The sequence below is a fragment of the Massilia violaceinigra genome, assembly GCF_002752675.1.
GTDB classification, from domain to species: Bacteria; Pseudomonadota; Gammaproteobacteria; order Burkholderiales; family Burkholderiaceae_D; genus Telluria_A; species Telluria_A violaceinigra.
The window spans coordinates 5,919,255-5,976,925 of sequence record NZ_CP024608.1; the positions used below are offsets into that span (position 1 = coordinate 5,919,255).

The following is a 57,671-nucleotide window of genomic DNA, read 5'->3' on the forward strand; positions in this document are numbered from 1 at the left end:
ACGGCGTGATCGCCGACGACGAATCCGAGACCATCTTCAAGCGCAATAACGATCTCGACGAATTCCACGCGCACGAAACCAAACACATGGCCATTCCCCACCAGCCGGGGCCCCTGGCCGAGATGTTTCGCAAGCTGTCGCTGATGCAGCGGCTCGAAGAACGCGCACAGCGGCGCGACCCGGCCTACAAGAAGGTGCTGCGCATCGCCATCATCACCGCGCGCAACGCGCCATCGCACGAGCGCGTGGTGACCACGCTCAAAAGCTGGGGCGTATCGGCCAGCGAAACCTTCTTCCTGGGCGGGATGAACAAGACGCGCGTGCTGTCGATCTTCAAGCCGCATATTTTCTTCGACGACCAGCTGACGCACCTGACGTCCTCGCCCGGAGGGACGATCCCGATGGTGCATGTGCCGTTCGGGATTGCCAACCGCCGCCCGGCCTAGCCCGGATATTTCGTGAGTAGAGGTCGGCGATCCCGTGCCGCAGCGCGTTGTTACTGGTATCTGACGCCAATCACAACCGGGGACCGCCGATGCCAAATTGTACCAATGAACCGATCAAGTTGGGGAGGGTTGGACGGCGCGTCGTTGAGGCGTCATTCGACGGCGGCGACATCGTCAGCGACGGCGGGGTTCTGCTGCTGCGCCAAGTGGATCAGCGCATCGGCTTAAGCAAAGCGATTGCGCGCGTATTCGAGGATCGACGCCGTCGTGCCAGCGTTTCGCACAGCATGCGCGACTTGCTCGCGCAGCGCGTGTACGGCCTGTGCTGTGGCTGGGAGGACGTCTGTGACCACAATGTGCTGCGCCGCGACTTGGCCATGCAAACGGCAGTGGGCCGGGCCGATGACTTGGCCTCGGCGCCGACGCTGAGCCGGCTTGAAACGTCCTCCACGCGCGCGTAGGCGGCCGCCCTGCATGGCGTTCTGCTCGATCAGTTCATCGCCAGCAAAGCTAAGCGGCCCAAGGAACTGGTGCTCGACATCGATGCCACCCACATGCCGCTGCATGGAGAGCAAGAGAAGTCCCACTTCCACCGCTACTACGACAATTACTGTTACTTGCCGCTGTACGTCTTTTGTGGCCAGGATATCCTCGCCTGCGTCTTGCGGCCCAGCAGCCGCGATCCGGCCGGTATCCTCAGCGCATTAATCAAATTGATCTCCCGGCGCTTGCGCCAGGCTTGGCCACGCATCCGCATCATCGTGCGCGGCGATTCCGGGTTCTGCCGTCATCAAGCTCTGCGCCGCTTCGAGAAATGGGGGCTGCACTATATCGTCGGCTTGCAAAAGAACTCAGCGTTGCTGCAACGAGTAGAGTTGGCCGAACTGGCACTGGCCGAGATGTATCAGAAGGCCGGTTCCAAGCAGCGCATGATTGGAGAATTCACTTATGCGGCGGGGACGTGGGATCGGCAACGGCGCGTCATCGCGCGGCTGGAACACGATGCGCGCGGCGCCAACCCGCGTTTCATCGTCACCAACCTGACTGGGGGTCCCAAGGCACTGTACGAACGCGTGTATTGCGCCCGTGGCGAAGCAGAGAACCGTATCAAGGAGGCGCAGCTCGATTTGTTCGGACGCCGTGCGAGCTGCCATAAATTCCAGGCCAACCAACTGCGGCTGCTACTGGCAGCGTTCGCCTATACCCTGATGATCAATTTGCGCCGCCTGGCTTTGGTTGGCACGGAACTGGCACGCGCCTGCACGGCGACGATCCGCATCAAACTGCTCAAGATCGGCGCGGCCGTCGTGCGCAACACGCGGCGCGTGCGCGTCATGCTCGCATCCCAACATCCACTCAAGCACGTCTTCCTCACTGCCGCCCGCGCGCTGGCACCATAAGCCCGCCAAGTGCTGTCCCCGGCACGCTATAAAGCAACGGGGGTAGGGGGAGTTACGTCTGCAATCAGGCCGCGCGGCAGAACCGACACCAGGAAGCGAGCAATCAACATGCCGCAGCCATGTTCGGCGCACCCCGGCCCTCAGATTGGCAGACTCATGAAATATCCGGGCTAGGGCTCCCGCAGGTCGCCGGCAGGGCGCAGTCACCGTTACCCATATCCAGCTATAATTAGCCGTCCCGCTCACAGCCCGCAGCCCGCATGCCTTTCGATTTAAAGAAATCACTCCCGAAATCCGGTAACCGCTTCGCCCTTCCGACCCTGTACGGATCCTCGGACGCGTATGCGCTGGCGGTGGCGGCGCTCGAACTCAAATCGGCAAAGCAGATGCTGACCGTGATCGTGGCCAACGCCAGCGACGGCCAGCGCCTGCTCGATGAAATCCCCTGGTTCGCCGACGGCAAGCTGGCCTGCCACCTGCTGCCCGACTGGGAAACGCTGCCTTACGACGCCTTTTCGCCGCACCAGGACCTGGTCTCCGAACGCCTGGCGACCCTGCACGAAATCCAGAACGGCCAGTGCGATGTCCTGATCGTGCCGGCCACCACGGCCCTGGTGCGCCTGGCGCCGCCATCGTTCCTGGCCGCCTACACCTTCTTCTTCAAGCAGGGCGAAAAGCTCGACGAAACGCGCCTCAAGGCACAACTGACCCTGGCTGGCTACACCCACAATTCGCAGGTGATGTCGCCCGGCGAATACTCGGTGCGCGGGGGCCTGATCGACCTGTTCCCGATGGGTTCCGCCCTGCCCTACCGGCTCGACCTGTTCGGCGACGAAATCGAAACCATCCGCACCTTCGACGCCGACACCCAGCGTTCGCTCTACCCGGTGCGCGAAGTGCGCCTGCTGCCCGGGCGCGAATTCCCGATGGACGAAGCGGCCCGCACCACCTTCCGCAGCCGCTGGCGCGAACGCTTCGAGGGCGATCCATCGCGCTCGGTGGTGTACAAGGACGTCAGCAGCGGCATCGCCTCGGCCGGTATCGAATACTACCTGCCGCTGTTCTTCGAGCAGACCGCGACCCTGTTCGACTATTTGCCCGAAAAAGCCAGCCTGGCGCTGGTGGGCGACATCGACGGCGCCATCAAGCGCTTCTGGCTCGACACCGAATCGCGCTACCGCTTCCTCAAGGCCGACCGCGACCGCCCGATCCTGGCCCCCGATGAACTGTTCCTGAGCGACGAGAACTTCTTCACCCTGGCCAAATCGTACGGGCGCTGGGTCCTCACCAAGGACGCCGACCTGCAGGCATCCGAACTGTCGGCGCCGATTCCCAACATTGCGGTGAACCGCCGCATCGACGATCCGCTGACGAACCTGCGTTCCTACCTGCTGGAGAACGACAAGCGCGACAAGCGCGTGATGATCTGCGCCGAATCGAACGGCCGCCGCGAAACGCTGCAGCAGTACTTCAACGAATACAACCTGGCGCTGGTGCCGGTCGAGGGCTTCGCCGGCTTCGTGCAGTCCGACGCCAAGCTGGCGCTGGGCGTGGCGCCCCTGCAGGCCGGCTTCGAATTGTCGGAGCTTGGCACCGGCAACCTGATTTTCATCACCGAGACCGAGCTGTATGCGGGTTCGGGCCGGCGCGCCGGCAAGAAGAAGCAGGAAGGCGTGACCCAAGTCGAGTCGATGGTGCGCGACCTGTCGGAACTCAAGATCGGTGACCCGGTCGTGCACATCAACCACGGCATCGGGCGCTACATGGGCCTGACCAGCATGGACCTGGGCGAAGGCGAAACCGAATTTCTGCACCTCGAATACGCCAAGGACACCAAGCTGTATGTGCCGGTCTCGCAGCTGCATGTAATCTCGCGCTACTCGGGCGCCTCGCCCGAAGACGCGCCGCTGCACGCGTTGGGGTCGGGCCAGTGGGAAAAAGCCAAGCGCAAGGCTGCCGAACAGGTGCGCGACACCGCCGCCGAACTGCTTAACCTGTACGCGAGGCGCGCGCTGCGCCACGGCCACTCCTTCGAATACTCGGCGCACGACTACCAGAACTTCGCCGACAGCTTCGGTTTCGAGGAAACGCCCGACCAGGCCGAGGCCATCAACAACGTCATCAAGGATATGACCGCCGGCAAACCGATGGACCGCCTGGTGTGCGGCGACGTCGGCTTCGGCAAGACCGAGGTGGCGCTGCGCGCCGCCTTCATCGCCGTCATGGGCGGCAAGCAGGTTGCGATCCTGGCGCCGACCACCCTGCTGGCCGAACAGCATGCGCAAACCTTCGCCGACCGCTTCGCCGACTGGCCGGTGCGCATCGCCGAACTGTCGCGCTTCCGGACCGGCAAGGAAATCAACAACGCGATCAAGGGCATGGCCGACGGCACGCTCGATATCGTGATCGGTACCCACAAGCTGCTCTCGCCGGACGTGCAGTTCACCCGCCTTGGCCTGGTCATCATCGACGAAGAACACCGCTTCGGCGTGCGCCAGAAGGAAGCGCTCAAGGCCCTGCGCGCCGAAGTCGATGTGCTGACCCTCACCGCCACGCCGATTCCGCGCACGCTGGGCATGGCGCTGGAAGGCTTGCGCGACTTTTCGATCATCGCCACCGCGCCGCAAAAGCGCCTGGCGATCAAGACTTTTGTCCGCAGCGAAGACGGCTCGATCATCCGCGAAGCGTGTTTGCGCGAACTCAAACGCGGCGGCCAGATCTACTTCCTGCACAACGAAGTCGAGACCATCCAGAACCGCATGGCCATGCTCACCGAGCTGCTGCCGGAGGCGCGCATCGGCGTGGCCCACGGCCAGATGCACGAACGCGACCTGGAAAAGGTGATGCGGGACTTCGTGGCGCAGCGCTATAACATCTTGCTGTGCACGACCATTATCGAAACTGGCATCGACGTGCCGACCGCGAACACCATCATCATGCACCGCGCCGATAAATTCGGCCTCGCGCAGCTGCACCAGCTGCGCGGGCGGGTGGGCCGGTCGCACCACCAGGCCTATGCCTACCTGCTGGTCACCGATGTGAGCAGCCTGACCAAGCAGGCGCAGCGCAGGCTCGACGCCATCCAGCAGATGGAAGAACTGGGGTCCGGCTTTTTCCTGGCGATGCACGACCTGGAAATCCGCGGCGCCGGCGAGGTGCTGGGCGAGAACCAGTCCGGCGAAATGCTCGAAATCGGCTTCCAGCTGTATTCCGACATGCTTAACGAAGCGGTTCGTTCGCTCAAGGCCGGCAAGGAACCCGACCTGGCCGCGCCACTGGCCACCACCACCGAAATCAACCTGCACGTACCGGCGCTGCTGCCGGCCGACTTCTGCGGCGATGTGCACGAACGCCTGTCGATCTACAAGCGCCTGGCCAACTGCAGCGCGCAGGAAAAGATCGACGACATGCAGGAAGAGCTGATCGACCGCTTCGGCAAGCTGCCCGACCCGGTCAAGGCCCTGATCGAAACGCACCGCCTGCGCATCGCGGCCAAAACGGTCGGCATCATCAAGATCGATGCCCACGGCGAAGCGGCCAGCCTGCAGTTCATGGTCAACCCGCCGATCGACTCGATGCGCATCATCACGCTGATCCAGAAGAACCGCCACATCAAGCTGGCCGGCCAGGACAAGCTGAAAATCACCGCGAGCATGCCGGATCTCGCGGCGCGGGTCACGCAGGTCAAGCAAACGATTAAACAACTGTTAGCGTAAAACGAACATGACGACCATGAACCTGGTGCTGCAAGGCCCTGACACGACCATCGACACCCTGCGCCGCATCGCCGCACTGGCCAATCCGGCGCGCGTGAGGGAGCTGGGCCCGCGCGCCATCCGCTGCGAACGGATCGATTTTTCCGAGGTCCTCAAGCAGACCATCGAGGTGGCCGCCGGCGCGGCGCGCATCGACGCCACCTTCATCGCTCCCGGGCGCATGCTGGCCGACTTCCGGCTGGTGGCGATGGACATGGACTCGACCCTGATCACCATCGAATGCATCGACGAAATCGCCGACATGCAGGGGCTCAAACCCCAGGTGGCCGCCATTACGGAGGCGGCCATGCGCGGTGAACTGGAGTTTTCCGAAAGCTTGACGCGGCGCGTGGCGCTGCTCGCGGGCCTGGATGCCTCGGCGCTCGAACGCGTGTATGAGGAACGCCTCGCCATTTCCATGGGCGGCGAAGCGATGCTGGCGGCAGTGCGCGCGGCCGGCCTGCGCACGCTCCTGGTGTCGGGCGGCTTCACCTTCTTCACCGAACGCCTGAAAACGCGCCTGGGGCTCGATTACACGCATGCCAACGTGCTGGAAATCGTCGACGGCAAGCTGACCGGGCGCGTGCTGGGCGGGATCGTCGACGCCGAGGAAAAAAAACGCACGGTCGAACGCGTATGCGCCGACATCGGCATCGACACGTCGCAGGCAATCGTCATGGGCGACGGCGCCAACGACCTGCGCATGATGAGCATCGCCGGCCTGTCGGTGGCGTTCCGCGCAAAGCCCGTGGTGCGCGCCCAGGCCGACGTGGCGCTGACCTATACGGGCCTGGACGGCCTGCTCTCCATCCTCACGTAAAACCCTACAGGCTGCGCCCCATGCGGGTCAGCCGGATCACCTCCCCACCGGGCAGCGGCAACGCAATCGGCTCGATCGCCGCGAAGCCGTGCGCCCGGTACAGCGGCTCGCCCGGCATGGTCGATACCAGTTCGAGCGAGCGGAAACCCGCCTGCGCGGCTGCGTCGACGCAGTGCCGCAGCAGCATGCTGCCTAGCCCTTTGCGCGCCATCGCCGGGTCGACGAAGAACGCGCGGATGCGCGCCGGCTCGGTGGCCGGATCGAGCAGGCGGTCATTGCCATGCTTGGCGCCGTCGCCGCCGAAATCGGTGGCGCGCCGGCTCCAGCCGCCGCAGGCGACCACGGTGTTTCCATCTTCAATCGCGAAATACGTCCCGTCTTCCACCAGCGCGCTATCGACGCCGAACACCTCGCGCGTAACGGCCGCAGCTTCCTGCGGCGTGTAGAACCCTGCGGCCAGGCCAATTCCGGAACGCTCGATGAGCGCGTCGAGCTGCGGTTTTTCGGACAGGCGCGCCAGGCGGATGGTGAACATGCGATCTCCAGCTATGAGTGGTCAAGCAATTATAGGCGACCCGGCCGGCCAAAAAAAACGCGCACTCGGGGTGCGCGTTAAAGGAGACGACGGGGTGCAGCGGCAGGCGCGGTGGAACGCCGTCCGCCTATCGTCTGGCTGTAATCCTCGTTCGATCGAGGTTATGCGGGTTCTTCGCCTGCTCCACTGGCACGGCGTTGATTGTCAGGATGCCCCAGATGAAATCGTTGGCGACGATCTCGGCCGGCAGTTTCACCGTGCCCATGGGGTGCGATGTGAGCTGTTTGAGGTACGGACTGCCGTCGCGGCTGAAGCCCGCGCTGGCGTGGCAGGAGATGCACGAGGAACGCTTGATCGGAATCCCGGCCGCGACCCGCTCGGTGAACGAATTGCCGTGCATGAGCGGCTCTCCGCCGGGCGCCACGAAGGCGATTTCGGACGCCTTGAGGCAGTAGTTGTGCCATGCCGGCGCCACGCGCTTGACCTCGAGCAGTTTTTTCAAGGCCGGCGTCTTGGCGCAGTCGCCGTACTGGCCGTTTTGCGCGCCGGCCAGCGGGACAATCCTGCGCCGCGCCGCGCCATAGCTGTCGTTGCAGCCCATGGTGTCGCAGCGGCCCGGATTGAGGCGGTGCTCGAAGCTGGCCCAGACCCAGTTGGGCGCATCCTTGGAGCTGATGTGCATGGCCACCATCGCAAAGCTGGTGTCCTGCGCGGTCGTGGTGTGGAACTGGGCGCGCACCTGCGCCGCGTTCAGGCGCACGCCGTTGCGTCCCAGCCAGGCGACCAGGGTATCGACCGGCACCCAGTCGGCCTTGACCTGGACCGCGTCTTCCGGCAGCGATACGCGCCAGCCGCCCTGCGCCTTCTGGTAGGCGGCGGCCAGCCCGGCCTGGGTATGCAACTGGTTCTGCACGATGTAGCGGTAGGTGGCGAGGTTGCGTCTGACTTCTTCGGCAAAGCACGGCGCCTGGCCGGGCTGCGCGGCCTCGACAGGAAAATTGCCCGAGGTGGCATTGGCCACCGCGCCGCAGTCGCCGCTGGGGGCACCGAGGCTGCCGTGGGCGGCCAGCACGCGCTGCAGCACGCTGCTGCGCAGGCGCCGCGGGCCGGCGTCCTCGCCCGGCCAGGCCGGGGTCTCGGTGTAAATGTCTTCGTCGGCGGCCCAGGTTTCGAACTGGACCCGGCCGCGCCCGGCCGGCGCCACGATGCCCGCGAAGTGCTGCCATGCCAGCCGGTCGGAGTGGATGCCGCTCGCCAGCAGGCCGCCGCTGGCGCCGACCGCGCCGGCGGCGCGCGCCGGCAGGTCCACCGCCATCGCCAGCAGCGCCATGCCGATCAGGATCCAGTCACGCAGCTTCAAGCATGACTCCATAGGCGGTAATGCCGCTCGGCGGGGCTGATTTGTGCACCTTGCGGGCGGCGAACCACCCGGTCAGGCGGCCGTCCTGGCTGCTGATGATGGGACACGAGGCGCTCAGCATCGTGCCGCGCCCGTTTTCGCCCACCAGCGCGCCGCCGCCGGCCACCACGGCATTGCCGTGGGGCGCCGCCACCAGCGCGCTCGGGTAGCCGGTCAGGAGGCTCGTGTTCGATACGATGTGGGCTTCCAGCGCCACGTCCGGCCCGGTGCGGATGCCGATCACGAACGCGGTCACGCGCGCCTGGTCGGCCGCGTCGTGGTCGCGCCCGGACGCGCTCCAGCCGCAGATCTTGCCGTCGGCGCCGATCAGCGGGTAGCTGGCGGTGAGCATGTTGCCGTTGACGGGGGTGGCGTAGTTGTCCTGGGCGCCGCCACCGGTGCCGATCCAGCCGGCGCCGAGCTTGACGCTCACGCCGGGCTCCGACACCAGCGCGCTGGTGGCCGAAAACACTTGCTGCTCGACCTTGACCGGCACGCCGTCGCGGGTGATGCGGATGCCGACCGCGTACACCGCCAGCGGCACCGGGTCGGCCAGGCCGAAATCGCGGCCGGCCGCGGTCCAGCCGTTGAAGACGCCGGCGTGATTGCGGGTCGGGTAGCAGGCGGTCAGCGTGTTCGAGGTGCCGCGGCCCATGTCGTAGGCGCCGCCGCCGGTCAGCGTAAAGCCGGGCGGCAGCCATACCTGGGCCGTCGGCCCGGTTGCCCGGGTGGCCACGCCAACAAATGCATAACTCTCGATCACGATACCCATGTTCCCAACTCTCTCCGGCGGATTAGCCACTTGCAGCCCGACAAGGCCACGCTTAGGTACATAGCAACTCCCGTGCCACACTGATAAGTGCGCAAATGGCATGTCAATTCCTTAATTTACAAGGCAAAACATGTCAACGGGCATGTAAAGGCGCCCCTATTTACATGTTCAGAGGCAAGATGACGCGGATGGGTCCGGAGGGGATAGGACGCGAAACGTGTAAAACACGTGTAAAGCGCAGTCCCTTTACATGTCAACAATTGCCGGGCTTGCTCTATAATTGGCAATTACTAAACGCTGTGCCATGGAGCCGAACGGTGAATGATGTTGATAACACGCTGACGACACAGCTTTTCTCGCAGAAAAATGGCATCACCAGTGCCTTGCTCGGCCTGACGATCCTGTGGCACCCGGAAACCGAGCGCATCGGCGAGCAGTTCATCGGACCGGCCGAGGAAGGCGCGATCGAGGTGTGCCGCTACGCTCCGCTGTTTTTCCGTCCCGGCCAGGATGGCATCGCGCTCGGCCACCGGGCGATCGCGCGCGCGCCGCTGATGGTGCGCCGTACCGCCGACGACGGCGTCGAACTGGCCGCGCCCGACAGCCGCATGGCGCTCGAAGTCAATGGCACGCTGCTGAGCGGCACGCGCAGTTTTACCCGCGACGAGGTGGCCGCCGGCGTGGTGCTGGGCCTGGGCGGCCATGTGCTGCTGTGCCTGCACTGGATGACGAGTTTCCCCCGCCCTAACCTGTTTCCCGGCCTGCTGGGCGTGAGCAGCGGCGCCATCGCCACGCGCGAACTGATCCGCCAGGTGGCGGGTACCGACCTGGCCGTGCTGCTGCTGGGCGAAACCGGTACCGGCAAGGATGTGGCCGCGCGCGCGATCCATCAGGCCAGCAAGCGCAGCGCCAATCCGCTGGTGGCGGTGAACATGGCGACCCTGAGCGAGTCGCTGGCCGCGGCCGACCTGTTCGGCGCGGCCAAGGGCGCCTACACGGGCGCGCAGGCGCCGCGCCAGGGACTGTTTGCCGAAGCCGATGGCGGCACCCTGTTCCTCGACGAGCTGGGCGACACGCCGGCCTCGGTGCAGCCGATGCTGCTGCGGGTGCTGGAAACGGGCTGCTACCGCCCGCTCGGCGCGAGCCAGGATGCGCGCACCACGGCGCGCCTGATTGCCGCCACCGACCAGGATCTCGACGCGCGCGGATTCAACCAGCCTTTGCTGCGCCGCATGGAAGCGTTCGTGATCCGCGTGCCGACCTTGCGCGAGCGGCGCGAGGATATTGGCGTGCTGCTGCTGCACATGCTCAAGGGCTGCGGCTTGAAAGCCGAGGAGCTGGCGGCCTTTCCCCCGGCGCTGGTGAGCGAGATGTGCAATTACGACTGGCCGGGCAATATCCGCCAGCTGGCCAATGTGGCGCGGCGCATGGTGATGGCGCTGCAGGCGGGCGAGCGCCCGCTGCTGTCGCAGTACGTGCAGGCGCCGGCGCCGCTGCGTTCGGCCAGCGCCAGCCTGGCCGCCCCGAACGGGCAGCCGCACGGGCAGGCACACGAACAGCCGCGCAGCGCCAGCCTGAAAGCGCCGCTCGATACGGCGCCGCGGCGCAAGCTGGCCGAGGTCAGCAACGATGACCTGCTCGGCGCGCTGGAAGAACACGGCTGGCAGATCAGCGGCGCGGCCCAGCAGCTGGGCCTGTCGCGGCCTTCGCTGTACAAGCTGATCGAAGCGCATCCGGCAATCCGCCCGGCGGCCCTGATTCCGCGCGACGAACTCGATGCCGCCCTGCGCGCCCATGGCGGCGACCTGGCCCTGTGCGCCTCGCTCCTCAAAACCCCGAGCGAGGCGCTGCGCCGCCATTTGCGGGTGCTGGGCCTGGACGCCGGCACCAGCTAGCTTATCCGGATCAGGCCGGCAAGCCGCCGATGACTTCGCCTTCCGGCATGCAAGCGACGCCGTCGTCGGTGTCGCCCATGTCCGGCGGAGTAACGCCGGCGCCGACCACGCCTTCCGGATCGAAGACGAACACGCGCGTGTCCTGCTTGCCGGAGCGGCGCGTGATCTCGACGGTCAGCACGAATGACACTTCCCAGCGGCCGGTATCTTCGCCGACGGTGAGGAAGTTGTCCCATTTGCGCGAGATCGTGTGGTATCTGCGTCCGTCATCCTCGCTCTCCCTGGCACGGGGCGGGCCGAATTCGTCCGGAGCGATCGCCACGCAGGCGCCGGCCACGCCGTCGAAGGGCGACGGGCTGGCATAGGTGGCCAGCTGGCCGGGGGCGATACAGACGATTTGCGGGCGGGTAATGAGGGAGCAATCGAGCACCTTGAACGACTCGAACTTCTCGTAGCCGCCCGCGCGTACCTTGATGTGCACCAGTTCGCCCATGGTGAAGTAGATGGCGCCGGCGTACCGGCCCGTGAGCGGGTTGCCATCCCCATCCTTGCGGCTGAACTTCCATTCCAGCGTTTCGCCGATCTGGTTGATGTCGAAGTTTGCTTCAAGAAGCATCGATGTCGGTTTCTTCATTTATCACTTTCTGTGGTGGAATCAAAGTACCGCGGGTCGCGCCGCAGCGCGATCAGATCGGGCTCGGCGTTGATGAGATGGATGGGATAACCTCGCTGGCGCGCCGCCGCCAGCTCCGCCAGGGCGCGCTCGCGCTCGCCCAGCAGTTCGTAGGCCATGAGCGCGCGAAAGCGCAGGTTGGGGTCTTCCGGCCGCATTTCCACGGCGCGCCGGGTATGCTCGAGCGCGGCGGCACGCTCGCCCAGGCGCGCTCCGTACAGCCCCATGCGCGATTGGAAGGTGGCGTCGCCCGGGGCATCGCTCAGCATCGGCTTGAGTATCCCGATCGCTTGCCGGTAAGCCTTGCGCGAATCTTCCTCGCGCCCCGGAATCCAGCGCAGGGTGTCGCCCAGGTTAGCCCAGCGCAGGTAATCGGACGTGGTCGCGAACGGGGGCGCGACGGCGCGCTCGAACGCCTCGGCCGCGCCGACGTAATCGCCGCGGTTGAACAAGGCATTGCCCAGGTTGGTGTAGAGCGTGCCCGTCGGACGTACCTGCAAGCCTTGCTGCAACACTTGCAGACTTTCATCCATGCGATTCTGGCGCTGCAAGGCAAGGCTGAGGTTGCCGTAGGAGGTGACCGTATCCGGTTGCAGCTTGATGCTGCGCCGGAATGCCTCTTCGGCAGCCTTGAGCTGCCCCTGCTCGAAATACAAGGTACCCAGCAAATCCTGCAGCACGTGGTCGGCCGGATAGATCTTGATCGCATCGCGCAAAGTGCGTTCGGCCTCGCCATAGCGGCGCGAACGCGTCAGGGCGTTGCTCTTGGTAATCAGGCCGAACCAGTTGAGCGGGTCGAGCCGCAAGGCATGGTCGGCCAGCGACAGTGCCTCCGGCAGCCTGCGCTGGCCGGCGCGCACGGTCGCCTGGGCCGCGTAGCCCAGCGCCAGCTGGCTGTTGAGCTTAATGGCGAGCTGGGCACTGGCATCGGCGCGCTTGAGCCAGGCAGCGTCGCGCTGATCGCTGGTTTGCTTGAAGCTATAGGCAAACGACAAGCCGGCGGCGGCGGCGGCATGATTCGGATCGCGCTCGAGAATGGCGCTGAAGCTGCGCACCGCCAGGTCGAGGCTCTCGGGACGCTCGAAGGTCCGCAGCGCCGTCAGTCCGGTCTGCATCGCCGTCGCTTCCGAAAAGAAGGGATCGTTGCGCTGGTACCAGTCGTTGAGCACACCGCTGCGCAGCACGCCGCCCACCCCGATCGCCAGCGCGGCCAGGACCATGGCAATCTGCACTTTCTTCTTGCCGAACAGCGTCGCCGCGCGTTCGCGCCCGCCCTTGCCAGCCTCGGCGGGGATGGAGGCGGGGTTCAGCTGGCGCAGCACCGCATCCTGCACCGCCTGCATCGAGGCCAGCCGGTCCTCGACCTTGCGCGCCGTCATGGCGCGCACCAGTGCGATCACGCCCGGCGCGGTTTGCGCCGGGAACGGCCACAAGTCCGAGGAAGATTGAATGTGGGCGGCGGCCAGCGCCAGCCCGCTCAGGTGCGAAAACGGCCGGGTACCGGTCAGCAATTCATACATCACCACGCCGAGCGCATACACATCGCTTTGCGGGCTCAGCGTGGAGCCCATCATCAGTTCCGGCGCCAGGTAGGCGATGGTGCCCTCAGTCTGGTCGAACGCGATCGATTCGGTCGCTTGCGGATCGATCTTGCGCGCCAGGCCGAAGTCCATGATGCGCACCTTGCCGGACGCGTCGAGCATCAGGTTGGCCGGCTTGATATCGCCGTGGATCAGTTGGGCCGCGTGGGCTTCGCGCATGGCGTCGGCCACCTGGGCCACGATGTCGAGAACTTTGTCTTGGGACATCGGACCGCGCTTGCCCGCTTCGCGCAAGGTGCAGCCATCGACAAATTCCATTATGATCGACTGGTGGGCCGCGTCGCCCTCGATCGAGAAGATGCGCACAAAGCCCGGATGGCGCAACGACGCGGCAAGGCGCGCCTCGTCGAGCAGGTTTTCCGGCCGCGACGACAGCAATTGCGGTTTGAGTCGCTTGATGGCGATGGTACGCTGCAGCTTAGAATCCCAGGCCTCGTATACCTGCCCGAAGCCACCCTCACCCAACAGACGCTTCAGCCGATAATGACCCAGTTCTTGCTCATCCACCTGCAAATCGCGCTCCACGTCGTCTGGTTATGTAAACATTTCCATAGTGTACATGTAGGAAGGTGTCAATGACAAAAAAGTTTCGTATGATGTCATCGTTGTAACAAGCTGTAAGTAGCCGCGCCGCCAGCGGCCGTTTGCCTATAGTGATCGCATCGGAATGAGGAGTTTCCCGTCATGAAAAAACTGTTATTGATCGGTGTCCTGGGCGCGCTCGGCGGCTGCGCCACCCACCCTGCGTCAACCCGCTACGCGCAGCCGTCCGATCCGACCCAGTGGCGCGTGGTGTCCGTCACGCCGGTGGCGCCCGGCACCGGCGACCGCGTGGCCGCCGCCTCGCCCACCGGTTCGCGCGTCGAGTATTCCTCGCGCCCGGTGACCGTGGTCGAACGGGTGTATGTGCCGCAACCCGTGTATGTGCCGGCACCGGTGTACATCGACGAACCGGCCTATTACTATCCGCCCGTCTCGATCAGTCTCGGCTTCGGCTTCGGGCGTTACTGGGGCCACGGCGGCCACGGCCGCGCGCACATCGGGCGCGGCTGACGCCACCGCTGAGGCGTGGGCAAGCGTTGCAGCTTACAAATAGCCCGTTTCGGCGGGCGGCTTGTCCCACTCGTCGTTGCGTCCGTCCACGTAGCGCACCGGCACCCAGGACAGTTCGTCGTCGGTGACGCCGTCCAGGCAGGCGATATTGACGCCGTAAAATTTGCCCAGGCGGGGCGACTGGCCGATGCAGAACGGCGGCACCCCGCAGTGGCGGCAGAACAGGTGATGCTCGACCCGGCGCTGGAACTGATAATCGCTCAGCTCCGACGCGCCGCACAGCAGGCGGAACGATTCCGGCTTCACGATCGCCGCCCACCAGCGGATCTTTTTGCAAAACGAACAGTTGCAGCGCAACGTTTCCAGGCTCAGGTCGATATCGGCCTCGAAGCGCACGGCGCCGCAATGGCAACTTCCAAGATACGTTTTCATCGTCGGTTCACCGCCGCGCGGTGTCGTCTGGTTGGATGGTTAGTTTCAGTCAAGCATTGGACGTGAGTGTACCAGCAAGCCTGCCCGCCGGGCGTGGACATTCGCCATGCCAGCGGGTATGCTGTACCGCATGAACATCAACCAGCAAATCGCCCTGACCCTGAGCACCGCCGCCAACGCGCGCGCGGCCAACTGGCGCGCCTGGGCGGCGCTGGCCGGCATGATGGTGACCATCGGCGGCATGGTGGCGATGATGTGGTTCCTGTCCACCCAGCCCACGCTCGACCTGCGCGGCTGGCTGTGCGGCGGCGCCAGCATGGCCGGACTGGCACTGTGGCGCGCGATGCTGCCACTGGCCGTGGAGCACGAGCGGCGCGGACGCTGAAGCGATTTTCCTGACGCACCGGCCAGTGCGGTAAAATCGCGCCCATTGTTCCCGTCACGCCGGATTGTCCATTCATTCGTCCATTCATTCGTACATCCATGCCAGCACAGTCCCTCTTGCGCCGCAGCGGCGCCTCCCGTTGATGCGCCTGCGTTCCCACTACATCGTCCTGGCCATCTCGATTGTCGTTCCGGTTGCCGTGTTCGGCGGCATTGCGCTGCACATTCTGCAGGACACCCAGCACAGCTCGGCCATCGGCCGCATCGAGCAAAGCGCCACGCTGACCGCGCGCGCCATCGATGCCGATATCTACCGGGCCCAGTCGGTGCTCAAGGTGCTGGGCCACTCGCACGCGCTGGCGCGCGGCGAGCTGGCGCGCTTCTACGTGGAAGCGCGCGAGGCAAGCGCCGCGCCCGGCGGCTGGATCATCCTGTACGACACCAACGGCCAGCAACTGATCAATACGCGCCTCCCGTATGGCACCGCCCTGCCCAGGCGTGCCGATCCGGAACAGGTGACGGCGATGCTCGCCTCGGGCAAGGGCCAGGTCAGCGGCATCAAGTGGGGCGCAGCGCTGAAAAACCATTTTGTCATAGTCGAACAGCCGATCCAGACTGCAACCGGCCAGGGCTACGCGATCGGACAGGCGTTTTCGCCGGCCTTCTTTGCGCATTCGTTCGCCGGGGGCACCCTGCCGCCGGGCTGGCGCGTGGCGATCCTCGACCGGGCCGGCGTCATCATCGCGCGCAGCGAGAATGCCGACAAATTCGTCGGTGTCACGGTCCGTCCCGCCACCCTTGCCGTCATCAACAAAAAGCGCAGCGGCGTGTTCACGCATCCGTCGGGCGACGGCAACGACGTGGTCGACGCCTTCACCCGCTCCGAGCGTTCGGGCTGGTCGATCATCATCGGTGCGCCTCTGGCCGAGATCGATGCGGCCGTGTGGCGCGGGGTGCCGGTGATGGGCGCCGGCCTGGTGATCGCCCTGATCGCGGCGCTGACCCTGGCCATGGTGGCCGGACGCCACCTGGTGCGCTTCGTGGCGCGCGCCTCGCAGGCCGCCGCCCTGCTCGGCCAGGGTGGCGAAGTGAACGCGCTGGCGCGCTCCGGCATCCACGAACTGGAAAGCCTGAACGAAGCGATCCGCGAAGCGAGCAAGCGCCTGCAGGCCGAAATGCGCTCGCGGTCCGACGCCGAGAACGAACGCAATGCGCTGCTGGTGTCGGAAAAGACCGCGCGCGCCCGCGCCGAAGAACAGAATGCCGCCAAGGACGAGTTCCTGGCGATGCTCGGCCACGAGCTGCGCAACCCGCTCAGCGCGGTCGCCAGCGCCGTCTCGATCCTCGACAACGGGCGCAACATCGACGACGCCATGGCCCAGCGCGCGCGCGACGTGCTGCGGCGCCAGACCGACCACCTGCGCAAGCTGGTCGACGACCTGCTCGAAGTGAACCGCGCCCTGATGGGCAAGCTGGAACTGGACAAGGCGCCGGTCGACCTGGCCGAGGTGCTGCAGCGCTGCGTCGACACGCTCAAGGCGAGCGGGCGCACGGCCGCCTTCACCGTGCGCCTCGATACCGTGCCGGCCACCGTCAACGCCGATCCGACCCGCCTGCTGCAAGTGATCGACAACCTGCTCGACAACGCCATCAAATACAGTCCGGGCGGCGGCGAGATCGTGCTGTCGGTGCGCCACGTGGGCGACGCGGCCGAACTGAGCGTGCGCGATGCGGGCCTCGGCATCCCGGCCGACCTGCTGCCGCACGTGTTCGACATTTTCGTGCAGGGCAAGCAGAGCCTGCAGCGCGCCCATGGCGGGCTGGGGATCGGCCTGTCGCTGGTGCGCCGGCTGGTCGAGCTGCATGGCGGCTTCGTGCGCATCGACAGCGAAGGCAGCGGCAAGGGCAGCACCGCCACCGTCACCCTGCCGCGCCTGGCCGGGCACGCCGCCGTGGCGCCGGACGCGCCAGCGGCCCCGTCGGCGCGCCTGCGCCGCGTGCTGCTGGTGGAAGACAATGCGGATGCGCGCGAGATGATGTCGATGCTGCTGCAGTTGCGCTCGTGCGAGGTGGTCAGCGCCGCCAGCGGGCCGGAGGCGATCGCCACGGCGCTGGCCGTGCAGCCGGAGCTGGCCTTTATCGATATCGGCCTGCCGGACATGGATGGCTATGCGGTGGCGCGCGCGCTCAAGGCCGACGAGCGTACCGCCGGCATCGAACTCATTGCCCTGACCGGCTACGGCAGCGAAAAAGACCGCACCTTGGCGCTCGACGCCGGGTTCGCCCGCCACTTCACCAAGCCGATCAGGCTGGACGACCTGGATCTGGCGCTGTCCTAGGCGGCACCTGGCCGGGCCGCGCAAGGCCGAGCGCTGCGCGCAGGTCGAGCGCATTGGGCAGTGCCGCGCCGGACGCCGTGTTATCGAAGATGCACCAGACATCGCGCCCATGCGCCGCGTGGGTCGCCATGTCGCGCGCCAGCTGGGCCAGATAGTCCGCGGAATACGGCGAGTAGTAGATGCGCGGCGAGCCATGCAGGCGCACGTAGATGCTTTCCGTGGTTGGCACGTGCGCGCCCTCCTGGCCCTTGGCCGGATCGGCGATCACGCGCGTGATCGATTCGCGCCGCAGCAGCGCGCTGGCGTCTTCGCCGAACCAGGTCGGATGGCGCGCTTCGCAGGCGATCATGCAGCCGAAGGTGTCTTTCAGGCGCGCGAAAAAGTCGCTGGCGACGGCGGCGTCGAAAGCGAGCTTGGGCGGCAGTTGCACCAGCAGGCAGCCGAGCTTGTCGCCGAGGGCGCCGGCTTCGGCCGCGAACTGGCTCAGCGGCGCATCGATGCCCACAAGGCGCGCATCGTGCGTGATGGTGCGCGGCAGCTTGACCGCGAAGCGGAAATCCGGCGGCACGCTATCGGCCCAGCGCGCATAGGTCTTGGCCTGGTGCGGACGATAAAACGAGGAATTGATTTCGACCGTGCCGAGCACGCGCGCATAGCGTTCCAGGTGGCTGCCGGCGGTCTCGAACGCGCCCGCCGCCTCGCGTGAAATGGTCCAGCCGGCGCAACCGATGCGCAGCGTCCCGGCGTCTTGATGTGTACGATTTGTCATGGTGAGAAAGTGTAGCAGCGAGCGGCGCGCGAGCCGAACACGGTTGGCGACGCGCGAGGCGACGCGCGGTCTACAATGGCGTTTTACCAATCAGTATGCAGGAGGATTTCATGACCGACCCCGTCCACATCGTCTGCCCGCATTGCGAAGCGGTCAACCGGCTGGCGCACGAGCGCCTGAACGACACACCCGTGTGCGGCAAATGCGCGCGTGAGCTCTTCGTCGGCATGCCGATCGACGTCAACACGGAACGCTTCAACAAGCATGTCGAGCGCAACGATATTCCCGTGCTGGTCGATTTCTGGGCCGAATGGTGCGGACCGTGCAAGATGATGGCGCCGGCCTACCAGCAGGCGGCCAAGCGGCTCGAGCCGCGCATCCGGCTGCTCAAGGTCGATACCGAGCACCTGCAGGATCTCGCGGCTCGCTACAACATCCGCAGCATTCCGACGCTGGCGCTGTTCCGGAATGGCCGCGAAATGGCGCGCCAGCCGGGCGCGATGGACGTGAATGGAATTGTTTCCTGGGTGGATGCACTCATGCGCCACGCATGATATGCATGCGAAACAAGCGGAGGGGGCGCGGCGGGACTGCTACAATCGGGTCATATTGCTAAAGGAGCATGAATTATGACGCAAGACCTGGTACTCGATTCCAATTTGGAAGAACAAAAAAACGTCGCGCGGATTCTGTACATCGTGCATGCCCTGGCCCTGGTTTTCTCGCTGGGACTGCTATCGGTCGTGCCCTTGATCGCCAACTATATCAAGCGGCCCGAGACGGAAGGGTCGTTTTTGTACAGCCATCACAGCTGGATGATCCGCTCGTTCTGGTGGTTTTTCGTGTGGGCCGTGGTTGCCGCATTTTTCTTCATCACCTTGTGGTGGGTGCTCGGCCTTGGCATCGTCATCGCGTATGTGGTGGGTGGACTGGCGTGGATCTGGAAGGCTTACCGCTTGCTGAAAGGGTATTTCGATCTGGAGAAGAATCGGGCGATGCCGGGTTAAGCGGCATTCCCGTTTCGCCACTATCCCGTCGTTCCCGCGCCAAGGCGGCACTCGGCGGGAACCCAAGTTCATTGATCAGCCAGTAACTACGGCACTAACTTGGGTTCCCGCCTTCGCGGGAACGACGAAGGTGGTGGCGGGAACGACGGCAGCCAGCGCCTCAAAGCCTCCCCAGCCCCTGCTCCAGATCGGCAATCAGATCATCGGCATCTTCCAGCCCGATATTGAAGCGCACCAGCACCCCCGCATCCTTCCAGTCCTTGCGCATCGCCTGCATCCGGTACGGCATGACCAGGCTGTTCGCACCGCCCCAGCTGTAGCCAATCCCGAACAATGCCAGACTATCGACGAAGCGGTCGGTCTGTTCCTCGCTGTAACGCGCATCGAACACCACCGAAAACAAGCCGCCCGCGCCGGTAAAGTCGCGCTTCCAGTGCTCATGCCCCGGGCAATCGGCAAAGGCCGGATGCAGCACCCGCGCAATCTCCGGGCGCGCCTTGAGCCAAGCCGCCACTTTCCTGGCCGCCGCATCGTGCGCCTCGAAGCGCAGCTTCATGCTGCTCAGCCCGCGCAGTACCAGATACGCGTCGTCAGCGCTCACGCCCATGCCGAGACGCATATGCGCCATCGCAATGCGGTCGTTGAGCGCACGCTCGCGCGTGATCACGGCGCCCATCAGCACGTCCGAGCCGCCCGACTGGTACTTGGTCAGCGCCTGCATGATGATGTCGACGCCATGCTCGAAGCCGCGCAGCGCCAGCCCGGCGGACCAGGTGTTGTCCAGCGCCACCAGCGCGCCCGCGGCATGCGCCGCCTTGCAAATCGCCGGCAAATCGGGCACTTCCATCGACACCGAACCGGGCGCCTCGGTCCAGACCAGTTTCGTATTCGGCTGCATCAATTCCGCAATGCCGGCCCCGATCATCGGATCGTAATAGCGCGCGGTGATGCCGAAATCCTGGCTGAGCCAGCGGCCCAGTTCGCGGTTCGGGTTGTACACATTATCGGGCAGCAGCACGTCATCGCCGCTTTTGAGCAGCGCAAAGTCGACCATGGCGATCGCCGCCAGCCCGCTCGGCGCCAGCAGGCAGAACAGGCCGTCTTCGATCGCGGCCAAGCGCGCTTCCAGGGTAAACGTGGTCGGCGTGCCGTGCAAGCCGTAGGTGTAGGCGTTCTTGTCTTTCCAGTCGCCCGAGCGCATCGCCGCGACATCCTTGAACAGGACCGTCGAGGCGTGATGGATCGGGGTGGGAAATGCCGCGAAGCCGGCGGGCGGCTCGTAGGCGTTATGAATCAGTTGGGTCTGGGGGGAAGTTTTCATCGGCTGGCAGGCTTTCCGGTGGCGGCGCGGCCAGCGGGCGGCCATGCCAGCCGTGGTGAACTAGACCACCGAGGCCCAGAGATCGTGGGCGTCGGCGGCGGTGATGGTGACGTCGGCAAATTCGCCGACGGTGAGCTTCTTGCCCGGCACCAGCGAACGCTTGATGTGGACCACGCCGTCGATTTCCGGCGCGTCGGCCCACGAGCGGCCGATGGCTTCCTTGCCGCCGACTTCATCGACCAGCACGCGCATGATCTTGCCGACCTTGGCCTGCAGGCGCTTGGCCGAGATTTCTTCCTGCAGCAGCATGACGCGGCCACGGCGTTCTTCGCGCACTTCTGCCGGCACGGGATTATCGAGCAGGTTGGCGGTGGCGCCTTCCACCGGCGAATACGCAAAGCAGCCGAGACGGTCGATCTGGGCTTCCTTGAGGAAGTCCAGCAGGTACTCGAATTCGGCCTCGGTTTCGCCCGGGAAGCCGGCGATGAAGGTCGAGCGGATCGTCAGGTCCGGATTCATGGCGCGCCAAGCCTGGATGCGGTCGAGGTTTTTCTCGCCGCTGGCCGGGCGCTTCATGCGCTTGAGTACGTCCGGATGGGCGTGCTGCATCGGAATGTCGAGGTAAGGCAGGACCGAGCCGCCGCCCATCATCGGAATGATCTGGTCGACGTGCGGGTACGGGTAGACGTAGTGCAGGCGCACCCAGGCGCCGAACTGGGCCGCCAGCTGGCCGAGCGCTTCGACCAGTTGCGTCATGTGGGTCTTGACCGGACGGCCGTTCCAGAAGCCGGAGCGGAACTTGACGTCGACGCCGTAGGCGCTAGTGTCCTGGGAAATGACGAGCAGTTCCTTGACGCCGGCCTTGAACAGGTTTTCGGCTTCCATCATCAGGTCGGCGATCGGGCGCGACACGAGGTCGCCGCGCATCGATGGAATGATGCAGAAACTGCAACGGTGATTGCAGCCTTCGGAAATCTTGAGGTAAGCGTAATGTTTCGGCGTGAGCTTGATGCCTTGCGACGGCACCAGGTCGAAAAACGGCTCATGCGGCTTGGGCAGGTGCAGGTGGACCGAGTCCATGACTTCGCCGAGGGCGTGAGGGCCGGTGACAGCCAGCACCTTCGGGTGTACCTTCATGATGATGTCGTCGCCGGCAGCATCTTTTTTGGCGCCGAGGCAGCCGGTGACGATGACGCGGCCGTTTTCGGCCAGCGCTTCGCCGATGGCGTCGAGCGATTCCTGGACGGCGGCGTCGATGAAGCCGCAGGTGTTGACGATCACGAGATCGGCGCCTTCGTACGACTTGGCGGTTTCGTAACCTTCGGCGCGCAGCTGGGTCAGGATCTGTTCGGAGTCGACCAGCGCTTTAGGGCAACCGAGCGAGACAAAGCCGACTTTTGGAGCGGCACCAGGAAGGGGAATACGACGAAGTTCGGACATGTTGGAGGCACAATAAGGCAGGGTAATCTGCGATTATACCTGTTTGGGGCGGGGTGATGGTGGTTTAGGCGTTGCCCCTGCGCTACTGTTTGCGCCGCCCCCCACGCCGTCGTTCCCGCGCCAAGGCGGCATGGGGGTAAGCGATAACTAAATTCCGGCTTACTTCTTCTCCACCGGCGGAAACGGAAACGCCGCCCCAAAAATGCTCTTGCTCTGGTTCTGCATCTGTTCCTGCATCTGCACAAAGAGGTTTTTGCTCTGGTCGATGTAGTTATTCATCATCCCCTGCATCATCGGTCCCTGCACATTCATGAACTGGGTCCACATTTCCGGACTGAACGGTTTGCCCTCGAACGCCCCGGTCGAACCGGTGGTGAACTTGTTCTGGATATCCGTGAATGCCTGGACGTTTTTCTCCAGGTAAGACCCCATCATCCCCTGCATGGCATGGCCGTAATAGCGGATGATCTGCGACAGCACGCCGCTCGAAAACATCGGAGCACCGTTCGCTTCCTCTTCCAGGATGATCTGAAGCAAGATGCTGCGGGTCAGGTCTTCGTTCGTCTTGGCATCGATCACGGTGAATTCATCCGCGTCGAGCACCAGCTGCTTGACGTCGGTCAGCGTGATATACGAACTGGTCTGGGTATCGTACAGACGACGATTCGGGTACTTCTTGATCAGGCGTTCCGTACTCTTTTTTGCACTACTCATCTCAAGGTTCCACTTATTGCGCCGCAGCGCATGTTGACTGATCACGAAAAAAAAGCGGACCGGGGTCCGCTCCTGACAGGCCTGCTTTTTGCATTATAGAGTGGATATTCGCAAAAATACCACTTTACCGGGTCGCGTGCAGCAAATAGTGCGCCGCACCCAAACGATAAATGGAGGGCAACCCCCGTTGCCCTGCCCCATTGCCTGCCTCAGTCCGCCCTGACCTTGACGTAACGCCCCGGCGCCGGCTCGATCGGCTGGTAGGCCTTGCTGCCCGCCTTGGCCGGCGCCTTGACTTCCTTGCCGCCGTGTTCAGCCAGGAAAGCGGCCCACTCCGGCCACCAGCTGCCCTTGTGTTCGGTCGCGCCGTTGAACCATTCCTGCGCCGATGCCGCCGCCTTGCCCATGGCTTTGCCTTTACCCTTGGGCGCGGCACCGGCGTCGTTGGTCCAGTAACTGCGCTTGTTCTTCGACGCCGGGTTGATCACGCCGGCAATATGCCCGGACGCGCCCATCACAAAGCGGTTGGCCTGCGCATTCTTCGGGTTCAGAATGTGCATCGAGCCGTACGCCGCGCTCCAGGGAACAATATGATCTTCCTTGGAACCGTACACGAACACCGGCGCCTCGATCGCGCCCAGGTCGACCGGCGCCCCGGCCACGGTCAGCTTGCCCGGCTCCTTGAGACTGTTTTCCAGGTAGGTATTGCGCAGATACCAGCAAAACATCGGCCCAGGCAGGTTGGTGCTGTCGGAATTCCAATACAGCAAGTCGAACGGCGGTGGTTCCTTGCCCTTCAGATAGTTCGACTGCACGTAATTCCACACCAGGTCGTTCGGGCGCAGCGACGAGAAGGTCGTGGCCAGATCGCGCCCCGGCATCAGCCCGCCCTTGGCCAGGGCTTTTTCACGCATCGCCACCTGGGTTTCGTCGATGAACACTTCCAGCACCCCCGTGTCCTCGAAGTCGAGCAAGGTGGTCAGCAAGGTCAGGCTGGCCGCCGGCTGCTCGCCGCGCGCCGCCAGCACCGCCAGCGCCGTGCTCATGATGGTGCCGCCGACGCAGAAACCGAAGGCGTTGACCTTGTCGGACCCGGAAATGGCGCGCGTGACTTCGATCGCCTTGATCGCGCCATTCTCGACGTAATCATCCCAGGTGGTTGCACCCATCGAGGCATCGGGATTGCGCCACGACACCAGGAACACCGTATGACCCTGCTCCACCGTGTAGCGCACCACCGAGTTTTCCGGCTGCAGGTCGAGGATGTAAAACTTGTTGATGCAAGGCGGCATCATGAGCAAGGGCAGCTGGTGCACGGTCGGCGTGGCCGGGGTGTACTGGATCAGCTGGAACAGCTCGTTTTCAAACACCACCTGGCCCGGCGTGGTGGCGACGTTGCGGCCCACCTCGAAAGCCGATTCGTCCGACAGCGAAATGCGCCCTTTCTGCATATCGGTCATCATATTGGCCAGGCCGCGGGTGAGGCTTTCACCCTTGGTGTCGATGAGTTGTTGCTGCGCTTCCGGGTTCGTCGCCAGGAAATTGGCCGGCGACATGGCGTCGACCATCTGCTGCACGGCAAAACGGATCTTTTGCCGTTCGCGCGGACCGGTCTCGACCGCATCGGCCATGGCGGTCAGGAACTCGGCGTTTAACAGGTATGATGCGGCACTGAAGGCGGACATCGGATTGGACAGCCATTCCGGCGCGGCAAAGCGGCGGTCGGTGAGCGAGGGAGTTTTCCCTGCAAGAAATTCCTGCCACAATCCGGCGGCTTTTTGCAGGTAATCGTTGCGCAACGATTCCAGCGCCTGCGGCGGAATGGTCGCGCCGGCGTCCTTGAGCAGGCCGGCCACCGGACTGGCGCCCTCCGGCGCCGCCCGGAACATCGCCTGCCAGGCGGAGGGATCGGTCATGTGGGACATCCATGCGGAGGCCATCGCTTGCGGGTCGGGCATATTCATGTTTGCGTTCATTGTTTCAATCTTTTCCAAGGAAAGTTGTATGTGGCTTGTCGCTATTGCATGGATCTATGTGGTCGGACTGATGGCGGTGACCGAGGTTACCGAGCACGGTATTGTCGCAGGGATTATGACGTTTTTGGGCTATTGTGTGTTGCCTTTGTCAATAGTCTGGTACATCGCCGGTTCGAAGATGCGGCGCATGAAGATCGCACAGAAAGAAGAAATGGCGCGCCGCCGACGCGCGGGACGCGAGCCGGATGGCCAGGACGCCACCGGCGAGCGCGAGCGTCATCGCTCGACGCGCGACCGCAGCGATAGCGACAGCGGCGACAACGACAGCAGCAGCGGCGACGGTGGGTCCGGCGGCGACTGACGCCGCCGGGCTCATTTAATCCAGATCAGGCTAGCCTGGCGGCCCGTGACCTGGTCGCGCCGGTACGAATAAAAGCGGCCGCGCTCGCTGGCGGTGCAATACGTTCCGCCGGAAACATCGGTCACGTTATCGCGCGCCAGCACGATGCGCGCCAGCCAGTAGATATCGGCCAGATACTTGCCCGGACGACCCGGAAATGGCGCGAAACACTGCGCGGTCTGGCTTGCCTCATCAGCGCCGTGGGCCCCGGCCATAAAGCTGTCGAACACATCGCTGCCGACTTCGAACTGGGTTGGACCGATGGCCGGCCCCAGCCAAGCGGTAATTTCGCCGGCGCCGGCCGCGCGCATGGCCGCCACGGTCTCGCGCAGCACCCCGGCGGCCAGTCCGCGCCAGCCCGCGTGCGCGGCGCCCACCACCTTGCCGTCTCTCGACGCGAACAGCACCGGCAGGCAATCGGCCGTCATGATTGCGCACACCACGCCGGGCACGCTGGCAATGCTGGCGTCGCCCACCCGCACCGGCTGGCCCGGCTGCACGGTGGCGGCGTCGACCACGGCCACGCCATGCACCTGCGAAATCCAGGCCGGCTCGCCCGGCAGCGCCTGCCGCAGGCGCGCGCGGTTCAGGCCGACCAGCACCGGATCGTCGCCGACATGGTTGCCCAGGTTCAGCCCTCCGCCGCCGGCCCCGTCGTCATACGGCGCCGGACTGACGCCGCCAACGCGCGTGGTGGCGATGGCGCCAATGCCGTCCGGCATATCCGGCCAGTCGGGCGCGATGATGTGCAAGCCGGACATCACACCTGCTCGGGCTCGGGAATGCCGGCGCGTTCGATCAGCTCGGCGAAATCATCGGCCAGCGGCACGATCCATTCCATGTCCTCGCCGGTGGCCGGATGCACCAGGCCCAGACGGCGCGCCTGCAACGCCTGGCGCGGAAATACCGGCGTGAGGTGCTGCTTGCCGTACACGGCGTCGCCCACCAGCGCGAAGCCGATCGAGAGCATGTGCACGCGGATCTGGTGGGTGCGGCCGGTCTCGAGCTGGCATTGAACCAGACTGACGGGACGACGGTCCAACATACCGGTGGCGATGCGCTGGTAGTGGGTAATGGCCGGCTTGGCCGAGAAATTGGTCGACACGGCCATCTTGACCCGGTCTTTCGGGTGGCGGCCCATCGACGCGTCGATGGTGCTGCTCAGTTGCGGCGTGCCCCAGACGAGCGCAAAATACTCGCGCTTGACGCTGCGCGCCTGCAGCTGGCGCACCAGGTCGGTCTGCGCCGCCAGGGTTTTGCCGATGACCATCAGGCCGCTGGTATCCTTGTCGAGCCGGTGCACGATACCCGCGCGCGGCACGCCGGCCAGTTGCGGACAGTGGTGCAGCAAGCCGTTGAGCAGGGTCCCGGCCCAGTTGCCGGCGCCCGGATGCACGACCAGTCCGGCCGGTTTGTTGATGACGATGATATGCTCGTCCTCGAACACGATGTTCAGTTCCATCGCTTCAGGCGTGTAGGCCTCGTCTTCCGGCGCACTTTGTGGCAGGATGACCACCGCTTCGTCGCCGTAAGCGGTGTCTTTGCCGCGCGCGGGCTTGCCGTCGACCAGCACATGGCCCGCTTCGAACCACAGCTGCAGGCGGCTGCGCGAAAATTGCGGGACCAGGCCGGCAATGACCTTGTCCAGACGGTGGCCGCAGGCGTCCGGCGTCAGTTCGAGGTGGATCGGGGAGAGGTCGATGCCGACGGCGGGCAGGACGTATTCGTCGCCGGCCTCGTCATCGATGTCGATCTCCAGATCGGGGTCTAAGGGCAAATCCGCCGAATTCGGCGTTGGAGTTAATATCACAGCAGTCCCATCGGCTATAATCAGCCTTTCGTTGAATCTCAGTTAATACTCTCTTGCAAAAAGTTATGCAAAAAAAATTATCGCGTGTTGTTGCCAATATTGTTGCTACTACTCTTCTGCTCGGTTTGTCCGCTTGCAGCTTGTTGCCGGAAAAAACCGACGAGACCAAAAACTGGCCGGTGACGAAATTATACGCTGAGGCACGCGAAGAAATGGCGGGTGGCCACTACGAGGCGGCAATCAAGCTGTTCGAGCGCCTCGAAACCAACTACCCGTTCGGTAATTATGCAGCGCAGGCGCAGATGGAAATTGCCTACGCTCACTACAAGAGCCAGGACCAGGCGCAGGCGCTGGCCGCGGTGGAGCGCTTCATCAAGCTGCACCCGAACCATCCCAACGTCGACTATATGTACTACCTGCGCGGGCTGATCAACTTCAACGACCAGATCGGCTTCCTGAGCTTCGTCTACGAACAGGACCCGACCGAGCGCGACCCGAAAGCGACGCGCGAAGCGTTTGCCGCCTTCAAGGCGCTGGTCGACAAGTTCCCAGACAGCATCTACGCGGCCGATTCGATTGCCCGCATGAAGTATCTGGTGAACGCGATGGCGCAGTACGAAGTTCACGTGGCCAACTATTACCACGACCGCGGCGCTTACCTGGCCTCGCTGAACCGTGCGATGGCGGCGGTGTCGGACTACCAGGATGCGCCGGCGCGCGAAGAGGCGCTGTTTTTGATGATGCGCAACTACGACAAGCTGGGCATGCCCGAGCTGCGCGACGACACCAAGCGCATATTCGTGCGCAACTACCCGAACAGCAAGTACCTCGACCCGAACGCCGGCGAGAAAGCGTGGTGGAAGTTCTGGGCCAAGTCGAACCGTCCGGCACGCTGATCACTGCGCTGAGGCAGATGCAACAAAAAACCGGGGAAACCCGGTTTTTTATTGGCGCAGCCCGGTGCCGTCAGGGTCAGACCTCGACCCGGCGCCGAAAAATCCACGTGCGCTCGTCCGAATCGTGCTTGTCGAACGCATAGCCGTCGACCTTGAAACTCTTGAGCTTCTCGGCGTCGGCAATGCCCTTGACCGCCGCGTAGCGCGCCATCAGCCCGCGCGCCCGCTTGGCGAAGAAGGAAATGATCTTGTACTTGCCGCCCTTCCAGTCCTCGAACACGGGCGTGACCACCGGCACCGACAGCAACTTGGGCTTGACCGACTTGAAATACTCTTGCGACGCCAGGTTGACCAGCACCTTCGCCCCCTTGGCGGCAATCGCCTCGTTCAGCGCGCCGGTGACCGTCTCGCCCCAGAACGCATACAGGTCCTTGCCCTGCGGCGTGGCCAGCTTGGTGCCCATCTCCAGCCGGTGCGGATGGATCAGGTCGAGCGGACGCAGCACACCGTACAGCCCGGATAAAATACGCACACTGTGCTGCGCGTAATCGAGCTGGCCCGGCTTGAGCGAACGCGCGTCGAAGCCGGCATACACATCGCCGTTGAAGGCCATGATGGCCTGGCGCGCCTCGCTGGTGTCCTTGCTCCAGCTGGCATAACGGCCCACGTTGAGGTCGGCCAGGGGGTCGGACAAGTGCATCAGGCTGGCCAGTTCGGCCGGCGAATAGTGGCGCAGTACATCGATCAGCGCGCCGGAACGGTCGAGAAAATCGGGCGTGGTGTGCAGTTTGGTGGTCGGGGGCGTTTCCAGGTCCAGCGATTTGGCGGGCGACAAGACAATCAGCATAAGATTCAATCAACTTACTACGAATAGACAGACCAATATGATACCCGCTCCAGCCAAACGCATCGTGCTCGACACCAATGTCTGCCTCGACCTGTTCGTCTTCCACGATCCGCGCTGGGCCAGCCTGCTGGCCGCCGTCGAGAGTGGCGCGGTCGAAGCCGTCACGCGCGCCGATTGTCGGGAAGAATATCTGGTGGTGCTGCACTACAAGCACCTGCCGCTCGACGAAGCCTCCCGCCCGCTCGCGGCGGCGCGCTTCGATGCATCGATCACCGTCGTCGCCCCCGACGCCAAACCGGTGCGACTGCCGGTCTGCACCGACCGCGACGACCAGAAGTTCCTGGAACTGGCGCGCGACGCCGGCGCCGACATCCTCATCACCAAGGACAAGGCACTGCTCAAGCTTGCGCGCAAGACAGCCCAGGCCGGCATGTTCCGCATCATGCTGCCGGAGGCATGGGTCAAGCTCGGTGCTGCGGCGGCGATCGATACGCAAGCCGCGCAAGGCAATTCTTAGGGCATGACCTGGACAGTCCAGAAAGACAGGGGGCCGGACGAGACTTGACAGTCAGGCACCTGCAATTTGAAGGCAGCAACCTTCGGTTGGCCTTGCTGACCTTGAACCTGCGGTTCAGCTTTACCTGCAGGGAATCCCTTCGTCTAGTAAATACGACACTATTCTTTTTTTATTACCTGCTGGTTGTTTTCGCCAGTCGATCGGCATACACTTGGGTTCAGGTCGAATGGAGGTTCGAATGCCATGGAAGCTAACGCTCTTCAAGCCCGCCTTTACCAAGCGTTCCTGCGGGGCTACAGCGAGTTCCCGGACTATCTGTCCGCCGTGGCTGCGGGCGCCAACGCACCTGCCCGGCCATCCCCGGCGGTGATCGACGGCGCTGCCCTGGAAAGCCGCGAACTGCGGCGCTCCATCGATGCCTGCCAGCACGCCCTGTCGCAGATGGCCGATCTTCCCGAGGCTGAAAAAGAGCAGCTGCGCAGTGAGCTGCGCGCCACCCTCGATCATCTCGGCAACGTATCCGACCAGCTGCTGACCATGCTTCGACCCGCCGATGATGCACGGCGGAACCCGACATCCGACTCCGAACACCCATCCGACCTGCCGCCCAGTCCGTCCGTACGCGGCAAAAAACCACCGCGTAGGAGGTAAAGCCATGAACGAATACAGCTTGCGGAAGGCGATGCTGCTTGAGCAGCTGGCCGCGCAGGAACACGCCCAACTCGAAGCGGAGACCGCCGAAGCGCGACACATGCATCTGCTTGCGACGGACGAAGCCGCTGCCGCGGGCATGGACCTGCCCACTTACCTGGCCGTGCTGCAGAACCACGAACAGCACCAGGCTGCGACGGACGAAGCCGCTGCCGCGGGCATGGACCTGCCCACTTACCTGGCCGTGCTGCAGAACCACGAACAGCACCAGGCTGCGACGGACGAAGCCGCTGCTGCCGGCATGGACCTGCCCACTTACCTGGCCGCGCTGCAGAACCACGAACAGCACCAGGCTGCGACGGACGAGGCCGCTGCCGCGGGCATGGACTTGCCCACTTACCTGGACGTGCTGCAGACGCATGAATACCACCTGACCGAGCTGGCTCGGCACCAGGAGCAAGAGCAAATGGCCCAGCTCGCTCAGCAGCACGAACAGCAGCAGCTGGCCGGGCTGGCGCAGTACCAACAACAGCAGTATCAGGCGCTGGCCGAGCAGGAAGCGGCGGCCGCCGGCATGAACCTGCCGACCTATGCGGCCGCGCTGCAGGAAATCGAGCTCGCCATGCTGGAAGATGCTGCATACCAAGAGGGCGCGGCGCGACACGAGGCCGAGCTTGCGCAGCAACAGTGGGCGGCCATGCCGCCGGAAGTGCTGGCTTACCTGCAGCAACTGCATACCGCTCAGCACCAACAAGCGCAGGCACTCGGTCTACTCTGAACGTCATGCCGGTCGGCAGATGCTGCACGACCCGGTCGGGGAGAAGTCATGTCGGTCACGAAGCGCTACATCATCGCGGTGCCCCGGCACGTCCGGATGGGCTCGGGCCTGAGCTTGCAGGACGTGGTCGCAGGGCTGCCGGAACAGCAATTGGGACGCGCCGGCACGACCGGCACGCAGGTGGTGGAAATGACCGCCGCCGAAGCGGATAATCTCGCACGCGACCATGGCGAGATGCTGATCGAGGAAGACCAGCCGCTCACGCTGCTGGCGCCGATGCCGGCGCTCGGTTTCGAAGTAGGGCCGGACCGTGGCCAGGAATACCTCTTTGCCGTGCGCGACGCGCAAACGGGCGCGCCGGTCGCGGGCGCGACGCTGTTCGTGAAAGGCGAGCGCGCCACTTACCGGGGCCGCACCGGGCAGGACGGCACGGCCGGCGTGCGCGTGCTCGATCCGGTGATCGAACACGTGATCGTCTCGCCCGCCGCCAACTACTGGGCGCGGGTGATCCCGGCGCCGGCGGCGGACCGGACGACCGAGGTCGCCCTGACCCCGCTGATTCCGCGCGGCGCCGCTGCGTGGGAACGCCAGTGGCTGGGCATGACCAGCGAGGTGTCCGGAGGCGCCGGCGTCAAGGTCGCGGTGCTCGACAGCGGCATTGCCGATCACCCGGACTTGGCGGTCGCGGGCGGCATGAACGCGCTGGACGGGGCCGACGCGGACGACTTCCGCAGCGATGAGAAGGGCCACGGCACCCACTGCGCGGGCGTGATCGGCGGCCGCAATGCGGTCAATGGCGTATGCGGTGTCGCTCCCGACGTCGCCCTGTATGCCGTCAAGGCGTTTCCCGGCGGCCGGCTGAGCGACCTGCTCGAAGGCCTGCAATGGTGCATCGACAACGGCATGGATATCGTCAATATGAGCTTGGCCATCGGCAGCCCCAGCGCCCTGCTCGCGCTCAAGCTGGCCGAGGCGGCCCAGGCGGGCATCACCCTGGTGGCCGCCGCCGGCAATGACGGCGGCCCCCAGCTCTGCCACCCGGCGGCCAGCGACGGCGTGCTGGCGGTGACGGCATTCGGCTCGATGCACGCCTTCCCCGCCGGCAGCGCCCATGCGCTGCGCATCGCCGAACTGCGCAATGACGCGACGAGCCTGTTCGTGCCCAATTTCTCCAACAGCGGGCCGCAGACGGCCTTCATCGCGCCGGGTGTGGCGATCATATCGAGCGTGCCCGGCGGCTACGCGGCCTGGGATGGCACATCGATGGCCTGCGCCTTCGTCTCGGGACTGGCGGCCGCGGCCCTGTCCGCGCACCCCGAAATCCGCACCGGCGACGCGCGCCAGTGCGAACAGCTCAGGCAGCTGCTGGCGGCGAGCGCGATCGACCTGTCGCTGCCGGACCCGATCCAGGGCGCCGGCGTGCCGCAGGCGGGCCGGCCCGCGCCGCCCCAGGCCGGCCCGCCCGCCGACCCCGGCCGCGCGCAGCAGCAGCGCGTCGCGGCGCTGATCGCCGACCTGGAAGGCAAGCAGCAAGAAATCCTCGCCATGATCGCCCAATTGGGCTAACGAACTGGTGCAACAAGGGGGCGACCCACCATGCGGCTTCTTTGCTTTCCCCATGCGGGGGCGGGCCCTTCGCAATTCCGTTCCTGGCTGGCGGCGGGGCCGGACAGTCTGCAGATCATGCCGGTCGCGCTGCCCGGCCGCGAAGCGCGCTACAAGGATGCGATGCCGCGCCGTATGGATGCGCTGCTGCGGGACTTGTCGCACGGCATAGAACCCCTGCTGGACCAGCCCTTCGCCATGCTCGGGCACAGCATGGGCGCGCTGGTGGCCTTTGAACTGGCGCGCATGATGCGCTGCGCCGGACTGCGCCAGCCGGAGCACCTGTTCGTCTCGGCCTTTCGCGCGCCCCACCTGAACGGCCGCAGCCCGCCCCTGCATGCGCTGCCCGGGCATCTGCTCAAGGCGGAGCTGCTGCGGCTGGACGGCACCCCGCCCGAGGTGCTGGCGCAGCCCGATCTGATGGACACGCTGCTGCCGGTCCTGCGTTCCGACCTCGAGATCGCCGAGCACTACCGCTACCGGCACGCGCCGCCGCTGTCCTGCCCCATCACCTGCCTCGGCGGCATCACCGACCAGCGCATCAGCCGGCCCGAGCTGCGCGCCTGGCGCCAGCACACGGCGGACGCGTTCCGGCTCCGGCTCTTTCCCGGCGGTCATTTTTACCTCTACAAGACACCGGTCCTGGTGCAGCACGCGATCTGCACCGATCTCGGCCTGTCCACCCTGTGTCCCGACGACGCGGTGGCCTGAGCATGGAAACCGCCGCCAACCTCTTTCCGCTGTCGTACTCGCAGGCGCGCCTGTGGTTCCTGCACCTGCTCGCGCCCACCAGCCCCTTCTACAACCTGCAGATCGATATGCCCTTGCAATGCGCGATCGACGAAGCGGTGTGGTGCAGGGTTATCAGCGAGCTGGTGCGGCGCCATGAAATCCTGCGCACGGTCTTTCACGCCGTCGACGGCGAACCGGTCCAGCAAGTGCTGGGAGCGCTGACCGTGCCGGTCGCCAGCGTCGACCTGCGCGACACCCCGCCCGGCGCGCGCGAGGAAGCGGCGCGCCGGACGGCCCTGGAGGACGCGCAGCGCCCGTTCGACCTGACCCGCGGTCCGCTGCTGCGCCCGACGCTGATCCGCCTGGCCGACGACGCCTGGCTGTTCGTGCTCACGATGCACCACATCGTCACGGACGGCTGGTCGATGGACATCATCACGGGCGAGATCGCCGCCCTGTACGACGCTTTCGTGCAGGGCGAAGCGTCGCCGCTTCCCGAGCTGCCGATCCAGTACGCCGACTTCGCCGCGTGGCAGCGCCAGAGCCAGACCCTGGAGGTACTCGGCGCCCAGCTCGGCTACTGGCGCGAGCAGCTCGACGGCTACCAGGACTTGCAGCTGCCCACCGACTTCGCGCGCCCGTCCGCGCCCAGCTACCGCGGCGCCTTCCAGTGCGCAACGACCGCCCTGCCCGTCGTCGACGGCCTGCGCCGCATCGCCCAGCGCGAAGGGGCAACCCTGTTCATGGCCCTGCTGGCCGCGTTCCAGGTGCTGATGATGCGCTATTGCGGCCAGGACGATATCGTGGTCGGCACGCCGATCGCCAACCGCAACCGGCCCGAGGTGGAGCCGCTGATCGGCTTTTTCGTCAACACGCTGGTGATGCGCGCACGCCTGGCGGGGCGGCCGAGCTTCCGCGAGCACTTGCGCCAAGTGCGCGAAACGGCGCTGGGCGCCTACGCCAACCAGGACTTGCCGTTCGAAAAGCTGGTGGAAAATTTGCAGCCCCAGCGCGATCCGAGCCGCAATCCCCTGTTCCAAGTGATGTTCGTGTTGCAGAACGGCGCGGCGCAGCGCGGCGGCCCGGCGCAAGCGCCGTCGTACCAGCCCGGCCCGGCGGCGTGCTCCGGGGTGTCGTACGGGAACGCCAAGTTCGACCTGACCCTGTACCTGGGCGAGGATAACAAGGGCATCTCCGCCATTGTCGAGTACAGCACCGACCTGTTCGCGGACGACACGATCACCAGGTTGATCGGCCACTGGCAAACGCTGTTGCAAAGCATTGCCTCCAGCCCCGATGTGCCGATCACCCGGCTGCCGCTGCTGTCGCCGCGCGAGCGCGCACTGCTGCTGACCGACTGGAACAGCACCGCAACGGTCTATCCGCGCGACGCCACGCTCGGCCAGCTGTTCCGCCAGCAGGCGCTGGCCGCGCCCGACGCGGTCGCGCTCAATGGCGAGGACGGCACCCTCACCTACGGCGAACTGGCCAGGCGCACGGCCCGGCTGGCGCGCTGGCTGCGCCAGCAAGGCGTGCAGCGCGGCGATGTCGTCGGCATCTGCCTGCCACGCGGCATCGACATGGTGGCGACGCTGGTGGCGATCGTCGAGGCCGGAGCCGCCTACCTCCCGCTGGACCCGGCCTGCCCGCCGGCGCGGCTGGACGCGATGATCGGGCAGGCGTCGCCGCGCCTGATCGTCTCGCGCAGCGGCGCGGCGGGCGCCGTCGGCCGCCACGGGCCGGCCCTGCTCGACGCCATCGACCTGCCGGCCGACGACAGCGCGCCGGACAGCGGCGCCGATGCCGACACGCTGGCCTACGTGCTGTTCACGTCCGGTTCGACGGGCCAGCCCAAGGGCGTGTGCGTAAGCCACCGCAATGTGGTGCGGCTGGTCCGCAACAGCAACTATTGCACCATTGCGCAAGGGGACGTGATGCTGCAGTTCGCGCCGCTGCAGTTCGATGCGTCGACCTTCGAGATCTGGGGCGCGCTGCTGAACGGCGCGCGGCTGGAAATCGCGCCGCCGGGGCTGCCGTCGCTCGAAGAGCTGGGCGCCTGCATCGAGCGGGCCGGCGTCACCATCCTGTGGCTGACGGCAAGCCTGTTCCACCAAATGGTCGAGGCCCAGCTCGGTTCGCTGTGGCGGGTCCGGCAACTGCTCGCCGGCGGCGACGTGCTCTCGCCCGCGCTGTGCCGGCGCGTGCTCGACGAGTTGCCCGGCTGCGTGCTCATCAACGGGTACGGCCCCACCGAAACCACCACCTTCGCCGCCTGCCACCGGATGGAGCGCGGCGCGGCCCTGGAACCGCGCGTGCCGATCGGGCGCGCCATCGCCAACACCGAGCTGTACGTACTCGACCAGGAAATGCAGCTGGCGCCGGCAGGCGTCGTCGGCGAGCTGTACATCGGCGGCGACGGCGTCGCCCGCGGCTACCTGGGCGACCCGGAGCTGACCGCGCAGCGCTTCATCCCCAATCCGTTCGCGCCGCCCAATTCCGGCCAGCGCCTGTACCGGACCGGCGACCAGGTGCGCTACCGCGCCGACGGCGCGCTCGAGTTTATCGGCCGGCGCGACCACCAGGTGAAACTGCGCGGCTTTCGCATCGAGCTGGGCGACATCGAGGCGGTGATGCGGCGCCATCCGCTGGTGCGCGATGCCTGCGTCATCGCCAGCGGCGACAGCGGCGGCGCGGACCGGCGCCTGCTGGGCTACGCCGTGCTCGAGCGGGCGCACGACATCCACGCGCTGCGCCGTTTCCTCCAGCAGGAGTTGCCGGAATACATGGTGCCCGCCACGCTGATCCCGCTCGACGCTTTCCCCTTGACGCCCAGCGGCAAGATCGACCGCAAGGCCCTGCCGCCCGACCAAGGCGGCGAATGGCTCGCGCATGCCCCGTTCGCCGAGCCGCAATCGGAGATCGAGCGCCTCATCGCCGCCGTCTGGCGCGAAGTGCTGGCCCACGAACGGGTCGGCCTGGACGACAATTTCTTCGACCTGGGCGGCCATTCGCTGCTGCTGCAGCAGATTCACAGCCGCCTGGCCGGCTTGCTGGGGCACTCCCTGTCGATGGTCGACCTGTTCCGCTTTCCCACCGTGGCGGCGCTGGCGCGGCACGTCGAGCAAAGCGGGGAACACGGCGGGGAGCACGGCGGGGCGGACATGCCCGATTCCATCGACTTGCTCGACCAGCGCATCGCGCAGCAGCGCAGCGCGCGGGCCGAGCGCAGGCACAGGAGAAGCACATGACGGATCAATCCGAATGCGTGGCGGTCATCGGCATGGCCGGCCGCTTTCCCAAGGCCGCCGGGGTGGCCGAGTTCTGGGACAACCTGCGCCAGGGACGCGAATGCATCAGCTTTTTCAGCGACGAAGAACTGCTGCAGGCCGGCGTGCCGGCCGAATCGCTGGCCCATCCGGCCTATGTGCGCGCCAACGGCGTCGTCGAGGGCATCGACCAGTTCGATGCCGACTTCTTCGGCTTCAATCCGCGCGAGGCCGAGATCCTCGATCCGCAGCAGCGCGTCTTTCTTGAATGCGCCGCCGCGGCGCTGGAAGACGCCGGCTGCGTCGCGGAGCGCCATCCGGGCGCGGTCGGCGTGTTCGCCGGCACCAGCATGAGCACCTATGCCTTCCACCTCTACGGCAATGCCGGGCTGGCCGGCCGGGTCACCGACTTCCAGATCCTGATCGGCAACGACAAGGACCACCTGGCCACCCGGGTCGCGTACAAGCTCAACCTGAAAGGCCCGGCGATCACGGTGGGTACCGCATGCTCGACCTCGCTCGTGGCGGTCGGCCTGGCTTGCCAGAGCCTGATCGAATACCAGTCCGATGTCGCGCTGGCCGGCGGCGTCACGCTCGCCGTGCCGATGGTGCGCGGCTACCTCTACGAGGAAGGCGGCATCGCCTCGCCGGACGGCCACTGCCGCTCCTTCGATGCCGCCGCCATGGGGACGGTCGGCGCCAACGGCGCCGGCTGTGTCGTTCTCAAGCGCCTCGCCGACGCGCTGGCCGACGGCGACCCCATCTGCGCCGTGATCCGCGGCTGGGGCCTGAACAACGATGGCGCCGACAAAGTGGGCTACACGGCGCCCAGCGTGGCCGGCCAGGCCGACGCGATCGCCACCGCGCTGGCCATGTCCGGCGTGGCGCCGGAAACGATCACGATGATGGAAGCCCACGGCACCGCCACCCCGCTGGGCGACCCGATCGAGTTCGCCGCGCTGTGCCAGGCGTGGCGGCGCAGTTCGCGGCGCCGCTATTGCGCGCTGGGCTCGGTCAAGTCCAACACCGGGCACATGGATTCGGCCGCCGGCGTCGCCGGCCTGATCAAGTGCGTGCTGGCGCTGCAGCACCGCCAGATTCCGCCCAGCCTGCATTTCACGCGCGCCAACCCAAAGCTCGACATGGACAACAGCCCATTCTTCGTCAACACCGCGCTGCGCGACTGGCAGCCCGATTGCGGCGTGCGGCGCGCGGCGGTCAGTTCCTTCGGGATAGGCGGCACCAATGCGCACGTGATTGTCGAGGAAGCGCCCGAGCCGCCCCCCGAGGACGCGTCGCGCGCAGCGCAGTTGCTGGTCCTGTCGGCCCGTACCCCCGCCGCGCTGGACGCGGCCGCAGCGCGCCTGGCCGCTCACCTCGACGCCCACCCCGAACTGTCCCTGCCCGACGTGGCCCATACCCTGCACCTGGGCCGCAGCGAAATGACGTGCCGCCGCGCCGTCGTGGTGCCGGCCGCGTCGCCCGCCGTCGCCGCCGGCCTGCTGCTGCGCGCCGGCGCGCCGCGCCGCGCCGCGCCGGACGCGCACGACGCCAAGTTCGAGGGCGTCGCCTTCCTGTTTCCCGGCCAGGGCGCCCAGCATCCCGGCATGGGCGCCGGCCTGTACCGCGCCGAGCCCGTGTACCGGGACATCGTCGACAACTGCACGGATATCCTGCGCGGCCCGCTAGGCATCGACCTGCGCGCACTGATGCACGAGGATGGCCACGGCGACGCGCTGCGCCGCACCGAGGTGACGCAGGCGGCGGTGTTTGTCGCCAGCTACGCGCTGGCGCGCCTGTGGATGCACTGGGGAATCAAACCGGCCGCCCTTGCCGGTCACAGCGTGGGCGAATACACGGCCGCATGCCTTGCCGGCGTGCTGAGCCTGGAGGATGCCTTGCTCCTGCTCGCCCGGCGCGGCCAGATCCTGGCCGCCATGGCGCCCGGAGCGATGCTGGCGGTGGCGCTGCCCGAGGCGGCGCTGCGCGCGCGCTTCGCCGGCGCGGCCGATATCGCGGCGGTCAACGGGCCATCGCTGTGCGTCCTGTCCGGCACCGAAGCGGCGATCCGGGACATCGGCCGGCAGCTCGAAGGCGAAGGCGTCACCGTGCACGAGCTGCGCACGTCGCACGCGTTTCACTCGCATCTGGTCGATGGCGCCGTCGCGCCGATGATCGACGCGATGGGGCGCGTGCGCCTGCATGCGCCCACGATCGCCTATCTGTCCAACCTGAGCGGCAACTGGATCGGCCCGCACGAGGCACAGAGCCCCGAATACTGGGGACGCCACCTGCGCGGCACGGTCCGCTTCGGCGACTGCCTGGGCCATCTGCTGCGCGACACCGGCTGCGCGCTGCTGGAGGTGGGCCCCGGCCAGGCCCTGGCCGGCTTCGCGCGGCAGCACGAGGCAAGCGCGCCCGGCCGCGTCATCGTGTCGTCCTGCCGCCACTCCCACGACGCGGCGGACGACGATGCCGTCGCGCTGCAGGCGCTGGGCCGCCTGTGGACGGCCGGCGCACCGGTGGACTGGCGCGCGTTCTACGGCGCCGAACGGCGCCGGCGCGTCCATCTGCCGACTTACCCGTTCGAACGGCAGCGCTACTGGATCGAGCCGCCTGGCGCCGCTCCCGCCCCCGTGCAGGCGGACCCGGCAAGCCCGCAGGCGCTGGAAGACTGGTTGTACCAGCCGCGCTGGGTGCGCACGGCGCCCGCCGCGCCCCTGCCGGCCGAGTACGCCGGCGCCTGGGCCATCGTCGGCGGCTCGGGCGAGCAGGTGGCCGCCCTGGCCGACACGCTGGCCGATCTCGGCCAGACGGTCGAGTGCGCCGGCAGCGCCGCGGCCCTCGGCACGCCGGACCCGGCGCTAAGCACCGTCATCTCGCTGGACGGCATTGATCCGGATATGCCGCCCGCCGACCTCTACTATCGCGCACTGGCGCTGCTGCACGGCCTGAGCCGCCGCAGCGCCCCCACCACCGTGCTGTTCGTGACCCGGCGGGTGTTCGCGGCGGCGCCGCAGGAGCGCGCGATCGACCCCGAGCTGGCCGGCATCGTCGGCCTGGCCGTCACCGCGCCGCAGGAATATCCGCAGCTCAGCTGCCGCGTGATCGACCTCGATGCGGCCGCGCTGTCGCTGCTCGGCGGCGCGCACGCGCCGGCCCTGCTGGCCGAGGCGCTGCCGCAAGCGGCGCCCTGGATCGCCTACCGCGGCGCGCAGCGCTGGGTGATGACGTTCGAGCCGGCCCCGCTTGCACCGGCCCAGCCGGAACTGGCGCCTGCGCTCGAGGGCAACTACCTCGTCACCGGCGGGCTCGGCAAGATCGGCCTGCTGATCGCCGAATTCCTGGCGCGCCGCGGCGCGGCCACGGTGGTGCTGTCGGGCCGCGGCGGCATGCCGCCGCGCGAACAATGGGACGACAGCGCCGATCCGCGCATCGGCCGGCTGCGCATGATCGAAACCATGGGCACCAGGGTCGTGCTCTGCAGCGGCGACGGCGGCGTGGCGGCCGACGTGGCGCGGATGGTCGCCGAGGCGCGCGCCGAAGGCGGCAAGCTGCACGGCGTGTTCCATGCCGCGGGGTTGACGGCCGCGCCGTATTTCCCCGGCTTCGCGCACATCGGCCGCGACGTCTCCGAAGCGCATTTCGCGGCCAAGCCGCGCGCCGCCCGCCTGCTGGCCGACGCGCTGCGGGACGATCCGCCCGAGTTCATCTGCCTGATGTCGTCCATCTCGGCGGTGCTGGGCGGGATCGGCTTCGGCCCGTACGCGGCCGCGAACGCCATGCTCGATGCGGTCGCGGCCCAGGGCGGCGGCGGCACGCGCTGGATCAGCATCAACTGGGATGGCTGGACCTTCGACACCCATGGCGCGGATCGCGGCGAGCCGCTGATCCGCCCCGACGACGGCATCGACGTGTTGGAAAGGGTGCTGGCTGCGCCCGACATCGGCCGGCTGATCGTCTCGGTGTCCGCGCTCGGTCCGCGCCTGCAACGCTGGCTGCAACCGCAGAGCGCCGTGGCGCCGTCCAGACCGGCGCCCGCCGGGTCGCACGAGCGGCCCCGGATGTCGAGCGGCTTCGCCGCGCCCGCCCCCGGCCTGCAGACGCTGATCGCCGATCTCTGGCGCGACCTGATGGGCATCGACCCGGTCGGGGCCGACGACAATTTCTTCGAGCTGGGCGGCCATTCGCTGCTGGCGATCCAGGTCGTCTCGCGCCTGCGCGAAGCGCTGCAGCGCGACCTGCCGGTACGCATCCTGTTCGACCATCCCACGGTGGCCGAGTTGTCCGCCGCGCTGGACGCGCAGCCCGACCCCGAACTGGCGCGGCTGCTGGACCGGATCGAAGCGATGCCGGATGCCGAAGTGGTCTCGCTGCTCGGTGAAAGGGGGCCGGCGTGAGCCTCGCGCAACGCCTGGCCAGCCTGTCCCCCGAACGGCGCGAATTGCTCGACAGGCTGGCCCGCCCGGACCGGATCTCCCGCGCCGGCCTGCGCGAGGAACAGGCCTCGTTCGAGCAGGAGCGCCTGTGGTTCCTGCAACAGCTCGAGCCGGACGACACCTCGTATCACCTGCACATGCAGCTGGCGCTGCCGGCGGAGCTGGACCGCGCCGCCTGGGACGCGGCGTGGCGCTATCTGGTCGCGCGCCACGAAACGCTGCGCACCCGCTTCATCGAACGCGACGGCGTCCCGTTCCAGGTGATCGGGGACGCGGACGTGGCGCCGATGCCGGTGTTCGACCTGGCGGGCGAGCCGGTCCCGGCGCAACAGGCGCAGGCGGCGCGCCTGGCGCGCGAGCAGGCCGAGGCACCGTTCGACCTGACCCGCGGCCCCCTGTTGCGCACCGCCCTGCTGCGCATGGCCGGCGGGTGGATCCAGCTGCTGACGATCCACCATATCGTGGCCGACGGCTGGTCGATCGACATCCTGATGCGCGACCTGAACGCCGCCTATGAGGCCCTCTCGCAGGGCCGGGACGTGCCGCTGGCGCCGCCGCGCGTGCAGTTCGCCGACTTCGCCCGCTGGCAGCGCGCGCAGCTGAGCGGCGCTCATCTGGACGAACTGCTGGCGTTCTGGCGCGGCTATCTCGATGGCGCGCCGGAACTGGCGCTGCCGGCCGACCGCGCGGCGCCACCCATCCCCACCCGCCGCGCGGACGTGCGCGCGCGCATGCTGGCCGCGCCCCTGCGCGATGGCCTGTACGCATTGGCGCGCCGCGAAGGGGCCACCGTGTTCCAGGTGCTGCTGGCGGCCTTTGCCACCCTGCTGCATCGCTACACCGGCCAGACCGATCTCGTGCTCGGCACGCCGATGGCCAACCGCGCACCGGCGCAAGTCGAGGACCTGATCGGTTTCTTCCTCAACACCATCCTGCTGCGCGTGCGGCTGACGTCCGAACAGAGCTTCCTGCAGGTGCTGGCCGCCACGCGCGAAGCCAGCGTGGCGGCCTATTCCGGCCAACAACTGCCTTTCGCCAGGCTCGTCCAGCACCTGCAGCCGCGCCGCGCGCTGGGCCACAATCCCCTGTACCGGGCCACGGTGCAGTTCTTCAAGTCCAGCCACAGCGCAGCGCGGACCAGCGCGGTGCGCGAGGAGATCGGCTATCAGCGCACCGCCACCAACGTCGATCTGGCGCTCGACCTGTTCGAAAGCGGAGAAGGGTTGCTGAGCCGCTTTGAATTCAATCTCGACGTGTTCGACGGCGCCACCGTCGCCCGCCTGCTTGATCACTGGGAACGCGTGCTGGCGGCCGTGCTCGCGTCGCACGACCAGCCGATCGGCACGCTGCAACTGGCCAGCCCCGCCGACCAGGCGCAGCTGTGCGCCTGGGCCGGGCAGGCCGAAGCGCCGCGCGCCGGCTGGGTGTTCGAGAACTTCGGCGAGCGTACCGCGCTGGCCGGCCCGCACGCCAGCCTGAGCTACGCCGAACTCGACCGCCGGTGCGGACAGCTTGCCACGCTCATGCGCGCGCGCGGCGCCGGTCCCGAGCGGGTCGTCGCCATCCGGCTGGCCGATGGACTCGACACCGCCGTCGCCATCCTGGCGGCATGGCGGGCGGAGGCGGCGTTCGTCTACCTGGACCCGGCGCTTCCGGCCCGGCGCACGGCGGCGATCCTGGCCGATGCCGCCCCGGTCGCGGTGCTCGACGACGCGCCCTGGTGGCAGGAGCTCATGCCCGATACGCCCGCGATGCCCGCCCGGCCGATCCCGCCGGAGCGCCTGGCGGCGCTGGTCTACACCTCCGGTTCGAGCGGCGTGCCGAAAGGCGTGCTGATCGAACACGGGGCCCTCGCCAACCAGGTTCGCTGGCTCAAGACGGCCCTGGATCTGACCCCGGCCGACGTGGTGCTGCAAAAATACTCCTTCAGTTTCGATGCCGCGCTGTCGGAACTGCTGGGCGGCCTGGCCGCGGGCGCCGAAGTCGCCCTGGCCGGCGACCATGGCCGCGATGTCGACGAACTGGTCCGCATTATCCGCAGCCGCGGCGTGACGCTGCTCGATCTCTTCCCTTCGCTGCTGGCCGTGCTGCTCGATCACGAGGGCTTTGCCGGCTGCACCACCTTGCGCCGCATCCTCGTCGGCGGCGAAGCGCTGCCCGCGGCATTGGCCGCGCGGCTGGCGCAGGCGCTGCCCTCGGTCCAGCTCATCAACGCCTATGGTCCGACCGAGGCGACGATAACCGCCACCGCCGCGCATCTGGCGCGCGACGCGACGCTGCTGGCGGCGCCGCCCATCGGCCGTCCGATCGCCGGCAACACCGCGTATGTGCTGGACGGCGCCATGCAACTCGTGCCGCCGGGCATGCCTGGAGAATTGCATCTGGGCGGGGCGGGACTGGCGCGCGGCTATCTGAACGACACGGCGCTGACCGCACGCCGCTTCATTCCCAATCCGTTCGGGCCGGGCCGCCTGTACGCCACCGGCGACCGCGCGCGCTACCGCGCCGACGGCCAGCTCGACTACCTCGGCCGGACGGACCAGCAGGTAAAGCTGCGCGGCTATCGCATCGAGCCCGGGGAAATCGAAACGGCGCTGGCGCGCCACCCCAGCGTGCGCGCCGCGGCGGCTACGCTGATGCGCCTGCCCTCGGCGCCACACGCGCACGCCGCGCTGCTGCAGTGGCGGCTGGAGCAGCTCACCCCGTCCGAAGCGCAATTCCTGTATCGCTTCGACACCGACCAAGACCAGATCCGGAGCCAGACCATGTGGCGCAACACCCCCCAGTTCGCTCTCTACCTGAACTTCCTGCAGCCCGGCTTCGCCCCGGCGCCGCAGCCGGCGCAGCGCAATTGGCTGCTGCAGCGCACGCTCGACGAAGCCGTCGCCGATCTGACGGCGATTGACGCCATCGCCCGCCAGTGCGTCGCCGGGTCGGCCCGGCCCGAGATGGGCGAGAGCTGGGCGGCCAGCGCGGCCGCATGGTCGGAGCGCGAGCTGCTGATCGACGGCCAGCAGGTGATGCAGGACTGGGAGCGGCCCCTGATGCGGGCGCTGGCCGGTGCGGCTGCCGCGTCCGGCGGTGACGTCGCCGAGATCGGTTTCGGGATGGGCATCTCGGCCACGCTGGTGCAGGAATACGGGGTGCGCTCCCACACAATCGTCGAGTGCCATCCGGACGTGCTGGCACGACTCGGCCGCTGGCGCGCGCAGCGCCCGGACGCCGCCGTCACGGTCGTGCCCACCCGCTGGCAGGACTGGGCCTTCGAGCCCGGGTCCTTTGACGGCGTGCTGTTCGACACCTACCCGACGTCCGAGGACGAGTACAGCGCCGAGGTCGCCGCATCACCGACGTTCGCGGCATCGTTCTTCCCCGCCGCCCAGCGCATGTTGCGGCCAGGCGGCGTGTTCACCTACTACACCAACGAGATCGACTCGCTGTCGCGGCGCCACCAGCGGCTGCTGCTGGAACACTTCTCCTCGTTTTCGGTCGGGCTGGTGCGGGGCCTGCGCCCGCCCGCCGACTGCCAGTACTGGTGGGCCGATTCGATGGCGATCGTGAAGGCGGTGAAATGAGCCCGGCGCACGAAAAGCTGCGCGCGTTGTGGCTGTCGCGCCAGCCCGCGTGCGATGAGCGGCTGGTCGCGTTCGTCGTGCCCGCCAGCGGCATGGAATGCGATCCCGAACTGCTGCGCGGCTGGCTGCGGGAATCGCTGCCGCATTACATGATCCCGGATCGGATCTGCGCGCTCGCCGCCCTGCCGCTCAACGCCGCCGGCAAGCTGGACCGGGGCGCGCTGCCGCTGCCGGACCAGCCGGTGGCGCCCGCGCGGCCCTTGCGTGTCCCGCAAACGCCGGTCGAGCAGGCGATCGCCGCGCTGTTCGCGCAGGTGCTGGGCGCGCGTCCGGACAGTATCGATCAGGATTTCTTCGCCGATCTCGGCGGGCATTCGCTTGCCGCCACGCGGCTGGCCACGCTGATCCGCCGCGAATGGCCAATCTCGTTTGCGCTGCGCGTGGTTTTTGAAAGCCCGACGGTTGCCGCGCTGGCGGCGTATGTGGAGCACGCCTGCATCGACGGTCCGGCCGGCGGCACCATTCCGCGCCAGCCGAGACAGACCGGCGCCGAACCTGCAGCACCGGGTCGCCCCGTCGCACATCCGTTCACCTGAACCGCTCACGCCCATCGCGTATCAAGCGCCCTCCACGCTGCCGCTTTCGCAGCCATCCTTCGATCCCCGGAATTGCCGCGCCATCGACAACGCCGCATGGTGGCGCGCTCTCAACCACGGGGGGTGAGCCTTGCTATGCGAGTTTACTTCCATGCAGAATCAAAGACGACTTTTTCAATTCGCGGTCAGAAACAACTCTTCCGTTCTCCAACCGAATGACGCGATCCGCTGAATCAATTGTCTCCTGTCGATGCGCCACAATAATCCGCGTGATACTTAGCGCTTTCAGCGCGGCGTTGATCTCGCCTTCACGAGCAACGTCCAAGTGCGACGTTGCTTCATCGAGTACAAGAATCTTCGGGCGACGATAAAGCGCTCGTGCCAAAAGCAGCCTCTGTTTTTGGCCGCCAGACAAGCTACTTCCCATATCCCCTATCATCGTCTCCGCCCGTAGAGGCATATTCATCACGTCGTCCATCATTGCTGCTTGGCGTAGGCAGACCCACACGCGCTGCATTTCAACTTCCTCATCGAAAAACGCTACGTTATCCGCGATAGTTCCCGATAGAAGCTCATCGTCCTGCATGACTACCCCCAGAGCACGTCTGACCGACTTAGGGCCCCACCATGACAGCGGTCGGCCATCCACCAAAACTTCGCCCTGCGACGCTGGGTAAAGACCACACAGCACCTTTAGCAGAGTTGATTTGCCCGCGCCCGACGGGCCGACGATAGCGACATATTCTCCACACTTCACCGAGAAAGACACCCCTGCAAAAACGTATGGTTCCCTTGGTCCGTAGGAAAATCCCAAACTCCTAAATTCAAGCTCTCCTATAATCTCCGGCTGCCCGGCAACAGCAGCATCAATGCCTTCTTCCTTTGGAGTCAATACAATATCGGCAAGCCTATGCGAATACATATCAGTCATGCGCCACCTAATTACTTGATCAAATAGCGCTCCCGCCTTGAAGGTGAATTGAGTTTGGTAAGCGAGGAATGCATAAAACAATCCCACACTCATCTTTGCGTCCAATATGGCTACAACGCCTAGATAGATCAGAACAATTCTTATCGCCCCCTCGACCATTCCCTGCAGGGTTGTAAATGACAAATCAGCAAGCGCACTATTTTGATTACACTTGATTGTCGAGGAAAACTTGTTCGCCCAGTCGCCCTCGCGTTCATTCTCCGCACCCATGACTTTTAATGTCTGAATCGCGCGGACGCTCTCTATACGCTTGCCGTTTTCCTCTACATTCGCTATCAATGCATCCATACCAAAACGTATGCTCAAAGGCAAAGCGCAAAAGCGAAGGCCGACGAAAATTGCAAAACCTCCCAACACAACCCATGCTAAGACCGGTGCAAGCACAAACATAAGAATCAGCGTCGCTACGGCGAGAATTCCATCTACAAGCACGGCGACCAGGGCGCCGGATAGCAACTCCCTTATTTCATTGATGGAATCGAAGCGCGACAAGATGTCAGCTAGTCTTCGTCGTTGGTACCAAGGGAGCGGTAGTCGTATCATGTGCCGAAACAAGCGTACGGTCATATCCCAGTTTAGCAACGCTGTCAGTCTAGTAACAACGATGCCGCGCAGTAGAGTCGCGCCGGCGTTAAAGACGCAAAGGAGCCCAAAGCCAAATGCCAGGACTGTAAGAATTGACTTATCTCCCTTATGCGCGGCCTGATCGATGGCAAGCTGGAGATAGAACGGCGAAGCCAAAATATAACATTGCAGTAAAAGCGACAAAATCATTATGTGGATTAATGGGCCATACATTTCAGGAATAAAACGAAACCAAGATTTAAGACTTAACGGACTGGGCTCTTTCCGCTTAACAAACCCTTTCGCTTCTGTTAATTCAAGCGCCGCTCCAGAAAATTTACGTGATACTTCACTCGCGTATAATTTGATTCTCCCTCGCGCCGGATCGTGGATATGGAACGTCATACCCTTAACTTTATCCAGCACGACAAAATGCTTGAGTTCCCAATGAAGAAGCGCCGGGCATTTCAACTCAGCCAGTTGGTCAACTTCGCAGCGCACAGCCCTGCCAACCATGTTCATATCGGCTGCGATTTCTTTAATTTCCCTCAACGTCATACCGCGAGAGGAAATCTGGTATTTTTGTCTCAACGATGCGAGTTCGATGTTGGCGCCGAACGCGCTCGCCGCAATAGCGAGGCATGCCAAACCGCATTCAGCTGTTTCAGTTTGTCGCATACTAGCCACCCTTCGTGAACGAAGCTATATTGAAACGGCAAAAGGGCGGCCCAAACCCTTCCTCCGCGAGCGCAGGAAATCGAAGACCGCCAACGATGTGTTTACGTCGCGTGTACGGACTACCTCTAATCGGTCAGGGTTCGGGTAAGAGCTTTCCCGGCAAGAGTCGATGCTACACTGCTTTGGTCCATGGCCTGAAGACCGCGATCTTCTTCAATCCTGCCATCGAAATTCAAAGTGAACAGGTACGCCATGGGCTTAATCTCGCCGCTAGCCGGAACAACGGCGCCCCAGAAGTTCGTATACAGGACATCATCCAGGCATGCGAATTTGAACGTTCCTGCAAGCTGTTTTGTAAGAACAGTTTGGCCGAAATTAGTATCGGTAACATCCACGTTCCTTCTCGACGGCCCTAAGAAAAACTGAACACGTTTTTCTGGAACAGAAATCCGCATTTCGTATTTTCCACTTTTGCACTCCCCGCTGTAAGTGACTGCTTGGTCTGCCGCTCCTCTAGGATGTCCACCGGCGGTGACGACTACTGTCTCCGCTGACCTGGCAAATCCCCCCGTCATACCAATCATAACAACGGCAACTAAAAGCGATTTTTTCATTAAATTCTCCATTGCAGATTATGTGCCAAACGTGCTCAACCGTAACTGCTCGACCACTATTAATATCACACCATCATAATACCTGAGCAGTTACCTTGAATTTTCTCTGCCCTGGGCCGGTCAAGGCTTTATAACATCTTTAGTAATGTTAGGGCCGACTTGTTTGGTCGATGGGCCTTGACCAGAGTGATATTCGTAGACGCTGTTGGTCTTCATATCAAGAATGTATAACAGCAAGTGCGGGTCAGCATGCGGATTTTTCCGTAGCTCGGCCGCCGTCTCGAAGTCGTGCCTCGACGGCAACCGTTGGTCGACTACGTCATCGTAGGTATGCGAATGGATGTAGCCAATAATCTTATCACCGGGCGCTATATCAGCCCTCATTTTAACTTCATCGTGGATACCTGATGTGATTTTGGATGCGCCCACCGACCCATCTGCGTATCTGATAAGAAGTGCGCCGTGCTCAATCTTGTCGTCCTTCATCCTGATCCAGTCACCGACGAGGTCTGCTTTAGTGCGTATATGATCCATACTGAGACCAGCAGGCCAATTTGGTGGATGCGGCGAAGAGTGACGCGCAGGCGCCTCATTGTTCCCCGCACCTTCTTGCCAGGTAGTTGAAGGAACCGTGGCGTCCCCGTATCCGCCAGCGCCTTGGGCTCCTCCTCCTCCTCCAGGTCGGGGGCCGACAATGGTCACAATGGGGATATCGGAGTAGCCGCCTGCGATAAGGTCAAGTGCTTCGTCAGGTATTACACGCATGATTTTCTCTCTTTTCATTAAATTGAGTCCTAGCTGTAAGGACATCGATGCGCCAGACTTTCAGGCTCGTCACTCCGGCTTCGCCTGTAACCCAGCATGATTGAAGTCGTGAAGCAAAATAGGGCATGTTGTTTCTGCGACGTCGCGGCCGGTGTATTGCGGAATGAGAGCCGCAAGCAGCTTAGCAGCAACTACCGGCTCGTCTGACGTGATGACGATCCGCAGCCTGACTTTGTCACGATGTTGAGTGCACAACTCTCGGAAATGTAAAAGTAGTTCCTCCTTTCTATATGCCTTCACGAAAAATGATATTGATCCGGATCTTTTCTCTATGCCATCCACTATGTCCGCCAGACCAGTCATGGCAAAGTCGATCGACCCATAGCGGGAGATCACTAAAGCGATCTTTAGCAGATGATCGACAAATCCGCGGTTCACATAAATTTCGTTTATGTGTTCAATAATATTAGATACCGCGATCAAATATGGAGGGCTACTATTGATACCGGACTGAAAAGTTCCCGCCTGCCGCTGTTTAACTAAATTCAACACCTCAGTCAATTCACTTTCGTGTTTTTCTGTTTTGCTCGATTTAAGAAAATTTGCGTACGATTTAAGTAAATTAAGCAAGAACGAGATCAATGGAAGAAAGTCACCGATCTCACACGCGGTCCCAATGTACTCTTCATACTGGCCAGCGGTGGCAAGGGTGAGTTCTGCTAACGGGATGTAATGTTGAGCTTCCGCTTGTGCCTTGTTGAAATAGAGGTTAAACAGAAGTCTGGCGGTTCTGCCATTTCCATCGGTGTAGGGGTGAGAGGTCAACAATATGAGGTAAATATTTAGAGCACTGTAGAGATCGGGTTCGTCATGAAAGGTCGAGATCTTATTGAAGACAGGATCTCCTCCCGCCGGGCGCGGGATCAACATCCAATCATGCCACGCGATAGTTAAATCGATCATCCGCAGATGTTCGAATTTTCCGAACAGGAAATAACGCACTTTTAAACCGGCCTCATAGACGGTATCGTCGGGGGAAACGACGTTTTCACGTGCGCTTCTGCGAAAGCATGCTATCTCCTGGCTCATGCTCAAACTGCGTTTAGCTCGACGTTGCACGACCTCAGCGATCGAGCTTCTCACGACGATTTTTTCAATCGGACTCGATACAAAGTGAGAGAGCTGCTCATAGTTGGGCTGGGTATAACTGAAGGCGCCGTACAACATGTCCTGCACCTCTTGAAATAGCACGCGCAGTGACGGGTCTAGGCTCTCCCACTTCGGAGGAAAGTAGAGTTTGCCGGGAATTTTCATAGCCATCTGCGATTCAAAGGGCGCGCTTATTCATCGCCCGTAGGGGTTCCAATATCCACTCGAACAAAGTCTGCTCTTCCAAAACCAAGTCGGCGCTAAGCCGCATGCCGGGTACGAGACGCCAGTCCCTTCCGTACGCGCCAATGGTCGGCTTGGCAAGCGACACACGAATCCGGAACAGCTGCTCCTGGCCGGAAGAGGGACCAGCGTTCTCACCGGGAAGAAGTGGGGTTCCGGAAACTTCCCGAACTACTCCTTGTCCCATGCCGAAGGTCTGGTATGGAAAGGCGTCATACATGATGCGGACCTTTGCCCCTGGATGAACAAACCCCACCGACTTGGACGGCGCCCACAACTCGACCTCCAGCTGGTTGCCCGATGCTTGGGTGGTGTGTGGAACTATCACAGCAAGCGTGTGACCCGGATTTACGCTTGTTCCTGAGCGCGCTTGGAGAGCGGTAACGACGCCGTCGATAGGAGAAACCAAGCGCCCCGTGTGCTGGGCCTCAAAGCTCACTTCGCGTTCATCCAGCTGGGCATTGATGGTTGTCGCCTCCGATCTCGCCAGCTCGGCCTCGGCGTGCATCCTCGCTATCTGGGCGTTCACCTGGGCGAGCTGGCTGCGCTGCGATTCGACCTCGCGCTCGGCCTGTGCAATCTCATGCTGAACGGCCAGGTAGGCATCATCGTGTTGGCGACCGGCCGCCGGCGATACCATTCCCGCATCAAGTAGTGTTTGATTGGCGCTCACGTTCTTGGCCTGCAGGAGCCTGCGTTGTTCAAGTATTTTTCGAGAAGCGTCCCGCCGCGCAAGGTCAATTTGTAGCCCATCTCGTCGGGCCCTCAGTTCTTCAGTTTGCATCGCTAACTGCTGTGCCCGAGCGGTGGCGTTCGCCTCCTGGGCGCGTCGTTGGATCGCCTTAATAGACTTGAGACTGGCGACAAGGGTATCGCCGCTTTCGAGGACAGGATTAGCCGAGATCGCAATCAGCTCTTGGCCGGCCTTAACGTGCTGGCCTTCGTGAACTAACACGCGCTCTGCAATTCCTGCCAATTGCGACACGATCCGAAAGGAGCCGGCGGTAGGCGTGATCTGTCCCGAGACGGTTTCCTTGCGTGCATATTTCGCCGTGATGAGGAACGCAACGATGGACACCATCACCACCACTAGAAAGGCGGTGAGCACTTTGGCGCTTACCCCCAGGGGCTGGACTGGCATACCCAATCTTTGTTGCGATGCGCTCAATGCGTCCTTGCGAAACATATCTTCAAGCAATGAAGACGTTGAGCGCGTGCTGGTCTGTTCTAAATTCATTTTTGTCATAGCGCATAATCAGCAAGTAAGGTGCTCAGAAACGGATTTACCAGGCGATGGTAGAGGCAGCACCAACTAGCTAACTGACGTGGCTCAATCGTGTGTGCGGTGACGTTTCAACATGTGTTCGACGGGCGTCCATGAACTAAGTTCCGTAGTCGGGCATCTTTCTTTTGGGTGAAAGTGACAGCGCTGTGCCCGATTGTCGGGCGCGTCAAAATGCAAAAAGCCGGGTTTCCCCGGCTCTGCTTGATTCGCTTTAAACTCACAAATCATATGGCGTTATAGTCGCCAGCAACTTATGGGTACCTCGAAAAACTACCCCGCCCGTGGCGTGATGGCGAACCAGCGATTCTGAATCTTTCCTCATGATCAAAACCAGTCTGTTTGCCGACCAGGAGCGCGAAGCCAAGCTGAACAAGCTGGGCGATGCGCTGCGGGTGATGGAGCAGCACGTCGACTTCGCCGCGTTAGCGGATGAAGTGGACCGTGCAGCGCCGCGCCCCAGCCGCGAGCGCGGCCGCCGCCCCCCGTTCCCGACCGAACTGATGGTTCGCGTCTTGCTGATCCAGCAGTTGTTCAACCTGAGCGACGAGCAGATGGAATTCCAGTTGCTCGACCGCTTGAGCTTCCAGCGCTTTGTGGGGCTGCGCTCGAGTAGCCAGATACCGGACCGGACGACGATCTGGACCTTCAAGGAACGCCTGATCCAGGCAGGCGCCAGCGAAAGCATCTTCGAAGCCGTGAACCGGCAACTGAGCAAACACGGTTACATCGCGCGCGGCGGGCAAATGGTCGACGCGAGCATCGTGCAGGCGCCGAAACAGTCGCTGAGTAAGAATGAGAAGGCGCTGGTGAAGGAAAACGCCATGCCCATCGAATGGAAACCTGCCAAACGCCGTCAGAAGGACATGGACGCGCGCTGGACCAAGAAGCACGGCAAGTCCTACTTCGGCTACAAGGTCTCGGCCAACGCCGACAAGCGCTACAAGCTGGTGCGCAAGATCAAGGTGAGCACGGCCAGCGAGCACGACACGCTGCACTTTGAAGAGGTGCTCGATCCGGCCAACACGAACCGCAACATCCTGGCCGACAAGGGCTACGTCGACGGAGAGCGTGAAGAGCGGCTGAGCAAACAGGGCTGGCGCATGCACATCCAGCGCAAAGGAAGCAAGGACAAGCCGATCTCGGCAGCCCAGGAGCGGCGCAACAAGCGCATCGCCAAGACCCGCGCCCGCATCGAGCATGTGTTTGCCGGTATGGCGCAATTGGGCGGCAAGGCGCTGCGCACCATCGGTCTGGCGCGCGCGACGCTGCAGCTCAATTGGAAAGTCGCCGCATACAATCTGCGGCGTCTGGTCTACTTGAAGGAGGCCAGGGTCGAGGCGTTCTGACGCCCGCAGTCCGTCCGGACTACGCAAAATGAGGTTGAGTGCCGATAAAACCGGAGGGAAGCGGCTCGGCCTTGCATCAAAATCCGAGCCTGCTGGCATCGCGACCGGCATTCACGCGGAATTTACCGGTAATTCGAGGTTCCCTTATGCGCGGGCAATTCGCGTCATTTAAATGAGGTCCCAGCAGATCGCCTTGACGACTGCATCTACCTTATTCTGAGCATGAAGTTTTTTCTGACCGTATCCATGTGCTTGTCGGCGGTGTGCTTTGTCACCCCAAGTTTATCGGCGATTTGTTGAGTAAACAGCTTACTTTAGCAATTGACTCCGCAATAGACATGCTGCCACTGGACGAGCGAACCGCGATCGTTCTCCGCGAGCTTGAAGGACTTCGCTACGAGGAAATAGCACGAATCATCGAGTGTCCCGTCGGTACCGTACGAAGCAGGATTTTTCGAGCGAGGGAGGCAATTATTGAAAAGATCGGCCCCTTGCGTGACGCATCCCGAACGAAGCGCTTTTAGCGGGCAGGTGCGCAGTCTCCCGGGGTGCTACCGAATGTCGAAGAAAAGCCGGGTTTCCCCGGCCTTTTGCTTGGTGTTCTAGTCTCGGCGCTTAGTCCTTCCAGGCACCAATCGTAATCCATCCTTTTCCCATTACTAAGTCGACCTTTCCGGCTTCGCGAGCCGCCTCGGCCAGCAGCTCATGACCAGTGCGGCCAACCAGAACATCGCTGTGGTGCGCTCACTGAACAAGCGTGCCGCCCGGGCCTCGTCGTGGTTCTGTCGCGTTGTTGAACGCAGCGCGGATTTCCCGTGCCGGGCATGGCGGCAGTGACGACATTCGGGCACGTTCATCACGACGGGGGCATTGCCGACAATCGGACACGGACTGATCCATAGCTAAATCGGCCGCTTCCAGGTTCTTCTTCATTAAACAAAAAAGCCGTACCAAACCCACTGCTTCTCGCGTGGGCCGGGTACGGCTTTTAGTTTTTAGTGGCTAAAAAAGTGCGCTTTCGTCCCAGTCGCCTGCACCTTGGCTTGAGCAGCCGGCATCCGGGTTCGCGATTGATAGCCGGGATGGTGCGATGCAGCTAAGCTACAATACTTTGTCCGCTTAACCTACCGAATGCTCCATGTCCACTCCCGTCCTGCACACCCGCCTGCCCGCCGTCGGCACCACCGTCTTTTCACTGATGTCGGCGCTGGCCAGCGAGCATAGCGCGGTCAACCTGGGCCAGGGCTTTCCCGATTTCGCCTGCGAACCGGCCCTGCTCGACCATGTCGACGCCGCCATGCGCGCCGGCCACAACCAGTATCCGATGATGACCGGCGTACCCGCGCTGCGCGAGGCCATCGCCGCCAAGATCGCCGCCGTCTATGGTGCCCACTACAACGCCGCCACCGAGATCACCGTCACCGCCGGCGCCACCCAGGCCCTGACCACGGCGATCCTGTGCTGCGTGCACCCGGGCGAGGAAGTGATCGTCATCGAACCGGCCTACGACAGTTACCTGCCCGCCATCACCCTGGCCGGCGGCGTGCCGGTGCCGGTCGCGATGGAACTCGGCGAACAGGGCTACACAGTACCGTGGGACCGGATCGCCGCGGCCGTCACGCCACGCACGCGCCTGATTATCATCAACACCCCGCACAACCCCACCGGCTCGATCCTGCGCGCGGCCGACCTGCGGGCCCTCACCGACATCGTGCGCGGCAGCGACATCCTGATCCTGTCCGACGAAGTCTACGAACACATGGTCTACGACGGCGCGCGCCACGAGTCGGTATGCCGCTATCCGGAACTGGCCGGGCGCAGCTTCGTCGTATCGAGCTTCGGCAAGACGTACCACGTCACCGGCTGGAAAATCGGCTACGTCGCCGCGCCCGCCAGCCTGATGGCGGAATTCCGCAAAGTCCACCAATACAATGTCTTCAGCGTCAACACACCCATGCAGCACGGCCTGGCCACCTACATGGCCGACCCGGCGCCGTATCGCGATCTGCCGGCGTTTTACCAGCGCAAGCGCGACCTGTTCCGGGATGGCCTGAAAGGCTCGCGCTTCACGTTGTTGCCAGCCGACGGAACTTATTTTCAGTGCGTCAAGTATGAGGCGATTTCGCCTATACTGGAGTCGGATTTTGCACAATGGCTGACCACCGACATCAAGGTCGCCGCCATCCCCGTGTCGGCGTTTTACAGCCAGGGACGGGAGTCCGGCATTGTGCGTTTTTGCTTCGCCAAGAAAGACGAAACCTTGCGCCTGGCGCTGGAGCGCCTCGCAAGACTGTGATTCATCGGGCTGGAAGACCATCATGGCAATCAGGCGCATCACCTTGGCAGATCTGGCATTCGGCGAACCCTTGCGCTGGGATATTTTCAGCACGCCCTCGTCGAACCGTCCGCTGCTGCAGAAAGGCCAGGTCCTCGCGCCCGGCCAGCTGGACGACTGGATCGAGGCGGGCCTGTATGCCGAGGCGTCGTCGCCGGTATCGGTACTGCAATCGCTCAACCAGATCAACCGCCGCCTCGAACGCACCCTGATGGACCTGCGCGACCAGGGCAGCGCCGACCGCGAACTGCGCGCCATCGCCCAGGACCTGATCGCCACCGTCGAACGGGGTGCCGACGTTGCCCTGGCAGCCATTTTCCTCAACCAGATCGCCGGCGCCTATGCCGTGCGCCATTGCACCGAAGCGGCCGTCGTGGCCTGCCTGATCGCGCACGCCATGCACAAGTCGCCCGTTGAAGTGCTGGTGATCACGGCGGCGGCCCTGAGCATGAACGTGGGCATGGTGCGCCAGGCCGACCTGTTCCAGAACAAGGATGGCGCCCTGTCGCACGAAGAACGGGCGCTGGTGCGGCGCCATCCGTCGGCCAGCGTCGAAATGCTGCGCTTCGCCGGCGTCAGCGACGAAGCCTGGCTCGACCTGGTGCTGCTGCACCACGAGAATGACGACGGCAGCGGTTATCCGGCCGGCAAACTGGGCGATGAGATTTCGCAAAATGCCAAGCTGATCGGGCTGGCCGACCGCTATTGCGCCTTCGTTTCGGCGCGCAATTATCGGCGCTCCCTGCTGCCGCCGGTGGCGCTGGAGCGTTTATGCGCAGGCAACGACATGCCGTACGACCAGATCGTGCTCGGGCACTTTGCCACGCAGATCGGCGCCTACCCGCCCGGCACGCTGGTGCGGCTGGAGAATGCGGAGCTGGGCGTGGTGTCGCGGCGCGATGAAGACGGCGCGGGGATGGCGGTGCATGTGCTGCGCGCGGCGGACGGCAAGGCCCTGGCCGAGGCGCAGCAGCGCGTGACCACCCAGCCGGGCTGCGCGATCGCGGAGGCACTGCATGAAGATCACGCCAAATTGCGCTTTCCGATGAAGCAGATCTGGGGCGAGCTGGCGAGCTTGTAAATCAGCGCGCCAGCGCCGCCACCTTGCGCTCGACGAAGCCCTGCAGCTCGGGCGCCAGATTGCCCGCCGCCCTGGCCCGCTGGAATGCCGCCAGCGCTTCCGGCAGCCGCTTCTCCGCTTCCAGTGAAATCCCCAGCCCCATCCACCACACACTATTTTCCGGCGCGGCGCGCAGCGCGGCCTGATACTGTTCCGCCGCTTCCTGATGGCGCCGCTCACGCTGCAGCGCACCGGCCAGGAAGGCGCGATACTCGCCGTTGCCCCCGGCCGCCGGTAAGCTCGCCATCAGGGTGTCGATTCCGGACCCGCCGCCGTCGATCTGCAAGCGCGCCAGCAGCATCGCCATGGCGGGCTGTCTGACGTCCAGCGCCAGTCCGGCCTGCAACAGGCGCATCGCTTCATCGGTGCGGCGCTGCTCGATCAGGATGCCGACCAGGGTCTGGCGCGCAGCCTCATGCCGCGCATCGATGGCGAGCGCAGCTTCAAGCTGCGCTACCGCCTCCGTCACGCGGCCGTCCTGCAAGCTGGTCAAGGCACGCCGGTAGGCGCCCTCGGCGCCCTGCCCGGTGACCGCCTCCCGGCCTGCCTGCGGCGCCAGCGCCACGCTGGCCACCGGCGTGTAGACGCGCGGCGCCGGGGACACGGGTTTTTCCTCGCGCACCGGTACGTTCCGCTCGCGCAGCGGTGCCGGGGTCGCAAGCTTTTCCTCGCGTAGCGGGGGCGCCGGCGCCTGCTCCGGCTGCGCGGCCGGCTTGGGCCGCGCGGCCGCATTGTCCGACACCACCGTGGCCGGCGGCGGCGGCGCGGTCGTCGCCACCGTCGCCACCTGCTGCGGCTGCGCCGTTTCCGGCATCGGCAGCTGTTCCGGCGGCGTGATGACGACCGGCCGGATCGGCGCCGCGGGCGCCGCCACCGCCACCGGCGCGGTGCGCGGCTGTTGCAGGTAGCGCCAGCCGTACACGCCGCCCGCGGTCAGGATGATCACCCCGGCCAGCGCGCCCATCACCACCGGCAGCGGCACGCTGCGCTCGCCCCGCCCCACCGGCCGGATATCAGCCGGCGCGCCATCGGCACCGGGCGAACCGCGCTTGTCGAGATCCTGCAGCATCTTGTTGATCAGACTCATGTGTTCAAGGCCCAGGTTAGTCCGCCGCCCGCCGCCAGGCTCAGCGCCAGCGCGGCAAACCAGGGCCACCGACGGCGCCTGGCGGAAATCGTATCGCGCACCGCTTCGCTCACGTGGCTGCGGCTCACTTGCTGCTTGCCCTGACCGTAGCACAGCATCAGCGCCTTGTGCGCGAGGATGTTGACCAGCCGCGGAATGCCGCCGCTGGCCGAGTACAGCGCGCCCACCGCCTGCCGGCTGAACAGGCGCGCGCCGGTGAACCCGGCCACCCGCAACCGGTGCGCCAGGTAATAGTCCACATCGTCCCGCGTCAGCGGTCCCAGATGGTAGTGAAACGTGATGCGCTGGGCCAGCTGGCGAATCGATCGCAGGGCCAGGTTGCGGTTCAGCTCGGGCTGGCCGAACAGGACGATTTGCAGCAGCTTGCGTTTTTCGGTTTCGAGGTTGGTCAGCAGGCGCAGCGCTTCCAGGCTGTCGATGGGAATCGCCTGCGCTTCGTCCAGGCACAGCAGCACGCGCTTGCCCTCATTGGCCAAGGCCAGCAACCTGTTCGTGATGGCCTTGATCAGCTGATGCTGGTCGACATTCTTGTCCAGCACCACTTCCAGTTCGTCGGCCAGGGCCAGCATCAGGGTGCGCGGCTCCAGATAC

General features: G+C 64.6%; 44 protein-coding genes and 3 pseudogenes (2 of these 47 cut by a window edge). 26 read left to right on the top strand and 21 right to left on the bottom strand.

The features are described from left to right. The 4 genes and pseudogenes from CR152_RS25390 to serB form a co-directional block, all read left to right on the top strand. Positions 1-446, top strand: the final stretch of a protein-coding gene (locus CR152_RS25390; RefSeq protein WP_099879630.1) for a 5'-nucleotidase. 493 nt of this gene lie to the left of the window's left edge; the window shows 446 of its 939 coding nt (coding positions 494-939); its start codon lies off the left edge, out of view; the stop codon is at positions 444-446. A gap of 89 nt (positions 447-535) precedes the next feature. Further along, positions 536-1,846, top strand: a pseudogene (locus CR152_RS25395) (IS1380 family transposase). Between the two features lie 260 nt (positions 1,847-2,106). Continuing rightward, complete coding sequence (mfd, locus tag CR152_RS25400; protein WP_099879632.1) at positions 2,107-5,562, top strand: transcription-repair coupling factor; 3,456 nt, start codon at positions 2,107-2,109, stop codon at positions 5,560-5,562. A 16-nt stretch (positions 5,563-5,578) separates the two neighbouring features. Next, the gene (gene serB / locus CR152_RS25405) at positions 5,579-6,421 is read left to right on the top strand and encodes a phosphoserine phosphatase SerB (protein WP_099882767.1); all 843 of its coding nucleotides are present in this window, start codon (positions 5,579-5,581) and stop codon (positions 6,419-6,421) included. Positions 6,422-6,425: 4 nt separating this feature from the next. Here the strand turns inward: serB and CR152_RS25410 are convergent, their stop codons facing one another. The 3 genes from CR152_RS25410 to CR152_RS25420 all read right to left on the bottom strand — a co-directional run bounded on the left by CR152_RS25410 (position 6,426) and on the right by CR152_RS25420 (position 9,127). Beyond that, positions 6,426-6,956: a GNAT family N-acetyltransferase gene (locus tag CR152_RS25410; RefSeq protein ID WP_099879634.1), complete on the bottom strand. Its 531-nt coding sequence runs from the start codon at positions 6,954-6,956 to the stop codon at positions 6,426-6,428. Between the two features lie 127 nt (positions 6,957-7,083). Next, a complete protein-coding gene (locus CR152_RS25415; RefSeq protein ID WP_099879636.1) occupies positions 7,084-8,316 on the bottom strand; it encodes a hypothetical protein in 1,233 nt (410 codons plus the stop codon). Continuing rightward, positions 8,303-9,127, bottom strand: coding sequence for a hypothetical protein (locus CR152_RS25420; protein WP_099879638.1), 825 nt, complete (start codon positions 9,125-9,127; stop codon positions 8,303-8,305). Before CR152_RS25420 ends, CR152_RS25415 begins: the two co-directional genes overlap by 14 nt. A 317-nt stretch (positions 9,128-9,444) precedes the next feature. Here CR152_RS25420 and CR152_RS25425 point away from each other — a divergent pair, with 317 nt between their 5' ends. Beyond that, complete coding sequence (locus tag CR152_RS25425; protein WP_167399950.1) at positions 9,445-11,022, top strand: sigma 54-interacting transcriptional regulator; 1,578 nt, start codon at positions 9,445-9,447, stop codon at positions 11,020-11,022. Between the two features lie 10 nt (positions 11,023-11,032). On the opposite strand, the gene CR152_RS25430 is transcribed toward CR152_RS25425, so the two are convergent. Together CR152_RS25430 and CR152_RS25435 are read right to left on the bottom strand one after the other, a co-directional pair. After that, the gene (locus tag CR152_RS25430) at positions 11,033-11,656 is read right to left on the bottom strand and encodes a hypothetical protein (RefSeq protein ID WP_157778729.1); all 624 of its coding nucleotides are present in this window, start codon (positions 11,654-11,656) and stop codon (positions 11,033-11,035) included. Further along, entirely contained in the window at positions 11,653-13,821 is a 2,169-nt protein-coding gene (locus tag CR152_RS25435) for a serine/threonine-protein kinase (protein WP_099879645.1), read from the bottom strand. The genes CR152_RS25430 and CR152_RS25435 overlap by 4 nt, the downstream gene beginning before the upstream one ends. A gap of 159 nt (positions 13,822-13,980) precedes the next feature. On the opposite strand from CR152_RS25435, the gene CR152_RS25440 reads away from it, so the two are divergent. Beyond that, a complete protein-coding gene (locus tag CR152_RS25440) occupies positions 13,981-14,349 on the top strand; it encodes a hypothetical protein (RefSeq protein ID WP_099879647.1) in 369 nt (122 codons plus the stop codon). A 33-nt stretch (positions 14,350-14,382) separates the two neighbouring features. On the opposite strand, the gene CR152_RS25445 is transcribed toward CR152_RS25440, so the two are convergent. After that, positions 14,383-14,781 (bottom strand): GFA family protein, encoded by a 399-nt coding sequence (locus tag CR152_RS25445; protein ID WP_099879649.1) that lies wholly within the window; start codon positions 14,779-14,781, stop codon positions 14,383-14,385. A 106-nt stretch (positions 14,782-14,887) separates the two neighbouring features. On the opposite strand from CR152_RS25445, the gene CR152_RS25450 reads away from it, so the two are divergent. Together CR152_RS25450 and CR152_RS25455 are read left to right on the top strand one after the other, a co-directional pair. Further along, positions 14,888-15,166, top strand: coding sequence for a hypothetical protein (locus CR152_RS25450; RefSeq protein WP_157778730.1), 279 nt, complete (start codon positions 14,888-14,890; stop codon positions 15,164-15,166). A gap of 142 nt (positions 15,167-15,308) precedes the next feature. Beyond that, positions 15,309-17,504, top strand: a complete 2,196-nt coding sequence (locus tag CR152_RS25455) for an ATP-binding protein (RefSeq protein ID WP_099879653.1) — start codon at positions 15,309-15,311, stop codon at positions 17,502-17,504. Here CR152_RS25455 and CR152_RS25460 read toward each other — a convergent pair. Continuing rightward, positions 17,470-18,273 carry a DUF72 domain-containing protein gene (locus CR152_RS25460; RefSeq protein ID WP_099879655.1) on the bottom strand — a complete coding sequence of 268 codons (804 nt, stop codon included), beginning with the start codon at positions 18,271-18,273 and terminating at the stop codon, positions 17,470-17,472. The genes CR152_RS25455 and CR152_RS25460 overlap by 35 nt on opposite strands. Positions 18,274-18,383: 110 nt before the next feature. Here CR152_RS25460 and trxC point away from each other — a divergent pair, with 110 nt between their 5' ends. Both trxC and CR152_RS25470 read left to right on the top strand, forming a co-directional pair. Next, positions 18,384-18,827, top strand: coding sequence for a thioredoxin TrxC (gene trxC / locus CR152_RS25465; RefSeq protein ID WP_099879656.1), 444 nt, complete (start codon positions 18,384-18,386; stop codon positions 18,825-18,827). Between the two features lie 75 nt (positions 18,828-18,902). Further along, complete coding sequence (locus CR152_RS25470) at positions 18,903-19,280, top strand: DUF4870 family protein (protein ID WP_099879658.1); 378 nt, start codon at positions 18,903-18,905, stop codon at positions 19,278-19,280. Positions 19,281-19,440: 160 nt separating this feature from the next. Here CR152_RS25470 and CR152_RS25475 read toward each other — a convergent pair whose 3' ends face one another. The 4 genes from CR152_RS25475 to phaC form a co-directional block, all read right to left on the bottom strand. Beyond that, positions 19,441-20,601 carry a cystathionine beta-lyase gene (locus CR152_RS25475; protein WP_099882769.1) on the bottom strand — a complete coding sequence of 387 codons (1,161 nt, stop codon included), beginning with the start codon at positions 20,599-20,601 and terminating at the stop codon, positions 19,441-19,443. A 60-nt stretch (positions 20,602-20,661) separates the two neighbouring features. Continuing rightward, entirely contained in the window at positions 20,662-22,041 is a 1,380-nt protein-coding gene (gene rimO / locus CR152_RS25480) for a 30S ribosomal protein S12 methylthiotransferase RimO (RefSeq protein WP_099879660.1), read from the bottom strand. A gap of 159 nt (positions 22,042-22,200) precedes the next feature. Next, the gene (gene phaR, locus CR152_RS25485; protein WP_099879662.1) at positions 22,201-22,755 is read right to left on the bottom strand and encodes a polyhydroxyalkanoate synthesis repressor PhaR; all 555 of its coding nucleotides are present in this window, start codon (positions 22,753-22,755) and stop codon (positions 22,201-22,203) included. Between the two features lie 209 nt (positions 22,756-22,964). Further along, a complete protein-coding gene (phaC, locus tag CR152_RS25490) occupies positions 22,965-24,680 on the bottom strand; it encodes a class I poly(R)-hydroxyalkanoic acid synthase (RefSeq protein WP_229413848.1) in 1,716 nt (571 codons plus the stop codon). On the opposite strand from phaC, the gene CR152_RS25495 reads away from it, so the two are divergent. Next, positions 24,670-25,092, top strand: a complete 423-nt coding sequence (locus CR152_RS25495) for a hypothetical protein (protein WP_167399851.1) — start codon at positions 24,670-24,672, stop codon at positions 25,090-25,092. The genes phaC and CR152_RS25495 overlap by 11 nt on opposite strands. 11 nt (positions 25,093-25,103) lie before the next feature. Here the strand turns inward: CR152_RS25495 and pgeF are convergent, their stop codons facing one another. Further along, positions 25,104-25,892, bottom strand: coding sequence for a peptidoglycan editing factor PgeF (gene pgeF / locus CR152_RS25500; protein WP_208640205.1), 789 nt, complete (start codon positions 25,890-25,892; stop codon positions 25,104-25,106). After that, the gene (locus CR152_RS25505; protein WP_099879668.1) at positions 25,892-26,941 is read right to left on the bottom strand and encodes an RluA family pseudouridine synthase; all 1,050 of its coding nucleotides are present in this window, start codon (positions 26,939-26,941) and stop codon (positions 25,892-25,894) included. The genes pgeF and CR152_RS25505 overlap by 1 nt, the downstream gene beginning before the upstream one ends. 65 nt (positions 26,942-27,006) lie before the next feature. Between CR152_RS25505 and CR152_RS25510 the strand changes: the two genes are divergently transcribed. After that, complete coding sequence (locus CR152_RS25510) at positions 27,007-27,837, top strand: outer membrane protein assembly factor BamD (protein ID WP_099879670.1); 831 nt, start codon at positions 27,007-27,009, stop codon at positions 27,835-27,837. A 76-nt stretch (positions 27,838-27,913) separates the two neighbouring features. Here the strand turns inward: CR152_RS25510 and yaaA are convergent, their stop codons facing one another. Further along, the gene (yaaA, locus tag CR152_RS25515) at positions 27,914-28,684 is read right to left on the bottom strand and encodes a peroxide stress protein YaaA (protein ID WP_099879673.1); all 771 of its coding nucleotides are present in this window, start codon (positions 28,682-28,684) and stop codon (positions 27,914-27,916) included. A 37-nt stretch (positions 28,685-28,721) separates the two neighbouring features. Between yaaA and CR152_RS25520 the strand changes: the two genes are divergently transcribed. The 10 genes and pseudogenes from CR152_RS25520 (at position 28,722) to CR152_RS25560 (ending at position 44,843) form a co-directional block, all read left to right on the top strand. Beyond that, complete coding sequence (locus CR152_RS25520) at positions 28,722-29,201, top strand: putative toxin-antitoxin system toxin component, PIN family (protein ID WP_099879675.1); 480 nt, start codon at positions 28,722-28,724, stop codon at positions 29,199-29,201. A gap of 243 nt (positions 29,202-29,444) precedes the next feature. Continuing rightward, a complete protein-coding gene (locus CR152_RS25525) occupies positions 29,445-29,852 on the top strand; it encodes a hypothetical protein (protein ID WP_099879677.1) in 408 nt (135 codons plus the stop codon). Between the two features lie 4 nt (positions 29,853-29,856). Then, complete coding sequence (locus CR152_RS25530; RefSeq protein ID WP_099879679.1) at positions 29,857-30,630, top strand: hypothetical protein; 774 nt, start codon at positions 29,857-29,859, stop codon at positions 30,628-30,630. A gap of 48 nt (positions 30,631-30,678) precedes the next feature. Further along, a complete protein-coding gene (locus CR152_RS25535) occupies positions 30,679-32,196 on the top strand; it encodes a S8 family serine peptidase (protein WP_099879681.1) in 1,518 nt (505 codons plus the stop codon). Between the two features lie 30 nt (positions 32,197-32,226). After that, a complete protein-coding gene (locus tag CR152_RS25540) occupies positions 32,227-32,946 on the top strand; it encodes a thioesterase II family protein (protein WP_099879683.1) in 720 nt (239 codons plus the stop codon). A 2-nt stretch (positions 32,947-32,948) separates the two neighbouring features. Then, entirely contained in the window at positions 32,949-36,215 is a 3,267-nt protein-coding gene (locus CR152_RS25545; protein ID WP_099879685.1) for a non-ribosomal peptide synthetase, read from the top strand. Continuing rightward, a pseudogene (locus CR152_RS25550) lies at positions 36,212-40,072 on the top strand (type I polyketide synthase); the annotation flags it as partial. The gene CR152_RS25545 and the pseudogene CR152_RS25550, both read left to right, overlap by 4 nt. 315 nt (positions 40,073-40,387) lie before the next feature. Then, positions 40,388-40,633, top strand: a pseudogene (locus CR152_RS35165) (phosphopantetheine-binding protein); the annotation flags it as partial. Continuing rightward, entirely contained in the window at positions 40,630-44,247 is a 3,618-nt protein-coding gene (locus tag CR152_RS25555) for a class I SAM-dependent methyltransferase (RefSeq protein WP_099879689.1), read from the top strand. The pseudogene CR152_RS35165 and the gene CR152_RS25555, both read left to right, overlap by 4 nt. Next, the gene (locus CR152_RS25560; RefSeq protein WP_099879691.1) at positions 44,244-44,843 is read left to right on the top strand and encodes a phosphopantetheine-binding protein; all 600 of its coding nucleotides are present in this window, start codon (positions 44,244-44,246) and stop codon (positions 44,841-44,843) included. Before CR152_RS25555 ends, CR152_RS25560 begins: the two co-directional genes overlap by 4 nt. 133 nt (positions 44,844-44,976) lie before the next feature. On the opposite strand, the gene CR152_RS25565 is transcribed toward CR152_RS25560, so the two are convergent. The 5 genes from CR152_RS25565 to CR152_RS25590 all read right to left on the bottom strand — a co-directional run bounded on the left by CR152_RS25565 (position 44,977) and on the right by CR152_RS25590 (position 51,084). Next, positions 44,977-47,076, bottom strand: coding sequence for a peptidase domain-containing ABC transporter (locus CR152_RS25565; RefSeq protein WP_099879692.1), 2,100 nt, complete (start codon positions 47,074-47,076; stop codon positions 44,977-44,979). 125 nt (positions 47,077-47,201) lie between these two features. After that, on the bottom strand, positions 47,202-47,690 hold the full coding sequence (locus CR152_RS33255) for a hypothetical protein (protein WP_157778732.1): 489 nt from the start codon (positions 47,688-47,690) through the stop codon (positions 47,202-47,204). Positions 47,691-47,810: 120 nt separating this feature from the next. After that, a complete protein-coding gene (locus CR152_RS33260; RefSeq protein ID WP_157778733.1) occupies positions 47,811-48,473 on the bottom strand; it encodes a hypothetical protein in 663 nt (220 codons plus the stop codon). A gap of 51 nt (positions 48,474-48,524) precedes the next feature. Next, positions 48,525-49,775 carry a Fic family protein gene (locus tag CR152_RS25585; protein WP_099879700.1) on the bottom strand — a complete coding sequence of 417 codons (1,251 nt, stop codon included), beginning with the start codon at positions 49,773-49,775 and terminating at the stop codon, positions 48,525-48,527. Positions 49,776-49,782: 7 nt separating this feature from the next. Continuing rightward, positions 49,783-51,084: an HlyD family secretion protein gene (locus CR152_RS25590; RefSeq protein ID WP_157778734.1), complete on the bottom strand. Its 1,302-nt coding sequence runs from the start codon at positions 51,082-51,084 to the stop codon at positions 49,783-49,785. Positions 51,085-51,452: 368 nt separating this feature from the next. Between CR152_RS25590 and CR152_RS25595 the strand changes: the two genes are divergently transcribed. The 4 genes from CR152_RS25595 (at position 51,453) to CR152_RS25610 (ending at position 55,894) form a co-directional block, all read left to right on the top strand. Beyond that, on the top strand, positions 51,453-52,478 hold the full coding sequence (locus tag CR152_RS25595) for an IS5 family transposase (protein ID WP_099879704.1): 1,026 nt from the start codon (positions 51,453-51,455) through the stop codon (positions 52,476-52,478). Positions 52,479-52,741: 263 nt separating this feature from the next. Then, a complete protein-coding gene (locus CR152_RS25600) occupies positions 52,742-53,002 on the top strand; it encodes a sigma-70 family RNA polymerase sigma factor (RefSeq protein ID WP_267876261.1) in 261 nt (86 codons plus the stop codon). Between the two features lie 614 nt (positions 53,003-53,616). After that, on the top strand, positions 53,617-54,774 hold the full coding sequence (locus tag CR152_RS25605; RefSeq protein WP_099879706.1) for a pyridoxal phosphate-dependent aminotransferase: 1,158 nt from the start codon (positions 53,617-53,619) through the stop codon (positions 54,772-54,774). A gap of 22 nt (positions 54,775-54,796) precedes the next feature. After that, positions 54,797-55,894: an HD-GYP domain-containing protein gene (locus CR152_RS25610; RefSeq protein WP_099879708.1), complete on the top strand. Its 1,098-nt coding sequence runs from the start codon at positions 54,797-54,799 to the stop codon at positions 55,892-55,894. 1 nt (position 55,895) lies between these two features. On the opposite strand, the gene CR152_RS25615 is transcribed toward CR152_RS25610, so the two are convergent. Both CR152_RS25615 and CR152_RS25620 read right to left on the bottom strand, forming a co-directional pair. Next, a complete protein-coding gene (locus CR152_RS25615) occupies positions 55,896-57,020 on the bottom strand; it encodes a tetratricopeptide repeat protein (protein WP_099879710.1) in 1,125 nt (374 codons plus the stop codon). After that, a protein-coding gene (locus CR152_RS25620) for an ExeA family protein (RefSeq protein WP_099879712.1) crosses the window boundary here: on the bottom strand, positions 57,017-57,671 show its 3' portion. The gene runs 236 nt beyond the window's last position; the window shows 655 of its 891 coding nt (coding positions 237-891); the start codon falls outside the window, past its right edge; the stop codon is at positions 57,017-57,019. The genes CR152_RS25615 and CR152_RS25620 overlap by 4 nt, the downstream gene beginning before the upstream one ends.

What these genes read in the sequence shown, in the direction of transcription:
- mfd (WP_099879632.1), top strand. Translation starts at nt 2,107, where the DNA reads ATGCCTTTCGATTTAAAGAAATCACTCCCGAAATCCGGTAACCGCTTC.
- serB (WP_099882767.1), top strand. Translation starts at nt 5,579, where the DNA reads ATGAACCTGGTGCTGCAAGGCCCTGACACGACCATCGACACCCTGCGC.
- CR152_RS25410 (WP_099879634.1), bottom strand. Translation starts at nt 6,956, where the DNA reads ATGTTCACCATCCGCCTGGCGCGCCTGTCCGAAAAACCGCAGCTCGAC.
- CR152_RS25420 (WP_099879638.1), bottom strand. Translation starts at nt 9,127, where the DNA reads ATGGGTATCGTGATCGAGAGTTATGCATTTGTTGGCGTGGCCACCCGG.
- CR152_RS25430 (WP_157778729.1), bottom strand. Translation starts at nt 11,656, where the DNA reads ATGAAGAAACCGACATCGATGCTTCTTGAAGCAAACTTCGACATCAAC.
- CR152_RS25440 (WP_099879647.1), top strand. Translation starts at nt 13,981, where the DNA reads ATGAAAAAACTGTTATTGATCGGTGTCCTGGGCGCGCTCGGCGGCTGC.
- CR152_RS25445 (WP_099879649.1), bottom strand. Translation starts at nt 14,781, where the DNA reads ATGAAAACGTATCTTGGAAGTTGCCATTGCGGCGCCGTGCGCTTCGAG.
- CR152_RS25450 (WP_157778730.1), top strand. Translation starts at nt 14,888, where the DNA reads ATGCCAGCGGGTATGCTGTACCGCATGAACATCAACCAGCAAATCGCC.
- CR152_RS25455 (WP_099879653.1), top strand. Translation starts at nt 15,309, where the DNA reads ATGCGCCTGCGTTCCCACTACATCGTCCTGGCCATCTCGATTGTCGTT.
- CR152_RS25460 (WP_099879655.1), bottom strand. Translation starts at nt 18,273, where the DNA reads ATGACAAATCGTACACATCAAGACGCCGGGACGCTGCGCATCGGTTGC.
- trxC (WP_099879656.1), top strand. Translation starts at nt 18,384, where the DNA reads ATGACCGACCCCGTCCACATCGTCTGCCCGCATTGCGAAGCGGTCAAC.
- CR152_RS25470 (WP_099879658.1), top strand. Translation starts at nt 18,903, where the DNA reads ATGACGCAAGACCTGGTACTCGATTCCAATTTGGAAGAACAAAAAAAC.
- CR152_RS25475 (WP_099882769.1), bottom strand. Translation starts at nt 20,601, where the DNA reads ATGAAAACTTCCCCCCAGACCCAACTGATTCATAACGCCTACGAGCCG.
- rimO (WP_099879660.1), bottom strand. Translation starts at nt 22,041, where the DNA reads ATGTCCGAACTTCGTCGTATTCCCCTTCCTGGTGCCGCTCCAAAAGTC.
- phaR (WP_099879662.1), bottom strand. Translation starts at nt 22,755, where the DNA reads ATGAGTAGTGCAAAAAAGAGTACGGAACGCCTGATCAAGAAGTACCCG.
- CR152_RS25495 (WP_167399851.1), top strand. Translation starts at nt 24,670, where the DNA reads ATGTGGGACATCCATGCGGAGGCCATCGCTTGCGGGTCGGGCATATTC.
- phaC (WP_229413848.1), bottom strand. Translation starts at nt 24,680, where the DNA reads ATGTCCCACATGACCGATCCCTCCGCCTGGCAGGCGATGTTCCGGGCG.
- pgeF (WP_208640205.1), bottom strand. Translation starts at nt 25,892, where the DNA reads ATGTCCGGCTTGCACATCATCGCGCCCGACTGGCCGGATATGCCGGAC.
- CR152_RS25510 (WP_099879670.1), top strand. Translation starts at nt 27,007, where the DNA reads ATGCAAAAAAAATTATCGCGTGTTGTTGCCAATATTGTTGCTACTACT.
- yaaA (WP_099879673.1), bottom strand. Translation starts at nt 28,684, where the DNA reads ATGCTGATTGTCTTGTCGCCCGCCAAATCGCTGGACCTGGAAACGCCC.
- CR152_RS25520 (WP_099879675.1), top strand. Translation starts at nt 28,722, where the DNA reads ATGATACCCGCTCCAGCCAAACGCATCGTGCTCGACACCAATGTCTGC.
- CR152_RS25525 (WP_099879677.1), top strand. Translation starts at nt 29,445, where the DNA reads ATGGAAGCTAACGCTCTTCAAGCCCGCCTTTACCAAGCGTTCCTGCGG.
- CR152_RS25530 (WP_099879679.1), top strand. Translation starts at nt 29,857, where the DNA reads ATGAACGAATACAGCTTGCGGAAGGCGATGCTGCTTGAGCAGCTGGCC.
- CR152_RS25535 (WP_099879681.1), top strand. Translation starts at nt 30,679, where the DNA reads ATGTCGGTCACGAAGCGCTACATCATCGCGGTGCCCCGGCACGTCCGG.
- CR152_RS25540 (WP_099879683.1), top strand. Translation starts at nt 32,227, where the DNA reads ATGCGGCTTCTTTGCTTTCCCCATGCGGGGGCGGGCCCTTCGCAATTC.
- CR152_RS25545 (WP_099879685.1), top strand. Translation starts at nt 32,949, where the DNA reads ATGGAAACCGCCGCCAACCTCTTTCCGCTGTCGTACTCGCAGGCGCGC.
- CR152_RS25560 (WP_099879691.1), top strand. Translation starts at nt 44,244, where the DNA reads ATGAGCCCGGCGCACGAAAAGCTGCGCGCGTTGTGGCTGTCGCGCCAG.
- CR152_RS25565 (WP_099879692.1), bottom strand. Translation starts at nt 47,076, where the DNA reads ATGCGACAAACTGAAACAGCTGAATGCGGTTTGGCATGCCTCGCTATT.
- CR152_RS33255 (WP_157778732.1), bottom strand. Translation starts at nt 47,690, where the DNA reads ATGAAAAAATCGCTTTTAGTTGCCGTTGTTATGATTGGTATGACGGGG.
- CR152_RS33260 (WP_157778733.1), bottom strand. Translation starts at nt 48,473, where the DNA reads ATGAAAAGAGAGAAAATCATGCGTGTAATACCTGACGAAGCACTTGAC.
- CR152_RS25585 (WP_099879700.1), bottom strand. Translation starts at nt 49,775, where the DNA reads ATGGCTATGAAAATTCCCGGCAAACTCTACTTTCCTCCGAAGTGGGAG.
- CR152_RS25590 (WP_157778734.1), bottom strand. Translation starts at nt 51,084, where the DNA reads ATGAATTTAGAACAGACCAGCACGCGCTCAACGTCTTCATTGCTTGAA.
- CR152_RS25595 (WP_099879704.1), top strand. Translation starts at nt 51,453, where the DNA reads ATGATCAAAACCAGTCTGTTTGCCGACCAGGAGCGCGAAGCCAAGCTG.
- CR152_RS25605 (WP_099879706.1), top strand. Translation starts at nt 53,617, where the DNA reads ATGTCCACTCCCGTCCTGCACACCCGCCTGCCCGCCGTCGGCACCACC.
- CR152_RS25610 (WP_099879708.1), top strand. Translation starts at nt 54,797, where the DNA reads ATGGCAATCAGGCGCATCACCTTGGCAGATCTGGCATTCGGCGAACCC.
- CR152_RS25615 (WP_099879710.1), bottom strand. Translation starts at nt 57,020, where the DNA reads ATGAGTCTGATCAACAAGATGCTGCAGGATCTCGACAAGCGCGGTTCG.